Source organism: Snodgrassella sp. B3088, assembly GCF_026535815.1.
Classification (GTDB): Bacteria; Pseudomonadota; Gammaproteobacteria; order Burkholderiales; family Neisseriaceae; genus Snodgrassella; species Snodgrassella alvi_E.
Genome location: NZ_JAFNPG010000002.1, coordinates 452,888 through 510,558, shown reverse-complemented (window position 1 = coordinate 510,558; position 57,671 = coordinate 452,888). Strand labels below are relative to the sequence as shown.

Sequence of the window (57,671 nt, the reverse complement as noted above, 5' to 3'; positions counted from 1 at the left end):
GAATCACCAGGTAGAAAAGGGGTAACCACCAACCCCGTCTCACAAAATATCAACGCAAACAGAATCACATAAATCCAGACACCATATTGAGAGACAATAAATTGCAGGTGCTGGTCAATATGTAAAATAAAATCAATCAGAGCAGAGATAATATGCATATGCTAAGGCGGCAAAATAAAAGGGGGTATTTTAACGCAAAGCTTTCCGCGAAAGCAGGAATATGCATGCTAAAATCAAAATCATGACAACCAGCCCCTAAATTGAGGCTGATACACATTAATTTAATCTACAGAATAAACTATGAGCCAATATGTGTACTCCATGCTGCGCGTAAGTAAAACCGTGCCGCCACAGAAACAAATTATCAAAGACATTTCCTTGTCGTTTTTTCCAGGCGCCAAAATTGGCCTGCTGGGTCTGAACGGTGCAGGTAAATCCACTGTACTGAAAATCATGGCCGGTGTAGACACCGAATTTGAAGGCGAAGCCATTCCAATGAGTGGCATTAAAATCGGCTATTTACCACAAGAACCCCAACTGGACGCTAATAAAACTGTTAGGGAAGAAGTTGAATCCGGATTGGGCGATGTGGCTACCGCGCAAAAGAAACTGGAAGAAGTTTATGCTGCCTACGCCGAACCGGACGCAGATTTTGATGCGCTGGCTGAGGAACAGGCTCGTTTAGAGGCCATCATTTCAGCAGGTGCTGGTGACAATATAGAGCATCAGCTGGAAATTGCTGCAGACGCCTTACGGCTGCCGGAATGGGATGCCCTTATCGGCAATCTCTCTGGTGGTGAAAAACGCCGTGTGGCTTTGTGCAAACTACTATTGAGCAAACCAGACATGCTTTTGCTGGACGAACCTACCAACCATCTGGACGCCGAATCCGTAGAATGGCTGGAACAATTTCTGGTTCGTTTTCCTGGTACTGTAGTAGCTGTAACGCACGACCGTTATTTTTTGGACAATGCTGCTGAATGGATTCTGGAATTAGACCGCGGTCACGGCATTCCATGGAAAGGTAACTACAGCTCATGGCTGGAACAAAAAGAAGCCAGACTGGAACACGAAGCCAAAGCCGAAGCAGCGCGAATAAAAGCTATGAAACATGAGCTTGAATGGGTGCGACAAAATGCCCGTGGGCGTCAGGCCAAGTCCAAAGCTCGATTGGCACGCTTCGAAGAAATGAGTAACTACGAATATCAAAAACGCAATGAAACGCAGGAAATCTTTATTCCTGTAGCAGAGCGTCTGGGAAATGAAGTTATCGAATTCGAACACGTCAGTAAAAGTTTTGGCGACAAATTACTAATTGATGATTTGAGTTTTAAAATCCCGCAGGGAGCCATTGTCGGCATCATTGGACCAAATGGAGCTGGTAAGTCCACATTATTCAAACTGATTACCGGACAGGAACAACCAGATCAGGGACAAGTGAAGATTGGTCAGACTGTTAAACTTTCTGTTGTAGATCAGAGCCGGCATGGCCTGCATGAAGATAAAACCGTTTTTGATGAAATTGCCGAAGGCAGGGATATTTTACAGGTAGGACAGTTTGAAATACCGGCACGAGCCTATCTAGGAAGGTTTAACTTTAAAGGGAGTGACCAGAGTAAAATCGTCGGCAAACTCTCCGGCGGTGAGCGCGGTCGGCTGCATCTGGCAAAAACTCTAATTTCTGGCGGCAACGTGCTTTTGCTGGATGAACCCTCCAATGACTTGGATGTAGAAACCCTGCGCGCACTCGAAGATGCTTTATTAGAATTTGCTGGCTGTGTACTAGTGGTATCCCACGATCGTTGGTTCCTCGACCGTATTGCCACCCATATATTAGCGGCAGAAGGCGATTCGAAATGGGTCTTCTTTGATGGCAATTATCAAGAATATGAAGCAGATAAAAAACGCCGTCTGGGTGAGGAGGGGGCCAAACCCAAACGTATCCGTTATAAACCGGTTACCCGCTAATTAGCTTTGGCCGGTTCAGCGATCACAATAAATCTATCCTGGCCGGCCTTTAGTTTATAGGCATATTAAATCCATTTATGCCTTTATCCAAAATCACATCAATGATTAATCAGCTCAAAAGCACTTGAAAAACGCTGGTTCAGCACCATTTTCTCATCCAATTTTATAGCATATTTACAGGAAAGATTGAGGCATTACATGGCTGAAGTTTATGATTCTTCTCCGGTGCAGCCAACAACTATGGCAATGTTGCCCCTACGCGACGTTGTTGTTTACCCGCACATGGTACTGCCCCTTTTTGTCGGGCGCGAAAAATCCATAGCAGCGTTGGATGCAGCTGTGGAGCATGACGAGCCCGTATTCTTACTGGCACAGAAAAATGCCGATACAGATGAACCACATGCAGAAGATATGTATGCAATGGGTACTGTAGCCAACATTCTGCAAGTACTCAAACTACCAGATGGCACAGTTAAAGTGCTGGTAGAAGGTCTGTATCGTGCACAAGTACAGTATATAGATGAGAGCGGACCTTACGCCGAAGCGCACATAGAAAAATGTGCCGACATCAATACCGATTCTCATGATGATGAAGCATTACGGCGTACATTGCTTTCCCAGTTTGACCAACTGGCAAAGTTAAACAAAAAAATTCCTGCTGAGGTAGTAACTACCATTCATGGGATTGAAGATTTAAGTAGACTTGCTGATACTATTGCCGCCCATTTGCAACTTAAACTAGATCAGCGTCAGCAAATATTGTCTATGATAAATGTTACAGCAAGACTGGAACATTTATTGCATCTGCTTGAATCAGAACTGGACATCCTTCAGGTAGAAAAACGTATTCGAGGCCGCGTCAAACGGCAGATGGAAAAATCTCAGCGGGAATACTATCTGAATGAACAGGTAAAAGCGATTCAGAAAGAGCTGGGTGAAGAAGATGATGATCTGGTTAATCTGGAAACTCAAATTCGTGACGCTGGCATGAGCAAAGAAGCTGAAGAAAAATGTCTTTCTGAATTCAAAAAATTACGCATGATGCCACCAATGTCAGCAGAGTCTACCGTAGTTCGCAACTACATTGACACTCTGCTGGAGCTTCCGTGGAAGAAAAAATCTAAAGTAAGCAAGGACATTGCCAAAGCAGACCTAATTCTGAATGCAGATCACTACGGATTAGAAAAGGTCAAAGAGCGTATTCTGGAATACCTTGCCGTACAGAAACGCATGAATCAGCTTAAAGGTCCTATTTTGTGTCTCGTAGGACCACCGGGTGTAGGTAAAACCTCACTGGGCGAATCCATAGCTAAGGCTACAGGACGAAAATATGTACGCATGGCATTAGGCGGTGTGCACGATGAAAGTGAAATCCGTGGCCACCGGCGCACTTATATTGGTTCCATGCCTGGTAAAATTCTGCAAAACATGGCCAAAGCCGGAGTGAAAAACCCACTGTTTTTGTTGGATGAAATTGATAAATTAGGTAATGATTTTCGTGGTGATCCAGCCAGTGCTTTACTGGAAGTGCTGGATCCTGAACAAAACCATTCATTTTCTGACCACTATGCAGAAGTAGAATTTGATTTGTCGGATGTAATGTTTATTGCCACATCCAACAGTCTTAACATCCCTTCTCCTTTGCTTGATCGCATGGAAATTATTCGTCTTTCTGGCTATACCGAAGACGAAAAAATCAATATTGCCATGAAATATTTAGTGGCTAAGCAAATCAAACAAAACGGTGTACGGGAAGGCGAAATCAGCATCGAAGAATCTGCAGTACGCGATATTATCCGCTATTACACTCGTGAAGCCGGTGTTCGCTCTTTAGATCGAGAAATAGCCAAAATTTGCCGTAAAGTAGTGATGAAACAGGCTGTTGCAGAAGAAAAACTTAGTGCCGGTAAAGCTAAAAAAACCAAAACCAAGCCTGAAGCAATCGTAATTAATGCTGATAATCTGCATGATTATCTGGGTGTTCGCCGCTTTGATTATGGCGTTGCAGAAAATGAAAACCGTGTTGGTCAGGTCACCGGGCTGGCTTGGACTGAAGTCGGTGGTGAGCTTTTAACCATTGAGGCAAGCAAATTTCGTGGTAAAGGCAATATTTTGCGCACCGGTAAGCTTGGTGATGTTATGCAAGAATCTGTTAGTGCTGCATGGAGCGTGGTACGTTCCCGGGCTGAAAGCTTAGGCATTGAACCTGATTTTTATGAGAAAAATGATATTCATGTTCATGTACCCGAAGGAGCGACCCCTAAAGATGGACCCAGTGCTGGCAGCGCCATCACACTGGCTTTGGTTTCTGCGTTTACCGGTATTCCGGTACGTGCAGATGTGGCAATGACTGGTGAAATCACTTTGCGCGGCGAAATATTGCCTATTGGCGGTCTTAAAGAAAAGCTGTTGGCTGCATTACGAGGTGGTATCAAACATGTGTTGATTCCAAAAGACAATGTCAAAGATTTGGAAGAAATTCCTGCCAACATCTGCGAAAAACTCACTATTCACCCAGTACAGTGGATTGATGAAGTGCTCAATCTCGGTCTGGCTTATCCGCCTACTCCATGGACAAGCGTGCCTGAAGAGGGAGTAATAGCTAAATCTGCGGCCAAGTCAACTACTAAAACCGTAAAACATTGATATGCAGCCATTCACCAACACTAATTGGTGAATGGCTTTGTTTTTGGCATGATTTAACCTTATGCAGCGGTGACGATGCTTGACATAAAGAATTTGGGCTTGTTATAAAGTAATCGTAATGTATTGTTCAGGTTCCACTGCACATATGGTTCCTGAAAATCAAATGAACATAACAACAGAAAGGGACTTTATTGTGAATAAGTCTGAATTGATTGAAGCCATTGCCCAAGAGGCTGATTTATCTAAAGCTTCTGCCGCCAAGGCTCTGGACGGTATGATTAGTGCTGTTACCCGCACTTTGAAAAGTGGCGACACAGTTACGCTGGTAGGCTTCGGTACTTTTTATGTTGGTGAGCGTGCAGCCCGTGCTGGACGTAATCCTAAAACAGGTGAACCGTTAGAAATCAAAGCAGCTAAAACGCCTAAGTTCCGTGCCGGTAAAGCACTGAAAGATGCTCTGTAATACAGTTTTATGTTTTAAATCAAGGCGGGATATCCCGCCTTTTCTTTTGTCTGTCGTTTTTGTGCATTAGCTGTACAAACAGCATGGTTGAGCCTCACAAAAAACGATACAATAGGCTTCTTTTATCTGCTTTAGAAAAGTTAACTGAATCTCATGTTCCACATTGTAGAAAAATATAGAACACCGGCTCAGATTATTCTCGGTGTGATTTGCTTGAGTTTTGTATTTGCCGGTGGTTACACACTCGCTGTTCCCGGTACAGATTACATCAGCAAAGTTGGCGACATTAAAATCAAAGTAAATGATGTTAATGATTTTCAGCGACGAATACAAAATGCTTCTGGGAATCCGGTAAGCAAAAAGCTGGTATATGATTCACTGGTGGATCAGGCATATGTGCAGCAGGGTGCAAATGATATGAATATCACTGTACCTATAGATCAGATAAAGCAGGTTATTGCATCTGATCCCAGTTTTCAGGAAAACGGAAAATTTGTAGAAGCCAAATATCGCGCTTTCCTGCAACAAGCAGGTATGTCTGAAGATGCGCTTATTGACGGTATGCGTAAACAATATGCCATGCAATCCATGCTTAATTTGATGAAAGCGGGAAATGTGGTCAGCGATGCTCAGGCCAAACAAATGGTAAATCTGTTACAGGCTGCTCGTGAAGTACAGACATTGACATTTCCTGCCGCTGATTTCACTCATAGGGTAGTAGTAGACGACAGCAAACTGAAAGCTTATTACGAAGCGAATAAGAAAAAATATTATTTGCCGCAGGCTGTCAAATATGAATATGTCCAGTTGTCTGCCATGGAACTTGGTGCTAAAGAAAGCGTGAGTGAAGCAGAGATACAGGAAGCCTATAATCAGATTCCGACTACGGCCTCAGCACCCAAACCGGCACTAGAGAACGTCCGTACGCAGCTGACACAGGAAATTCAAGCCCGTAAGGGTGCGGCTGTGGTAGCTAAATTAAAAGAAAATGTTAGTGACTTGGCTTTTAATAATCCGAAAACCTTGCAACCGATAAAAGACAAGCTAGGTTTAACGATTCATAAAATAGATCAGGTGTGGCTCACTCGAGACATGGCTAATAATAGTGGCATGCCCAAGGCGTTACAGGATGCATTATTTGGCAACGATGTTCTGGTTAAACGCTACAACTCTGAACCAATTGATATAGGCAATGGCAACTACTGGGTAGTTCGTGCTATCGATGTGCGTAAAGAACACCAGGCATCCTTTACGGAAATCAAAGCACAAGTTCAACAAGATTATGTGGCCGCAGAAAGCAAAAAATTGGCTTTAGCAGCAGCAAAGCAAGCTTTAAACAACGTTAGTACAAACGTCAATGCCAGTTTGAGCTGGTCGCAAACAGCTGATTTAACGCCGCAGCAGGCTGTAGCCATGATGTCTAAAACTGATTTTCAGAGCTGGATTAAAGCCAAACCTGTTAGTGGCAAACCTGCATACATTCTTTTGAGTGATCAGCAAAATCCAGTACTTGTAAAAGTTAATGCCATAAAACAACCACAGGATATGGCGAATGTTCTGCCGCAGGCAAAACAGGTAATCAGTCAGAATTTGGCACAGAATCTGGCCACCAGTAATTTGGCCTGGTTAAAGAGTCGTTATAAACTAAAACAAGGGGCACAAAAGCTGGATACAGCTGACGAGCAGTAATTTATACCATTGACCTTATAAATTTTATAAGGTCAATATTATTTGGGACACTGAATTTTTCTGTACTGCATGCAGTCTGAAACACTTCATGCAGATAAAGGATTGTTGTGTTGTATAACAGTTATCATGCTGTATCGGGTGAACTCCTATTTAGCCATACATGTCTGACAAAAACTGAATTTGATGTGCAAAGTCAGCAGCTCAGCCAGCGTCAATATGATTTTGCCAGTAAAAATGTTCAAACTCGTACACAGTATTTACTGAGCTTTGCATCCCGGCTTGAAGAGGCGCGAGACGAGCTGGCCTATCAGATTTGTATAGAGGTAGGGCGGTGTCTGCGTGAGTGTGAAGCTGAAATCACAAAATCGATAGCCCTTATCCGATACTACGCTCATCTGGCTCCAGAGCTGTTGGCGCATAAAACAATTGCTACACAGGCGAGTTTGAGTCAGGTACGCTTTGAACCGTTGGGTACGGTACTGGCAGTGATGCCCTGGAATTATCCAGTATGGCAAATTTTACGCTTTGCTATACCAGCCTTATGTGCTGGCAATGCCTGCATGGTTAAGCCCGCACCTTCTGTTGGCAAAATCAGCCAGATGCTGTTTGAATTGGTGGGTGAGGATTTACCTTTCCAACTAGTCTGGTTGGAGGAGGAAGATATTGAATATGCCATATCTCAGACACAGGCGCTGGCTTTCACAGGTTCTACCCATACTGGTCGGCATCTGGCGGCACTAGCAGGAAAACATCTGCGTAAATGTGTTATGGAGCTCGGTGGTAGTAATGCATTTATCGTGTTAAATGACGCAGATATTGAGCAGGCAGCTGCTGAAGCATGCTATTCACGCTTTCGGGACGCTGGCCAATCATGTAATGCAGCCAAACGCATTATTGTTCATGCTGATATAGCTGAAGAATTTATCGCAGCTTTTAAACGCCATTGTCAGAAATTACAGATGGGGGCTCCATGGTTGTCTGCAACCACACTTGCTCCTTTACATCGACAGGATTTGCGCGACAGTGTACACGCACAAGTGATGGATGCACTGGCACATGGCGCAGAATGTTTGCTGGGAGGAGAAATACCAGAAAATCTGCAGGGCTGGTTTTATCCCGCTACGATTTTAGATAAAGTTAATCGGCACTGCCGTGTATACAATGAGGAAGTATTTGGACCTGTAGCGCTCATTCTGAGAGCTGAAGACAGCGAACATGCCATAATGCTGGCCAATGATAATCCTTTCGGGCTTGGAGCCAGCATTTACAGCAATGATACAAATCATGCATGGCAGTATGCTGAACGCCTCAACGCTGGCAGTGTTTTTATTAACCGTCATACCAGCAGCGATCTGCGTTTGCCTTTCGGTGGCGTTAAAGATTCGGGTTTCGGACGAGAGTTGTCGGAATTTGGTATATATGAATTTGTCAATGTTAAAAGCTATTGGCAAAAATAGGCCATTTATTCAAATAGTAATGAATCTGTTTGAAAAATAATGTAATAATGATAGTAATAATTTTTATTGCATAAAATAATGATTCTGCTTAGTGAAAAGGGATATAAGTCATGTATGTAGCCAGACGTATTTACTGGTACGTACTCGCCGTAATACTCATTCTGATTGTGTTAGTGTGGCTGATATTTTCTCACACTCACAAAACTGTGTATTTTGATGCAAATGGTCAGATTGTAAACAAACAATCTGAAGCTCAATATGTACGTCAGTTTCATGATGATGGTAAAAAAATCGAAGTTCAGGATTTTTACTATCCAGACAAGAGCAAATATAGTGACAGCTATGCTTTACCGATAGATAAGCTGCAACAATTTATACCCGCAATGAAAGAGGGTAAATTGCAACTCTGGTATCCGGACGGCCAAAAAAAAATTCAAGGTAATTACAAAAACGGTAAACCTGTTGGAAAATGGCATACCTGGTATCCAAACGGCCAGATGGCGATTGAAATGAGCTGGCAGAAAGGGCAGCCTAGTGGCCGTACTATGAGCTGGTATGAAAACGGACAAAAGCGTGGCGAGCTGAATTTTATTAATGGCAAAGCTGAAGGGCGCTGGCAGCGCTGGTATCCGAACGGTCAGTTGAAACAGGATATGTATGTGCATCATGGTATCGTACAAACCATGACAACATGGGATGATAAAGGCCATTTGCTAGCCGATGTAGCCATCCACGAAAATAAAGTCAGTGGTGTGGTTTTGAGCTGGTATGACTCAGGGGCTAAAAAAAGCGAATCGGTTTTTGAGAAAAACGAACTAATGCGTAAAACCGAGTGGGATGAGGATGGTTTGGTTGTTGACCTGAATGACAACTAATCTAAATTTATAAAATTTATTTAAAATAAATATCTTTATGAAGTCCACAACGCGGATTGAATGCTGACTGACAAAATGGGCAACGGTGTTGCTGATATTGCGCATAGGTCAGAAGATGTCTACATTTACCACACATCACGGGTTTGCTGTTTTGCACCGGCATGGCAACAAACTTATGATTGCACAACTGGTCGTGACATTTGAAGCAGGCGTAATACAGTCTGCATTCTGCACATTGCAGCGCGGCAATGTCAAACTCTGTATGATAATGAGTGCAGCGACCACATGAATCGGTATCAATTCCAAGAATCATAGATATATTTATCAGCACACTAGCTCAGCAATTTAGATTAATTTTATTTTATCAGAATAGAGGCAACCTTTGGGCAGTAATTAAGACAGCATATAAAAAACTGATTTGGCAACGTGAAGTCTGAATATAAAAAACCGAATCTTAAGATTCGGTTTTTTTAGGACATTATCACATTACGCTTTACATGCGCTCAATCAAGGCTTTACCAAAAGCAGAGCATGAAACTTCTTTAGCGCCTTCCATCATACGAGCAAAATCGTAGGTAACAATTTTATCAGCAATGGCTTTTTCGATTGAGGCATTAACCAATTCAGCAGCCTCTTTCCAGCCCAGATGACGCAACATCATTTCAGCAGAAAGAATAATGGATCCTGGGTTAACTTTATCCTGACCAGCATATTTAGGTGCAGTACCATGGGTAGCTTCAAATACGGCATATTCATCAGAAATATTGGCACCTGGGGCAATACCGATTCCCCCTACCTGTGCAGCCAGCGCATCAGAAATATAATCGCCATTGAGATTCAGTGTCGCGATGACATCATACTCTGCCGGACGTAGTAGAATCTGCTGGAGGAAAGCATCCGCAATGCAATCTTTAATTACAATATTTTTACCAGTTTTCGGATTTTTAAATTCGCACCAGGGTCCTTCACCAATTAATGTAGCACCAAACTCATTTTTTGCTACTTCATAAGACCAGTCTCGGAAACCGCCTTCGGTGAATTTCATGATATTACCTTTATGAACAAAGGTAACGCTGTCGCGGTCGTTATCAATAGCATAGCGAATGGCCGCACGGGTTAAACGCTGAGAACCTTCTTTAGATACAGGTTTGATACCGATGCTGGAGGTTTGCGGGAAACGGATTTTGGTTACGCCCATTTCACCTTGCAGGAAATTGATAATTTTTTTGGCATCAGCTGTTTCAGCCATCCACTCAATCCCTGCGTAGATATCTTCAGTATTTTCGCGGAAAATAACCATGTTTACCTTGCTCGGGTCTTTCAAAGGTGAGGGCACACCGGTAAAATACTGCACTGGACGGACACATTGATATAAATCAAGCTGCTGACGGATGGCTACGTTCAGTGAGCGGATACCACCTCCCACGGGTGTAGTCATCGGCCCTTTGATGGCTACTTTATATTCTTTAATCGCTTCTAATGTTTCATCCGGCAGCCAAGTATTTTCACCATACACTTTCGTGGCTTTTTCACCGGCATAAACTTCCATCCACACAATTTTTCTTGAGCCGTTATAGGCTTTGGCTACTGCTGCATCAATCACGTCTTTCATTACCGGCGTAATGTCAACACCAATGCCATCCCCCTCAATAAACGGAATAATTGGATCATTCGGAATGGGTTGGCCGGAAACGATTTTGTGACCTTCAGTAGGCACTTTAATGTGACTCATGGTAACTCCTGTAATGTTACTTTTTCTGATAGATGACTACATATTTCAGTTTGTAGTCCGTCACAATGATTATCCTTTATTTTGTTAACTTAAGCCAGCAAAATGTAGTGCAATGTAGTCAGAAATATGTCTAAAGCCATTCAGACATATAGCAGGTATAGATCTGAATGTGAAGTATTAGCAGCTGTGTTCTGGACTCCATAAATCAGCCTGATACTCATGCTGATAAAAATCGCTGATCCCAAGACCAATCAAACGAAACAATGCCTCATCATCAGGCATTCGTTGCATCAGATCCTTCCCAGCTGCTACCAAGGCAGTTGCATCCGGCAGTGGTGATGAATAGGTTTGAGAACGGGTATAAATCTGAAACTGAGTATTTTTTAATTTCAAAGTAATGCAATTACCCTGAAGACCCTTTCGCTGCATATTTTGTACTAAAACCTCAGCCAGATCGGGCAGATGGCTAGCAATTTCTTGCAGGCTTTCATTATTTTCTAGCGTAATTTCAGTAGAAATCTGCTGTCGGTTGCGTTCTGGTGTAACTACACGGTCGTCACGGCCTTGTGCCAAATCAAAGAGGCGATAACCCCAGCGGCCGAAATGGTGTACCAGAACCGACATGCTTACTTTGCTTAAATCTCCAACAGTTTTCCAGCCTAAGGCATTCATTTTCTGCTCAGTTACTTTGCCGACACCGGGAATCTTGCCTAAAGGTAGATTGTGTAGAAAGTCTAATACTTGTACTGGCGCAATCACAAACTGGCCATTGGGTTTACGCCAGTCGGAAGCAATTTTGGCAAGAAATTTATTAGGGGCGATACCGGCAGAAGCTGTAAGACCCGTTTCTTTCAGTATAGACGCACGGATTTCCCGTGCAATATCGCGAGCATAAGGCAAACGACCTTTGTAATCGGTAACATCCAGATAGGCTTCGTCTAAAGATAAGGGTTCGATTTGGTCAGTATAGCGCCTAAATATATTGTGAATCTGACTGGATACAGCCCGATATTTATTAAAATCTGGTGGGATATAAATTGCCTGCGGGCACAATCTTTTGGCTGTTGTTACCGACATGGCTGAATGTAAACCATATTGACGTGCCGGATAGGATGCAGCACAGATAACCGATCTGGGACCATCCCAGGCCACCACAACAGGTTGGTCTTTTAGTTCAGGACGGTCGCGTAATTCAACTGAAGCATAGAAAGCATCCATATCTATATGGATTATTTTTCGTTCCGTCATATTAAGTCAATAAATACAAAAGGATGATTTACAATTTTTCAGATTTGTTTAGGCTATTCCTCGTAGGCTTATCTTTTATCACCGCAAATACCTACCATCTTATTGTAAGCAGGAATCTAAACCCGTATTTGAGAATAGTCTACAATTTTTACCAAAAATCAGTTTATCAGAATAAAAGTGCTGATATATAACCATTCATTGCTGTAAGGATAATAGCCGCTAGTACCAATGCAAATGTGTACAAAGCAGAATAGACAGTATTTTTCTGTAAAAGATTGAGATTGTTTTTACACAGATTATAAACTTTGGAAACCTGAATGAAATATAAAAGTATTCAGTTTAAGGTATTCTGGCCGATGTGATTTAAGATATTTTTTCCACTCAAATTAAACAGACACCAATATTCAGCAGAATTATTGGTGCCTGTCTGGAAAATCAATTAGCGCAAAGTGTAGCCGTTGAGGTATTTGATGCGTTCATTAGTCAATTGAGTATCGCATTCCAGCCGCAGAAATTCTGCATAAGTTGCTGAGCTTGCTTTAGCTCCACGTGCCTGACACTGACTGGTTTTATTAGCTATCCATTTTTGTTCTTCGTGCTGTAAGGTTTTGCGCACGGTGTCGTCCAGATTACGCCATAATGTGTTGATTACATTGTTAGCGTTACGGTTGTTGTCACGTGCCAGCTGTAGCTGACTAGCATTTATCTCGCCCTGTCTGGCAGCATTTTCAGAATTCCGACTCATTGCATTATCATTAGCCTGATTGTCGTTAATTACAGCTGCTGCGTGGCCGTTCAGAATGGCACTGGCCATCTGTGCAGACTGGCTTTGTTGGTCAACCGGTGTAACTTTAGCATTAGGATTATTAATTAACTCAATGGCGTCAGCTCGTTTATAGGTATGGCCATTAATCACTACTATATCCTTGATACCGTAGGGCAATAACGCGTTGCCCAGTACAGTACCTAAAGTCTGTATGCCAGCCAAATCGAAGTTAGTAGCCGCACTGGTCGCAGACGCTGCATTAGATGCAGCATTGCCATTAATGGTTACAGGTGAATATTGAATGGGTTTAGTAAACTCATTGTCATGCAAAACCACTTCATTGCCTTGCAATTGCTTATTCATGCGAGCAATAAAATCTGTTTTACCAAAAAGCAGTGGAGCATTGGTTTTAATCTGCTGCCAGATATTGGTAGGGACAGTTACTTTAAGTTCACTGCTGCAAACCGGATTACCATTTCCATCTTTATCTAATTTACCTTCAGACAAAGCAATATTTAATTCGCCGCCGGCACTGATTACTTTATCGGCATCAACATACTGACGCCTATCAGTCTGAGCAAATTGACGGGCATTGTTATCAATACCAGTGTGCAGAGTATCTTGGATCTGGTTGCGGATTTGTTCGGTGTTACAGCTTAGTTTTTCTGATGAATCATCGCGAGAACAGGCAGCCAGTGAAAGAATGCTGATAATGCTATATACGAGTACGCTTTTTTTCATGATTATTTCCTAAACAAACATGGATAAAATACAGACAACTCAATTACATATAACCCAAGTTCATTATGCTTCGTATGTAACCATTAATCATTTGATTTTACTAAAAAATACAAAAAAGCCTGAACATTGTTCAGGCTTTGGATAATCGAGGTGAAAATTAACGCAAACTATCAAGAATAGAATAAATTGGGCTTAGAATTGCTTCCCCAAGACGCAGAGAGCGCTGACCATTCCATCCGAAATCATCATCTGGCCACTGATTATTATCTTTAAATGGCATTTCCAAGGTGTATGCCAGACATTTAAATGTTTCACCGATATAGGAAGTAGCAATATTCAGATTGGCCTGACCAGCTGCATCTTTTTCATAGCCATATTTATCTTGAAAATCGGGACTGGCCACCAAAAAAGCCTGTTTGAACTGCTCCTGTAATTGATGCAAACGCTCATCAAAAGAAGGAATACCTTCATTACCAGAAAGGAATACGTAAGGAATAGATTCGTCACCGTGTATATCCAAAAACAAATCCACGCCGGTCTCATGCATTCTTTCGCGTACCAGATACACTTCGGGGCTGTTATGCATACTCGGATGCAGCCACTCACGATTCAAATTGGCTCCGGCGGCATTGGTGCGCAAGTTGCCCAGTACCGAACCATCAGGATTCATGTTGGGAACAATATAAAAAGTAGCTCGATCCAGCAAGGCTCTTGCTGTCGGGTCTTGATGGTCCAGTAAGCGTCCAAGCACGCCTTCGATAAACCATTCAGCCATGGTTTCACCCGGATGCTGGCGCGCAATAATCCAAATTTTTAAATCACTGGCAACTTGATTGCCGATAGTGAGTAAATTGATATCACGTCCTTGGATAGTGCTGCCTAAATCTTCTATCTGACACAATCCACTACTTTGACTGTCACCCAGTAAATTCAGATGCTGTTCATAGGTATATGGTTCGAAATAGGCGTAGTACACACTGTTGGACAATGGCGTATGGCAAATGGTTAAGATGCCATTTTCTAAAGTTGTAGGGACACGAAACCAGTTTATTCTGTCATAAGAGCACATGGCCTGATAATCTTCCCAGCCGGCTGGATAAGCTGATTCGGCTGTGTTGATAAAATTCAGACGAAGATTTTGGTAGGCTACGCCCTGCACGCGAAAATAAAACCACTGACGAAATTCGGCAGCATTGTCTTTGGGAAGTTTGAGCAGGATATTAGATGGATCATTGGCTTCAACAATTTCAACCTTACCACCATCAAACTGTGTGCTGATTTTAAGCATGCAACCACTTTCATTTAAACAACGGTCTTAATTCTTATTGTAATCTTTCTGTATTCGACTTACCACGTCTGCCAGAAAAATTTATGGCAATTTGATAATCATTTTATATTGAGCGATAAATTGCGATTGATAAAGGATTTAACGATTCCGCCAATGGAATGCTTTTTTCTGGACGTTCAATGCAATCAGAATCACTGGCAGCAGAAGTGATACCAGTCTAGGTGCGGCTATGAAACTTTTAGATTACTATTGTTTGAATTTTAAAATCTTTTTAGGATTATGATAAATTCTTCGGCGCACAGCAGCGCATTCCGCTAAAATAAGCAGTTATTTTCTGGTTTTTGGCTTTGCAATGGCCAGAATACTCCTATCAGAATTAATTTAAATTAATGGCTTACATGAACAATATACGCAATTTTTCTATCATCGCCCATATTGACCATGGGAAGTCGACCTTGGCGGATCGCTTTATTCAGTATTGTGGCGGTCTGGAAAACCGGGAAATGAGTGCTCAGGTGCTCGATTCGATGGACATTGAAAAAGAACGCGGCATCACTATCAAGGCGCAGACAGCAGCTTTGCAATACAAAGCGCAAGACGGGCAAGTGTATCAGCTGAATCTGATTGATACTCCAGGACATGTGGATTTTTCCTATGAAGTATCCCGCTCGCTGTCTGCCTGTGAGGGAGCTTTGCTGGTAGTAGACGCCTCGCAGGGGGTGGAAGCGCAGACAGTAGCCAATTGCTATACCGCAATTGATTTGGGCGTAGAAGTCCTGCCGGTGCTGAATAAAATTGATTTACCGGCAGCTGAGCCTGAGCGAGTGATTGAAGAAATAGAAGATATTATCGGTATCGAAGCCATGGATGCAGTGCGCTGTTCAGCTAAAAGTGGTGTCGGTATTGAGGATGTACTCGAAGAAATTGTCAAGAAGGTACCCGCACCCTCAGGTAAAGCAGATGCTCCATTAAAAGCTCTAATTATTGACTCATGGTTTGATAATTATGTAGGTGTGGTAATGCTGATTCGCATGGTGGACGGCTGTGTCCGTTTGAAAGATAAAGTGCGTTTCATGGCTACTGGTGCGGAAACACAGGTAGAACAACTTGGTATATTTACGCCCAAATCGGTGCAGAAACAACAATTAAATGCTGGTGATGTGGGTTTTTTTATTACGGGAGTGAAAGAACTCGGTTCGGCCAAGGTAGGCGATACCATTACACTGGCTCGAGAACCCGCCAGTGAACCTTTACCCGGATTTAAAGAAGTACAGCCACAGGTATTTGCTGGGCTATATCCGGTAGAAAGCCACGATTATGATGCTTTGCGTGAAGCGCTGGAAAAATTGCAACTGAATGATGCGGCGCTTAAATTTGAGCCAGAAGTTTCTCAAGCACTGGGCTTCGGATTCCGTTGTGGCTTTCTGGGTCTCCTGCATCTAGAAATTGTACAAGAGCGACTGGAACGCGAATTTGACATGGATTTGATTACCACTGCGCCAACAGTGGTTTATGAAGTGTTGCTAAAAAGTGGCGAGCGCATTGAAATTGAAAATCCATCTAAATTACCAGATATCGGCACACTCGAAGCCATTTATGAGCCAATCATTACCGCAACCATTTTATTGCCACAAGAATATGTTGGTGCTGTGATGACATTGTGCAACCAGAAACGCGGTGTACAGAAAAACATGCAGTACATGGGACGGCAGGTGATGCTGACTTATGAAATGCCAATGAATGAAGTGGTAATGGATTTCTTTGACAAACTCAAATCAACATCGCGTGGTTATGCTTCACTGGATTATGAATTTTTGGAATTCAGAGCAGCCGATTTGGTGAAATTGGATATTCTGGTCAACAGTGAAAAGGTCGATGCACTGAGCCTGATTGTACACCGTAGCAATTCAGTCCATCGTGGACGAGAGCTAGTTGCCAAGATGCGCGAACTGATTCCACGGCAGATGTTTGATATTGCGGTACAAGCTGCCATCGGCGGTAAGATTATCGCGCGTGAAAATGTTAAGGCATTGCGTAAAAATGTGCTGGCCAAATGCTATGGCGGTGATATTACGCGTAAGAAAAAACTACTGGAAAAACAGAAAGCCGGTAAAAAACGCATGAAGCAGGTAGGCAATGTAGAAATTCCGCAGACAGCCTTTCTGGCGATTTTACAGGTGGGAGATTAATACATGTCCAAGACAATGATTATCGGTGCTGCAGTATTGCTGGTACTGGGTATTTTGCTGTTTCTGAAAAGCACAAAAAAGCGTGAAGAAAACGGTGAATGGAGCGGTTCGCTGCAATGGGGCTACCTGCTGATGTTGGTAGGTGCGTTTGGTCTGTTATCAGTGCTGATGAGTTTTACTGCAGTACTACTGTTGTTTGTGCTGTTTACAGGCATAGCCTGGTTTAGTCATCGCCGGAAAAGGAAAAATTCTGCTCAGCCCGATGATAATCACTTTACTGATTACATGAGCGGTTTTTTTCCCATCATTCTGGTGGTTTTCATTCTGCGTACTTTTGTCGCCGAACCTTTTCAGATTCCCTCTAGCTCAATGCGGCCGGGGCTGATTCCGGGTGATTTTATTTTAGTAAATAAATTCGCCTATGGTATTCGCTTGCCTATTCTAAACAATGTACTGATTCCGGTACACAAGGTAGAGCGGGGTGATGTAATGGTATTTAATTACCCTCGTGACACTCGAGTAAACTATATCAAACGTGTAATCGGCTTGCCGGGAGATGTGATTACTTATAAGGACAGAACACTGACCATAAATGGTAAGGTAGTTAATGATATTGATGAGCAGAAAATATATAGCTACCAAGAACAGGTACCTAATCTGGGCAAAATTATGATTCAGGCACAACAGCAAACTGAACAGCTAGGTAACAAGGCAATCGAAGTATTGAAAATGCCGCAGCAACCAGCAGTTATCTTAGAAGGTGTTCATTCTGATTTTCCGAATAGAGAAATGTGCTCATATTATCCTGACAGTAGTGGCTTTAGCTGTACTGTACCAGCAGGCCAGTACTTTATGATGGGTGATAATCGTGACAACAGTGAAGACAGTCGTTACTGGGGTTTTGTGGATGATAAGCTGGTAGTGGGTAAAGCGTTTTTGATATGGCTGAATTTGGGTGATATGAAACGAATCGGCACTAAAATTCAGTAATGTCTGATTTTAAGCGCAAGAATCTGTCTTGCGCTTTATCTTTTGTAGTGCACCTGCAGTTAGTATGCGAATGTAGGAAATGTTTGTCGGTAAAGAAATTAGATACAGGATTTATAAATAATAAATGAAAAAAAATGATTTACGCCATGAAAATGCTTTGATTAATGTACAAAAAATGCTTGGCTACCACTTCAAACGCACTGATTTTATACAACAGGCATTGACGCATCGCAGTTACAGCGCGTTACACAATGAGCGGTTTGAGTTTATTGGCGACTCAATTTTAAATTATTCGGTAGCTAAAATGTTGTTTGAGGCCTTTCCACGCCTGACAGAAGGGGAGCTTTCCAGAATGCGTGCCAATCTGGTGAATCAGGATACTCTGGCTCAGATTGCGGCCGAATTGAAAATAGGCGATGCACTATTGCTGGGTAGCGGCGAACTGAAAAGCGGCGGATTTCGCCGGCCTTCAATATTGGCCGATGCCATGGAAGCCCTGTTTGCCGCGGTGAGTTTTGATGCAGATTTTAATACTGCTGAAGCCGTGGTAAGGCGTTTGTATGCGGAGCGAATCCGACATATTAATCCTCAAGACAGCGGCAAAGATGCTAAAACCCGCTTGCAGGAAGGTTTGCAGGCACGACACATGCCCTTGCCAAAATACCGAATTGTAGACCAGATTGGGGAAGGACAGGATCAGCAGTTTTTGGTGCAATGTGATCTGGGTGAAACCGGCTTCCAGACTGAAGCTGCAGGGCATAGCCGCCGTGAGGCAGAGCAGCAAACCGCACAAACAGCTTTGGATTGGATGGAAAAGCATTTTCCACTGGCCAAAACCAGAAAAAAATAAGAATTCATGGCTAAACTATAAATGATATTTCTCGGTTAGCGGCTTGCTCTAAAAGCAAGTTTTTTCAGCAGATGAAAATATCGGCATGAAATGTGAGATTAGATTAGATTAGCTTTTCTTTTGCTATGCTAAAAGCCTATCAAGTTTGGACAAATATTTTACAAATAAGCAGATATATATTGTCAATTCAAAGCTTTGCGTTAAGAAAAGCGATAGGTAATTTTGTATCCTTCTCCAGAAGGTTAATGCATTATTTGGTATTGTTAGATAGCAAAATAGCAAAAAAGCTTGATTATCTGGACTACCGGTTCATCTTAAAAAAAGCTAAGTTATTTTTTATTGATGGATTATGATATCTTCGATTTATCCTTTTACTGAAAAGCACCTCTTCAGAACATTGATTTAATAAGAAAAAAACTTTGAGTTTAGTTTTGGCGCAAATCATTTGTCTAAATGATAAGTAATCATTTATTCTGATGGCTAAGTAGGAATGAATAAATTATATGCACTTGCTTTTGCACGTTTTGTATTAATTTTAGCCTCGGCAAGGCTGTCTGTATTTTTTGAAAGAATGTATGTCTGTAAAGCCCGATTACCAGTATCCCTCCTCATCCGATAATTTCCGTTGCGGTTTTGTGGCCATCGTAGGCCGCCCGAATGTGGGTAAATCCACATTGATGAATCATCTGATAGGCCAAAAAATCAGTATTACCAGTAAAAAAGCTCAAACTACACGCCATAAAGTGAATGGTATCTATACCGATAACGAAGCTCAGCTGGTATTTGTGGATACACCCGGTTTTCAAACATACCATCGCAATGCATTAAATGACCGTTTAAATCAGAATGTCACCGAAGCAGTTGCCGGTGTAGATGTGATTGTATTTGTTGTTGAAGCTTTGCGCTTTTCTGACGCAGATCGTGAAGTTTTGCAGCAACTACCTAAGCGTATTCCAGTGGTATTGGTTATCAATAAAGTGGATAAGGCGAAAGCCAAAGACCAGAGCGTGATGCAAGCATTTATTGAGGAAGTGCAGCAAGAATTTACTTTTGCCAGCATTACATTGGTCAGTGCCAAGCATGGTCTGGGTGTTGCACAGCTTGTACGCACGCTTAAGCCAATGCTTCCACACGGTATACCGCTTTATCCGGAAGACATGGTTACCGATAAATCGGCACGTTTTCTGGCCATGGAAATTGTTCGCGAAAAACTGTTTCGTTATCTGGGCGAAGAACTGCCCTATGCGATGAATGTAGAAGTAGAGCAGTTTGCAGAAGAAGAAGGGCTGTATCGCATATATATTGCTGTACTGGTGGATAAAGACAGCCAGAAGGGCATTCTGATTGGTAAGGGTGGTGAAAAGCTAAAAAAAATATCTACTGAGGCTCGGCTAGATATGGAAAAATTGTTTGAAACCAAAGTATTTTTAAAAGTTTGGGTAAAAGTGAAATCGGGCTGGGCGGATGATATTCGTTTTCTGCGTGAACTGGGTATGTAAGCTGTTTGGGGCTACCGATAGCAATCAATCAGTCATGGTAAATGATTTTGTTTACATCAAAATATTCTGATATCCTTAACATGTTGCAGAACAGATAACTGCAATGTTGCTGTGTTTGGAAAATCAGATGTCTACACAATGCTATTAAATATTCTAGATTTTGTTCACACTACAATCCGTCAGGTTGTACAGGCTGGAGATACTGTAATAGATGCTACGGCAGGTAATGGATACGATACGTTGTTTTTAGCATCCTGTGTAGGTCCTACTGGGAAAGTAGTGGCCTTTGATATTCAACCTGCAGCTATTGTATCTACACGTACCAAACTGGAAAGTGCTGGTATGAGTGATTGGGTAGATCTGATACAGACAGGCCATGAACATATGAATGAATATATCAAAAGCGAAGTTCGTGCCATTATGTTTAATTTGGGCTATTTACCAGGTGCGGACAAAAATTGTACCACTACAGCCATTACCACACTTAAAGCCATGCAGACTGGATTAGCACATCTAGCACCTGGTGGCATACTGGCAGTGGTAATTTATCCTGGTCACGAGCAGGGTAAAATTGAGGCAGAGGCCGTTCTAAGCTGGGCAGAAGAATTGCCGCAACAGCAGATATCCGTGCTGCAATATGCTTTTATCAATCGTGTTCACGATGCACCCTTTGCTTTATTCTTACAAAAGCGCAATTAAAAAACTACGAAAATAATCATGAGGAAAACACATGAAACGCAAGGAACTCATACAGCTGGCTGCTACAGTATTGCAGCGGCTTGATGCCATACTACCGCCTTTGGCTCAGAAACCAGACTGGACAGCTATTGCCTACCGCTGGCATAGGCTGGGTAATAAAGGAGTTCTGGAAAGCCTGCCGCATCCGCATACATTTGATCTTAACTGTCTAGCCGCTGTTGATGAGCAACGCAAGCAACTAGTACGCAATACTGAACAGTTTCTAGCTGGCCGTTCTGCAAATAATGTATTGATGACCGGTGCACGTGGTACAGGCAAATCCTCACTGGTAAAAGCTTTATTGCATCAATATGCCAGCAAGGGTCTGCGACTGGTGGAAGTTGACAAAAATGATTTACTTACTTTGCCTGCGTTGCTGAATATACTAAAACAAAGGCCGGAAAAATTTATTTTGTTTTGTGATGATTTGTCGTTTGAAGATGGCGACGAAGCTTATAAGGCTTTGAAAACCACACTGGACGGCGGTTTATCACAACGCTGTGATAATGTATTAGTCTATGCAACTTCTAATCGACGTCACTTGATGCCGGAATATATGGCTGACAATATGGCTCAGACAAGCCAAGGCGGGGAAGTCCATCCACAGGAAGCGGTTGAAGAAAAAGTGTCTTTGTCTGATCGTTTCGGATTGTGGCTAAGTTTTTACCCATTTGACCAGAATGCTTACTTGCAGGCCGTAGAAAACTGGCTGGCTGAGGCAGGTTTACAAATGGATGATACTGCCCGACGCGCAGCACTAAACTGGAGCCAGAGCCGCGGCAGCCGTTCGGGCAGGGTGGCATGGCAATTTGTGTGCGATTGGGCTGGACGAAAACCAGAAGAGCGCACTCTTTAAGTATTGACAGCTTTAATCGTTGATATATTGGTGTCTCTAAACAAACATAAGACTTTTGATAAGGTATATTTTTATCAAAAGTTTTTTCAATGAGTAGTGGCTTGAGATTCTGAAACTAAGAATTGCGAGGAATCAGTTTTAAACCTTGATCAGCTAACGGACAGCAGTATGAATGGATGTTAAAAAGCTTTTATTCTCATCCTTTTGTGTCAGAATTGCTATCTTAAAATTCCAATTCAGTTATCAAATAAATCCGATTGAACTTTGGGCGGAGCGACCTGTACACTGCGCTCGCCGCTGGCAAAACGAATATTGAGAAACTGACCGGTTTTCAGTTTGTTACCATCACTAATGATATGTCCACGCTGATTGGTTACCACACTATAACCTCTGGCCAAAATCTGCAAAGGTGATACAGCCTCAAGTAACGAATTCTGCTGTTGTAATCTTTGCTGTGCCTGTAGCAGAATGTGTTGCCATAACTGCTGCAATTGCTGATGTTGAAAAACAAGCCTCTGGTGCGCATGGTCGGTTTGAGGCCGCAGATTGATTAAAAGGTGCTGTTGCTGTAAAAGATTTTGCTGGTGCTGCCTGAATTGCCGCTGCATGCTGAGCTGCAATACGCGCTGCATATCTGATAATTGCTGCTGTTGTTGCTGCCAATTTTGCTTTGGGTGTCTTAATTGACGTGCTAGCCAATCAAGTCGTTGTGAAGCATCATAATAGCGTTGCTGCAGTATTTGATAGACACGGTTCTGCAATAAAGCGACATTGCGCCGCAATTGTGCCATATCTGGGCTAACCAATTCTGCGGCAGCAGTAGGCGTAGGCGCGCGCACATCAGCGGCGAAATCTGTCAGGGTGAAATCAGTTTCATGACCCACACCACTCACGGTCGGAATAATGCTATCGGCTACAGCACGAACAACCATTTCCTCATTGTAAGACCACAAATCCTCAATACTGCCACCACCACGGCAGACAATCAGTACATCAGCTTGAGCATGTTGATTAGCACTGGCAATAGCCGCTGCAATCTGCATTTCACTGCCGGCTCCCTGTACCGCTGTAGGGTAAACAATCACACGAATACCACTATGGCGCCGGCGTAAAGTTGTCACCACATCGCGTAAGGCTGCTGCCGCCAGACTGGTTACCACGCCGACTACCTTCGGATGAGCAGGTAAAGGGCGTTTACGTTCGGCTGCAAACAGGCCTTCTACTGTTAATTGTTGCTTGAGTCGTTCGTAAGCTTCGTATAACTGTCCCAAGCCTTTATGGCGTACGGCATTAACGGTAATCTGAAATTCTCCACGGGCTTCATAAATACTGATTTTGCCGGAAACTTCCAGATGATCACCCTCTTGCAATGGCTGGCTCATTTGCTGTGCTACACCTTTAAACAATACACAGCGAACCTGCGCGCGCGCATCTTTTAGTGAAAAATAATAATGTCCACTGGCTGCACGGGTAAGATTGGAAACTTCTCCGCCTACCCACATACCAATCAGATTCTCTTCGAGCAACTGCCGCGCACATGCGTTTAGCTCAGAAACACTCAGCGCCGCAGGCGCAAAGAATTCAGACATAGAAGACACCATTATTTTTTTGTAAATTTATTAGGTGAATATTATACGGACTTTTATGTTGAGTTTCAGTTCCGTCTGCGCGCCATGGTATAGTAGTATTTTATCGTTGAGAGCCACAACATGGACTGGTTAGCCGGTTTAATACAGCGTCACTGGCAGCATCCTCAAATGGCTTTGAGTATCGCATTGTGGCCGCTTGCCAGAATCTTTCAGACCATAACCTGGCTGCGTCGATTATTTTATCGGACAGGTATATTATCTAGCACCAAATTGCCATGCCCTGTAGTGGTGATTGGCAATATTCATGTTGGTGGAGTAGGTAAGACACCGCTTGTAGCAGCTTTGGTAAAGGCACTGCAAGCGCGACAAATAAAAGTAGGTATTATCAGCCGGGGATACGGGCGCAGCAGTAAGACGACTGTTATTGTTGAAAATGGCGCTGTTGTCAGTGAGGCCGGAGATGAACCTCTAATGCTGTTTCAGCAAACACAGGCACCAATTGCAGTGGCCACCACACGTGAAGCTGCCGGCCAAGCACTGTTAGCTGCCTACCCAGACATACAGCTCCTGATTAGTGATGATGGCCTACAACATTATGCTTTGAAACGAGATATGGAAATCGTGGTTTTTCCATCTGCTGATATCGGCAGAAAAATGGATGTACTGCCAAACGGTCCTTTACGTGAACCTTTACGCCGGCTGCAATACGTAAATGGTATTATTTTTAGTCAGGGTAACCAGCAATCTATACAACAGGCCAACCAAGCGGAGCTAATCATTAATAACCAATGGAAAGGTTATAGCTCAATCAATTATGGCGCTTTTTATTCTTTGAATGAGCCGCATCGTACGGCACAGGCTCAAGAATTTAGAGGCAAACATTGTGCTGCCATAGCTGCCATAGGGCGTCCGCAGCGTTTTTTTCTGGCATTGCAAAATTTAGGGATTGAGCTTGTACAAACCGTAGCATTAAATGATCATGCCAGCATTGAATCGGCAGACTGGCCAGAGGCAGACGTGGTATTTATCACCGAAAAGGATGCAGTTAAACTGACCACATCCGTGCCTAACAACATCTGGGTTTTACCGCTTTCTGCACAGATATGTCCTGATTTAGCGCAGTTTATTCAGACTGAATTACAACTACAACAGCGCCCATAAATTCCGATAGTTATTTAATTAAACAGATGCCATCAGCACTGGCTGCTGGTAAAATTTGTTCTAGGAAAGTATCTTGGCTGATATCAATTGCCTCATTTACACGAGAGCATATTCAGAATAAAGCGGGATGAGTACGTAACGGATAGAGAAATGTTGTACTGTCTCACTATTCCGTTATATGGTAAAGTCATTGATGATTGCGATTGGAAATTAAATAAGCGGCTGTGCCTGATTCAAATACAATCCGAATCGATAAGGATATAGCTTGCCACTACAGTGGTATGAAGGACTAAAAATGGATCAAAAATATTTGGATATTCTGGTATGCCCCGAATGTAAGGGGAAACTACAATGGCATACACAGCAGCAGGAACTGTGGTGTCGGGCATCTCGTCTGGCTTTTCCGATTAAAGATGGTATTCCCTATATGCTGATTAATGAGGCACGTCAGCTATCAGATGAAGAATGTGCGGCTAGCGCATGAGTAATTTTATCGTATTAATTCCGGCTCGTTTGTCTTCCAGCCGTCTCCCTAATAAGGCTTTAGCAGATATCCATGGTAAACCCATGGTGGTACGCGTAGCCGAGCGTGCGCAACTAAGTAATGCAGACAGAATAGTTGTAGCTACAGACCATGCAGATATTCAGGCTGCCTGTCAGGAGCATGGAATTGAAGCAGTGCTCACAGCCACCGAGCATGAAAGTGGTACCACTCGGCTGGCTGAAGCTGCAAGGATTTTGAATTTGGCTGATCAGGATTGTGTTATCAATGTGCAAGGGGATGAGCCACTGATTGAACCAGAGCTAATAAATGCTGTGGCTATGCAGTTGGCGCAAAGCAAGGCTCCCATGGCTACCGCTGCACACAAATTAACTGATTACGCTGATTTTACCGATGCGAATTGCGTTAAGGTTGTGCTGAACAATCAAAATAATGCCCTTTATTTCAGCCGTGCCCCGATACCATGGCCGCGGGAACTAATGCGTAGCGGCGCTGAAGTAATGCCTACGGATATCTCCGTGTACCGGCATATCGGTATATATGGCTATCGGGTACAGTTTCTGCACCAATATACTGAGCTAACTCCATCACCATTGGAACAAATTGAGTCACTGGAGCAGCTACGGGTGTTATGGCATGGTTTTAGTATCGCAGTACAAATTACCTCTCACGCACCGGCGGCTGGCGTGGATACAGCAGCTGATCTTGAACGCGTACGTGCCAGCTGGACAAACTGACAACATCAAATCTGAACAGTTTATCTTTTATTTAACTTAAGTGTTTTTCAGGAGTTGCAATGAAAATTCTATTGTTAGGCGCGCCAGGAGCCGGAAAAGGCACTCAGGCACAATACATTACTGCTGCTTTCAATATTCCTCAGATTTCTACCGGAGACATGCTTCGTGCGGCTGTTAAAGCCGGCACACCTCTGGGTGTTGAGGCCAAAAAAATTATGGATGCCGGCGGATTGGTACGAGACGATATTATTATTGGCTTGGTTAAAGAACGGATTGCTCAGCCAGATTGTGCCAATGGTTTCTTATTTGATGGCTTCCCGCGCACGCTGGCTCAGGCTCAGGCAATGGAAAAAGCAGGTGTGCATTTGGATGCAGTGGTAGAAATCGCTGTACCAGATGAAGTTATTATCGAACGCCTATCCGGCCGCAGAGTTCATCAACCGTCAGGGCGTACCTATCATCTGATTTACAATCCACCCAGAGTCAACGGCGTAGACGATGAAACCGGCGAACCGCTGATTCAACGGGACGATGATCAGGAAGAAACCATCAAAAAGCGTTTGCAGGTTTACCATGAGCAGACAGAAGTGCTGATTGATTTTTATGGCAAACAGGATGGTGACAATGCGCCAGATTATATCCGTGTAGACGGTACACAGCCAGTAGATGCAGTGAAAACTCAAGTGTTGGCAGCATTAAAACTATAATATCAGTAAAATCATCAGGCTGTCTGTTCGAAAGGGTAGACAGCCTGAAAATTAGCTGCTATGTACCGAACGATTTCATAATCAAGAATACTGAATAGATATTCTGTTCCGGAGAATTTGGTATGAATATTGCCAAAACCGTGCTTGCAACCCTATTACTTGGTATATGTGCTCTAGCACTGGCACGAAAGGAAACCTTATATAACGAACACTATATAGGTCCAGACGAAAATCAGGCATGGGAAGAGCAGGCTGTACCATTACCCGCCTATCCTGCAGGTAACCAGCAGTGGGTAGATGTATATATCAACCAGACTTACAGCGGCCACCCCAAGCTTTTGCTCAACAGCATTTCCATCAATCCCGATCGAACTGTGCACTATATTCTGAATCAGCAATCTGCGCAGGGCATTAACAATCTTTCAGCAGAAGCGATTCATTGTCCTACACGACGCATGAAAGTATTCGGCTTTGGTGATGATGTTAACAAACGCTGGATCCAGCCACGCAATGGCCAATGGAAGGTAATCGGTACTTCACTGAATGAACTGGATAGAGTGCGCTCTGTACTGTATCAGACCTTCTGTGAAGACGGCTTGCCGCGGAACCACAATGAATTAATGCAGCGCATCACAACTCGCGCTATGCGCTAGACAGGAAGATATGTGGATTGGTTAAATGATGCCCATATTTGGTGGCTGTTAATTCTAGGATTTAGTGCTGGTCTGATGGATGCTGCAGTGGGTGGGGGTGGGCTGTTGCAGATACCTGGCCTCTTTGGTGTACTGCCAGCACAAACTCCCGCTCCAGTTGTTTTGGGGGTGAATAAATTCGCTTCAGCCAGTGGCACACTAGTGGCCACTGCTCAATATACTCGCCGCATATCTGTACCCTGGGCTATGCTGATACCTGCAGCTGTACTTGCATTTGGTTTTTCGTATCTGGGCTCTCATATTGTTGTATACTTGCCAACGTCATGGATGAAGCCGTCTATTCTGGTTATTTTAATCGTGATGGCGGCATATACGTTTCTGAAAAAAGACCTTGGACAAGTTGAGCGCCAAAGTGTGCTTACAAAGCGCGAATACATACATGGTTTGATAATCGGTGCTCTTATCGGCTTATACGATGGCGTTTTTGGCCCAGGCACCGGCAGTTTACTGGCTTTTGTGTTTGTGCGGTTTTTCGCCTTTGATTTTATTACTGCTACGGCTTCATCCAAAGTTATCAACCTGACCACAAATTTTGCGGCTTTGTGCTTTTTTATTCCTCATCACTATGTAATATGGCATTGGGCAATTCCTCTGGCCATAGCTAATTTAACGGGCGGGCTAATTGGAGCCAGACTGGCCATGCGTGGCGGTACTAAATTACTACGCAAAGGATTTATTGTTCTACTATGTATTATGATTGGTAAATTTGGCTACGATTTGATGTGATTGATAATAGAATAAATGATGCATATTTAAGATGCAAACGCGGCAGTAATTATTCAAATATCTATCTATAGTTCAGATTGAATTGTCTTCTGTGGAAAGAGAAGATGAACGCCTTTTACAGAAAAACTGTTGTAATATTTGTCGCGATTCTGATTCCATTATTCCGCCTAGAATGGCAGTGTGCTGATTAAGCCGGCGATCGGCAAATAAATCTATCACACTGCCGGCTGCACCAGTTTTGGGTTCTGCAGCGCCATAAATAACTCTATGTACTCGAGCCTGAATCAAAGCACTGGCACACATGGCACAAGGCTCAAGAGTCACGTAAACGTCACATTTCTGTAAACGATAGTTCTTTTGTTTTTGGCTTGCTTCTGTCAGTGCCTGAATTTCCGCGTGATGACTCACATTATGATCAGTGATGCAACGATTGTAGCCTAGACCAATAATATTATTTTTATAAACAACTACCGCGCCAACAGGTACTTCATCCAATAACTGTGCCTGATGCGCTGCCATTAATGCATGACGCATCCAAAATTCCATGTTTTCTTTTGCTGGAAATATTGCTACTGGCGGATGTTGTTTGAGTTGTTGTCGCCAATTTTCTTTCTCTTCTGTGCCTATGCTTTGAACATTACAGTTTTCAGCCAGTGCAATCAATTGCCATAATACTCTTTCAGTAGTACCTGTACTAATATTTCGCAGTTGTAAAAAAGTTGTAATCGGGCCACGGCGCCGCAAATCTTCCACATTATGTATATTAATTTGTTTTAAGAAAGTAATCGTTTTATGTGGTAATGGGGGCGTGGTCATTAAGGTATTCATATGTCAAAACAAAATTAATGCACTTTATCTTACTATAATTCAATTTGATTCAAGTGAATAAATTATGTCTCATTATTTTAAAATAGTATTATTTTTAAATAAAATCGAACGACATCACATTAAATATTCATCCTTAAATATTCATCCTTATATTTAACGGCAGGATATCGAAAAAAGATGTTTTTAATTTCAGTTAAAAACTTTTAGGTTTTGATTTCTAGTTAGGAAACTGAAGTTTTGTTTGAGTTATTAATCTGTCTTTGTTCATTAACGGCCTGAGCGATGGCTGCTAGATGAATTTCATCGCTGTGATCCTCATGTTTTTCTGGAATAATCCCGAGCTTCTGGAAAAGAGCCTGATCCTTTTCTACCTGAGGATTTGCAGTTGTTAATAACCTATCGCCATAAAATAATGAATTAGCGCCGGCTAAAAATGCAAGAGCTTGAGTTTGTTCATTCATCTTTTCCCTTCCTGCGGATAAGCGAACATGGGATTTTGGCATCATAATACGGGCTACAGCTAGGACTCTAATAAAATCGAACGGATCAATATCTTTTTCATTTTCCAGTGGGGTACCTTTAACCTTAACTAAATTATTAATGGGTACACTCTCTGGATGTTCTGATAAGTTGGCTAATTGAATTAACAGATTTGCTCGATCTTTAATTGACTCACCCATGCCAAGAATGCCGCCACAGCAAATTTTCACACCGGCTGCTCTGATATAAGCTAGTGTTTGTAATCTTTCGCTATAAGTACGAGTAGTAATTATATGACCATAAAATTCAGGTGAAGTATCAAGGTTATGGTTATAGTAGTCCAATCCCGCATCGGCAAGGGCGGTTGCCTGTTCTTGCGTCAAACTACCCAATGTCATACAGGTTTCCATTCCCAATGCTTTTACTCCTTTTACCATTTCTAAAACATAGTGCATGTCTTTAATAGTAGGATGCTTCCATGCTGCACCCATGCAGAAACGAGTGGAACCTGCTTCTTTAGCAGCTTTCGCTTTATCAATTACTTTCTGTACTTCAAGCAATTTTTCTTTATTCAGCCCGGTATTATAATGGCCTGATTGGGGACAATACTTGCAATCTTCAGGACAGGCACCTGTTTTGATAGATAAAAGTGTCGATATTTGTATTTGATTGGCTGGAAAGTTTTGTCTGTGCACAGTTTGTGCCATAAAAATTAAATCATTAAACGGCAATTTTAATAATTCCATAACTTCCGGCAATGCCCAGTTATGGCGAATAGCACCTAATGACATATAAATTTCCTTTTGGTGTCAATCTGATAATTACAGTGCATCTTAATATGTAAAACTTTGTTGTCAACCGTTTTGAATATATTTTTATATTAAAATAATAAATTTTGAATTACATCTCTTTGAATTAGTTTATTTTTCATTTATAAATTAAATTTTTTTATCAGGTAAAAGCAATAATGTATTTACTGCTTTATATGAGAAAATTTATTAGAATCGAGCCAATCAAAGGGTTAGAAATTTTATTTATTTCAGCGATATTATGTGTAGATATTAATTCAAAATTTAATTAAATTGTTGAATCAACAATGTTTACAAATTAAATATCAGTAAGTGTTAAAAATTAGTTTGTTTTTGCTATCTTTTAGCTGGAAAATTTATCTGGGGCTGTTTTAGAATAAATATAATTTGATTAGCTCAGTAGATATTCTTTTCTGCATGGAATGAGCAAAATACTGGAAAGGGAAATCAATATGCAAAATTGTGTCATAATCACTGGACATAGCCGAGGATTGGGGCGCGCATTGGCTGAATATTATCTGAATCAAGAGGTTAAGGTGATCGGATTATCGCGCCATGGCTGGGATAATCCGCCGGAAAGGCTATTACAATATGCTATTGATTTTGCCAATACTGAAGCTATATCCACACTGGTGCAATCGGCCAGTTGGCAAAACGGACTGGAAAATAAAAATGAGGTCACGCTGATAAATAATGCCGGAATAGTGGAGCCAAATGCTCTGGCGGGTCAGCAAGGCTGTGATGCCATTTCCAAAGCCATAGCTGTAAACATCACTGCGCCTATGCTGCTCACTAATGCAGTAATTGCAGCTGCCACCAAAGCTTCTATACGCATTGCCCATATCAGCAGCGGTGCCGGTCGCCATCCCATTGCCGGCTGGAGTGTATATGGTGCCACTAAGGCAGCTTTGGATCAGCATGCGGCTGTCATTGCTGCGGAGCAGCATCCACGCGTGCGTATTGCCAGTATTGCACCTGGTGTAGTGGATACCAATATGCAGCAATGCATCCGTGCAGCAGATGCCGCCAAATTTCCCATGGTAAACAATTTTATTAACATGAAAACAAATAGCCAGTTGCAGAGTGCAGCCGAAACCGCACAGAAGATTGCGGCCATGATCGCTGCAGACGATTATGGTCAGCAAACACTGCGGGATGTGCGGGAGTAGACAAGGGTTTGTTATAATGGCTCCCTTTTTGCTTTGCCTGACAAAACTCCATGACCTCTGCCGCCTACCAGCAACAGCTTACTGAGAAACAATTTTATCTGAATAAATTATTTGCCGACTGTGCTTTTCCTGCGATGCAGGTTTTTACTTCACCTGCATCACATTATCGCATGCGTGCTGAATTCCGCATCTGGCATGATGGCGAAACATGCAGCTATGCCATGTTTGCTCCAGGGGAAAAGGCTGGTAATGGTAATGTGCAAAAATTGCAGCACTTTGCTGTCGCTCACAAAAATATCGATTCACTGATGCCAGTATTGCTTGATTGCATACAGACTAGTGAGTTACTTAAATCACGATTATTTCAGGTAGAATTTCTGACTACACTGGCTGGAGATACGCTAGTTAGCCTGATATATCACAAAAAACTGAATAACGACTGGATGCAGGCAGCTAAAGTCTTAGCCTCTGAGCTGGGTATTCAGATCATAGGACGCAGCCGTGGACAAAAAGTGGTACTTGAGCGCGATTACGTTATCGAACGATTAAGCGTAGATAATGAAGTGTTTCAGTACAAACAATTGGAAGGTGGCTTTACCCAGCCTAATGCAGTAGTGTGTGAGTCGATGCTTAGCTGGGCGACAAATGTTGCGAAAGCTATTCATATGGGAGATTTACTGGAGCTTTATTGCGGTAATGGAAATTTTACCTTGCCATTGGCACGTCATTTCCGCCGCGTACTGGCTACCGAAGTATCAAAAACCTCAGTACAGGCTGCCCGCTGGAATATAGATACCAACCAAATTCAGAATATAGCTATTGCACGGCTTTCGGCTGAAGAATTTACTGAAGCCTATACCGGTGTAAGAGATTTTAAGCGTCTTGTCAGCGAACAGATTAATTTGGCTGATTATGAATTCAGTACGGTATTTGTGGATCCACCACGAGCCGGTATTGATGCAGACACGCTGCAACTATTACAGAAATTCGACAATATAATTTATGTATCCTGCAACCCAGTTACCCTGCATGATAATCTACAAACCTTGTTAACAACACATCAGGTAAGGCAGGCTGCGATGTTTGACCAGTTTCCGTTCACGCCGCATATTGAATCAGGTGTCTGGTTACAGAGATGTTAATATCTAATTCATAGCATGTTTTTCTATTTATTATATTTTATATCAATAAAAAAACTGCCTGATATTTGCAGGCAGTTTTTTTGCAGAAAAACATTTTAATTCTGTTCTTCAGTTTGTACTTTCTGGCGCAGGCGCAAGCCTAGTTCCCGCAGTTGCTTTTCATCAACATGGTTTGGTGCATCTACCAGCAAGTCTTGTGAGCGTTGGGTTTTCGGGAACGCAATCACGTCTCGAATGGAATCGGCACCCGCCATTAAGGTTACCAAACGATCTAAACCGAAAGCCAGACCGCCATGGGGTGGAGCGCCAAATTTCAGATTATTCAGTAAAAAGCCAAATTTATTCTGCTGCTCTTCAGGCGTGATTTTTAGCGCAGCAAATACTTTTTCCTGAATATCTGCGCGATGGATACGGATAGAACCACCGCCGATTTCCCAGCCGTTTAATACCATATCGTAAGCACGGGCAATACATTCTTCCGGAGTGCTTGCGAGCAGGTCTTCGTGGCCAGCCTTAGGAGCGGTGAACGGATGGTGCATAGCAGACCAGCGTTGTTCTTCCTCATCATATTCAAACATGGGGAAATCAACTACCCATAACGGGCGCCATTCATCAGTAAAGTAACCATTGGCAGCACCATGTTCGTGGCCAATTTTGATTCGCAAAGCACCAATAGCTTCGTTTACCACTTTGGCTTTATCGGCACCAAAGAAGATAATATCGCCATTTTGAGCACCGGTTTTGTTAATAATTGATTGCAACGCGGTGTCTGACAGGAATTTCACAATTGGTGACTGTAAACCACTGTCTTCGCTGTTATTTACTTTGCTAATATCATTAACTTTGATATAAGCCAGACCTTTGGCTCCATAAATACCCACAAATTCAGTATAGGTATCAATCTCCTTACGGCTCAAAGAGGCACCGTTCGGTACACGCAAAGCTACAACACGGCCATTTTTCATGTCGGCAGCCGCACGGAATACTTTGAATTCTTCCGTTTTCATTACGTCGGTGAGTTCGGTAAATTGCAGGCTAACACGTAAATCCGGTTTGTCTGAACCATAAAGGAACATAGCATCATGCCAGCTCATGCGAGGAAATGTAGGCAATTCAACGGACAAGGCTTTCTGAAATACCAGTTTTACCATGTTTTCAGTGATGTCCATGATTTCGTTTTCGTTCAGAAACGATGTTTCAAGGTCGATCTGGGTAAATTCCGGCTGACGGTCAGCACGTAAATCCTCATCACGGAAACATTTAACAATCTGATAATAGCGGTCAAAACCGGCCACCATCAGTAATTGTTTGAATAATTGCGGTGATTGCGGTAAAGCGAAGAATTCACCTGGGAATACACGGCTGGGCACCAGATAATCACGCGCACCTTCTGGAGTGGAGCGGGTAAGCATCGGTGTTTCAATATCGATAAAACCTTGGCTATCTAAATAGCTGCGCACGGCCATAGCAACACGATAGCGCAAACGCAAATTATTTTGCATTACTGGACGGCGTAAATCGATAACGCGGTTGGTCAGACGAACATTCTCGCTGATGCCTTCATCGTCAATCAGGAAGGGGGGCGTAGCTGCAGTATTGAGAATCTCAATTTCTTTGGCAAGCAATTCAATGCCACCAGAAATCATTTTGTCATTTTTAGTACCTTCCGGACGTGCGCGCACGCGGCCGGTAATGCTCAATACGTATTCATTACGTGCAGAATCAGCCAAGCTGAATGCTTCCGGTGTATCCGGATCAATTACAACCTGTACAATGCCTTCTCGGTCACGCAGATCTATGAATATCACTCCGCCATGGTCTCGGCGGCGATGAACCCAACCCTTCACGGTGACGGTTTGGTCGAGGTATTGTTCGTTGATTAAGCCACAATAGTTGGTTCGCATTTTGATGCCTTTGTTACTGTGATTACGGTTAATTGTGTTATCAGGAATATCCATTCCGGCCAGTTGTATGCTAATTTGGTCTGGCAGGCTTATGTAAAGAAAATATTGCCTGTAAAGATTGGTTGTGCGGTGGTTCATCCGGCTGCACCATTCCCAATGAAATAACATATTTCAGTGCATCGTCCACACTCATATCAATTTCACGTACATCTTTACTGTTGACCATAATATAGTAGCCACCAGTGGGATTGGGAGTAGTGGGCACGTAAACCGAAATATATTCATTGGACTGGGTAGCATCAGACTGCTTTGGCAATGCCGACGCAATATTATCCGGTATATGTCCAGATACAAATCCGATTGTCCAGATATTGGGTTGCGGAAACGGAATGAGAACCGGTGTTTTAAATGACTGGCGCGAATCTGACAAAAGAGATTCAGAAACTTTTTTTACGCCAGAATAGATACTTTTCACTACCGGAATGCGTCCCCACAAGGCGTCCCATGCGGCAAATATTTTACGTCCGAGCATATTTGCAGCCAATAGGCCAGTGAAGAAAACCACGATTATAGCTGCTACAAGACCCAGACCATGAATTTTAAAACCGAAAAGTGCCTGTGGCTGCCAACGTGCCGGTAAAATATTCACCAGCTCATCAGCCATGCCGATGATATAGCTGATTACCCAAATGGTGACAATAATGGGCAGCCAGACCAGCACGCCGGTGAGCATGTACTTTTTCAGAGATTTTTTTAGTTTTCCGCCCTCGGCAGGCTGTGGTGCCATATTTTGAGAAAGTCCTTTTAATCTGTTCTGATTACAAATATCAAACTTTATATTATACCCATATTTGGTTGTTTTCACAGTGGCTATTACTGATGTTGATTAAATTTTATTTTAAGGGGCAAACAAAGATTCAGAATTGGTTTGATGATGTCTGAGATACATCTTTATTAAATGTTATATGTGTTTGATTTGTATCGTCAGCATCGGTATGCTGAATTGATCAAATGTATGTATTTATATTTTCGTATACAATTAATTTGTTTGATTTTAAATTTTTGATATTAAATAAAAATAATAGAGAACCTTTTATTTTAGATTCTGCAAGCATTGGTTTACCGAATTTTTGAAGATTCACATTACCATATCAGCAAAATCGATTTAATTTCTTATTTGCAATTTATAACTAATGAATAATTAATAATTACAAATAAATTTTTATGTTAATCTATTTGGTATAATCTGTACCTTGATCAATATTCTTATAACGTTTTAGGAAGTTATAGCTTTCTGTATGGCCAGTTTCCGTTTTTTCTGTGCGTGGCTGCCATGGTGGGTAACAGGTGTTTGCGGTTCTTTTTTACTACCTCAGGCTTATATCTGGCCATGGATTAGTGTTTTTTTCGTATTGTTGATACTGTTTGTGTGTTCTGGTTGGCTGTGGTGTCGTTGTGTTGCAGCACTATGTGCAGGTGTAATTTTTGGGTTATGGCGCACCGATACAGTCTTACAACAGCAGTGGCCAATAACCGATAAGGCTCAACTACAGATTGTGACTATTCAGGTTAAAGATATACCGCAGCAGGATACACAACGCAGCCGCTTTGTTGCTCAAGTAAACCTACCCGACGGCCGGCAGCAACAATGGTTGATTACTGATTACAGCAGGCAAGAATGGCCAGTGGGGAGCCGATGGGAGATTAAGGCCAAAGTTCGCGCTGTTATCGGGGAAAACAATATGATTGGGTTCAATCGTGAAGCGTGGGCGCTCAGTAATGGTATCGGAGCTATGGCTAATGTCGTTAAGGGACAACGTAAAGCTTTAACAGCTGCTTCAGATTGGAAAATAAAACTTGCTAAGTGGCGCATGTGGTGCAGCGCACGTTGGCATAATCAGGAGCAAAAATATCCGCAAGGTGTAGCTCTCCTGAAAGCGCTTGCTGTGGGGGAACAATCTGCATTACCAGCAAGCGCATGGCAGATATTCCGCCCGTTGGGACTAAATCATTTAGTCAGTATTTCCGGATTGCATGTGGGGATGTTGGCTATGCTGGCAGGATGGCTATGCAGCAAGTGCTTGCAGTATATGCCGGTACGAATCCATCAGCCGTGGATATATACGCGCTCTACAGCAGTTATAACTGCCATTGTTTACAGCGCTCTGGCCGGCTTTGCTGTACCTACACAGCGGAGTATGCTGATGATTATTATACTGGCACTTACGTGGCGTCGCGGTTATTTACGCGCTTTTCAAGTGTGGTGGCTGACCATAGCATTAGTGCTGCTGTTTGACCCGCTAGCGTCATTAAGCGTGGGTTTCTGGCTTTCTTTTCTGTTGGTAGCAGTGCTGATGTGGGCAGGTGACGGTAATAGTCAGCATGCTAAATGGCGGCAGATGGTACAGGGTCAATGGGCTGCCGGTATGGCTTCCGTGGTGCTGGTGGCTTATTGTTTCGGTTCGGTAGCCATTATCTCGCCACTGGTTAACGCTGTTGCCATTCCCTGGTTTACCTTGGTACTGGTACCACTGGCTTTGCTTTCGTTGATATTGCCATTAGATATCTTACGCACGATGGCGGCTTATCTGGCTGAGCGAACCATGCGTATGCTGCATTGGATTGCTGATTACGCTCCAGAATACTATCCGGCACAGGCACCGTTAGCCTTGTGGTTGATTGCTGCTGTTGCAGTTATGTTGTTACTTTTGCCTAAAGGCTGGTATTTGCGGCCTTTGTGTTTGCTTATTTTGCTTTTATTGCTGTGTTACCGGCCTCCTAAACCGGCTTTTGGCGAAACTAATATCAAAATATGGGATGTAGGGCAGGGACTAGCCATCAGCATTACTACCGCCAGACATGAATTGCTATTTGATACTGGTACAGCTTACGCGGCACAGTCTGTGCTTATGCCCAACCTGCGTGCGGCTGGTATCAATCGTTTGGATACGCTGATATTGTCACACCATGATAATGATCATGATGGTGGTGCTTCGTTAATTAGGCAACAGCTGCAACCACTGAAAATTATTGCTGGACAGAGCAAAGCCTATAACTTTCCGGTGCAACCCTGCCTAGGTGGTGAAAACTGGAAATGGGATGGAGTATGGTTTGAGTTTTTGAATCTACCAGTAACACAGAATAATAAAAAAAATGATTACAGTTGTGTTTTGCGAGTGATCAGCGCTGATAAGGCACTGCTAATAACTGGAGATCTGGGAAAACAAGGAGAACGAGCTTTAGTAGAGGCTTATGGTGATGATTTATTTAGTCAGATTCTTGTATTAGGCCATCATGGTAGTAAACATTCCAGTGAAAAAAACTTTCTTCGTACTGTGGCTCCTATCTATGCAGTAGCCAGTGCCGGCTTTGCCAATTCTTATAGCCATCCTCACACAGAGGTTCAACAGTTACTGGAACAAGAAGGTGTTACTCTATTACGCACCGACCGGCAGGGAGGATTACAGACAACTCTATCTTCACACCCACTACATTGGAAGTTATTACAAAACTACCGGCCTTATTGGCAGCGTAAACCAGCATTACTTTAGTTTACCAGCAACTGAACGCCATAATATACTGGCGTATAATGGATAAAATAAATAAACGGCTGATTTGAAGGATTCAACATGCACTGGCGTAAACTATCTATATATATCCTGACAGCTTTCATACTGGCTGCATGTGCTACCCCAGAGCAAAAAGCAGCACGGGCTGCGGCAGAGAAAGCTGCACAGCAAAAATTACAACTTGATCTAGCTGCTCAGTGCGACCCTCGCACCGCTGAGCTGATGCAGGCTCAGATGCAGAATCCAGCTTTTTTTTCTGACCCTGCTAATGCCAAAATAGCTCAAGAGTACATGCAGAAAGTAAACTTGCCTATTTTTCAAAGCTGCTACAAGCTGGCATGGAATAATTATATCAATCAGGTGAAGCTAGAGCAGGCGCGTAGCTGGGCCATGCAACGTAGATGGGACAATGATATGGACTGGATGATGTTCCGGCCGCGTTGGTGTCGAAGTAGTCACAATGGACGGACATTTGTTCATCGCTGCTAATGCAAAAAAACAGACAGGTTTAACCTGTCTGTTTGCCTTGTTATAAGTTTACTTACTGAGTTAGAACGTCTACACCTTTGGGAGGTGTAAACTTGAACTGTGCCCGGTTTAATTGTGGATGCGTATTGATTTTACTGAATGTAATCGTAGTCAGATTACCAAAGCTATCCTTTAGCTGCATATTAGCCAGATTCTCACCTTTAAAACCGATACGAATATTCTGATAGCCTGTATTACTACGTTTAGGTAAGGCACGGACATAGTCAATACCGTTGCTGCTACCATCATCAGATAATGAATAGTTGGCATTTAAGGCTGTTTTATTAGATAGAATGGCTGCTGGAGAATCGCCAATTGTCTGATTTTGAGCACGTTTTGTGACTTGAGCCAGATCCTGATCATAAAGCCAGACAGTGTTTCCATCACCTACTATTATCTGTTTATAGGGCTGGGTGTATTCCCAGCGAAACAGCCCCGGCCGCTGAATAGCAAAAATACCCGCAGTTGTCTGAGTTCGCTTTTTACTTTTCACTGACTGACTAAACTGTCCGGAAATACCATCTGTATCAGCATTGAATTTTTGCAAAGTTTCCAGTCCGCCTGCATTAACCCATGCAGTACTGAAAGCCAAAATGCCGCTGAGTACAGCCTGAGACAAAATCCGCATTAAATACTCCTTTGCTTAACAATTATTGAATATTTTAGCTGTTTACAGATAAAGTTGGAACAGAAAATCAATGTTTGATAGGTCATGCCATTCTGGACTAAGACCTAGACACGTCTGCACTTGGCATAAAAATACCAATAAAAAAGCGGATAAATCAGCTTTTTTATTGGTGTGGATATTAGCCTATTTTACTGTTTAGCAGCCTGCTCAAAACGGGCATAATTCTGTTTTGCCTGTTGAAGTTTGGTTGTATTTTCATTCATTTTGTTTTGCAGCTCTGCTACTTTATTGTTGTCGCCTTTTGCCTGAGCTTTTGTTAGCTTACGCTGTGTTTCATCAATTTTATTATTTAGCTTAGCGATTTTCTGCTGATATTTCTGACGCAAATCATTGTTGTTACAATTTTGCGCAATATCGGCTTTTTGTGCATTAAGACGGTTAATCTGTCTTTGATTATTATTAGCGCGGGCATATTGCATTTGATTATCAATCTGTTGCTGTTTTTCAGCACAGGTTTGCCATTGATGATCGGCCAAAGCTGGTAGGGCGGCAGACAATGACAGACTAAGCAGAGCCACTTTAAGTATACGTGTTGTTTTCATAAATTTAACCTCTAGAGAAAATTAATTCTGTGTATTGTAAAACTAAGCAGCGATAAACACTATCTAAAATGTAAATTCAGTTTAAATCAAAGTTTATTTTGTTACTGCAGCGCATGTATACTGAATGCTCAGTTTTTTACCCCTTTCTGTGAAAATGTCCATTGCTGCCTTATTGGAATCAGCTTTGTTAAGTACTTTGCCTGATGAAAAATGTTCTTTGAGCCATACTGCTCATAAATTATGTATTCAAACACCAGCCAATGCTCTGAAGAGGGAGGTAACGGCTGTTATACGTGATTTTCGTTTTGCCGGCCATCCCGCAAGACCTAAGCTGGTACCACCTTCTAAAGTGAAAAGCCGTAAATTTTCAATCGAGGAAGGATATGCGGCTTTATTACACGCCGTTTGTCATATTGAATTTAATGCAATCAATCTGGCGCTAGACGCAGCCTACCGCTTTCGTCTCATGCCAGAAGAATTTACCCGCGACTGGGTACGTATTGCAGCTGAAGAAGCACATCATTTTCAGCTTATGCGGCAACGTCTGCAAGCTTTCGGCTATGATTATGGTGACTTTGCTGCGCACAATCATTTATGGGACATGGCCTATAAAACCGCATTCGACCCACTGCTGCGGATGGCTTTGGTACCACGCGTTTTGGAAGCACGTGGGCTGGATGTTACCCCAGGAATGCGCTCTAAAATTGCACAAAAAGGAGATGAGCATACCTGTGCAGTATTAGATATTATCTACCGCGAAGAAGTAGGCCATGTTCAAGTGGGAAATTATTGGTATCAGTATTTATGCGCACAACGAGGGCTAGAACCACAGGCTTTATTTCGGCGTTTACTCAGCCGTTATGATTTATTTATTTTCCGAGGTTATGTAAATATCGAAGCACGAGAACAAGCAGGTTTTTCCCGTTTTGAACTGGAAATGCTGGAAAATTTCGAACAAAGCCGCCAGTCTGATGTACACAACTGGCGGCTGGCATTGCAAAACTAAATATGTATTCTGTTAGGTAATAACGGCAAAAGAATTCTGAAACTGTATTCTCAATCTATTTCATAGCCGCAGCGAGTGCATTAACATTAAAACGGAACATATCGATATAGGTTGCCGCTGGCGCTCCGTTGCTCAAGGCATCTGAGTACAAACGACCACTGATTTTTGTCTGAGTTTCGCTGGCAATTCGCTGCACCATTTTCGGATTTTTAATGTTTTCTATAAAAATAGCTTTGATATGCTCACGGCGTATCTGGCTAATAATTGCTGCCACCTGTCGCGCTGATGGCTCGGCTTCAGTGCTTACACCTTGCGGAGCAATAAACTGAATACTGTAACGCTTGGACATGTAGGCAAAAGCATCATGACCAGTCAAAACCTTACGTTTGTCTGCCGGTACAGTATTAAATATTTTAGTAGCCCAGTTATTGAGCTCCGCCAGCTGGCGCTGGTAAGCCGCCAGCCGCTGCTGGTAATAGGCTTTGCCTTGCGGATCAACTTTAATCAATGCTCCGGCAACATTACGCGCATAGGTCTGCATCAGAACCGGGTCATTCCATATATGTGGGTCTGTGTGCTGATGATGGTCGTGGCCGTCGTCTGCCATCATCAAAGGCTGAATACCCTGAGTAACAGTAGCCAAAGGTACACGGCTTTGTTGAGCAGCTCGTTGCAAAGACAATGGTTCTAGGCCTAAGCCATTAAGTAGAATCAGTCTGGCTGAGCGCATGTCGCGTAAATCCTTACTGACCAGCTGATACATATGCGCATCCTGATCATAACCAATCAAGCTTCTGACCTGTACACGTTCACCGCCAATTTGCCGTGTAACATCGCCCAGAATACTGAAACTGGTGATAACCGGCAGCGGTGCCGCCTGAAGCAGGCTGGCTAAACTACACAGAAACATACTAAGCAGGCAAATAAAAAAGCCTCGTTTCATTTTTTATATATCCTTCAGTGGTTTATGATGCAAAAATTATCTCTAAGCAACATGGTGTCGCTGACGTTTATAGACTCGCCATAGAATACCGCTTTCACTGCCAACAAATAATGACAGTATATAAACCAGACCACAGCACAGAATAATAGCCGGCCCAGATGGTAAATCAATATAGAAAGACAATAGCAGACCTATATAGCCACACAACACAGCAATAATAGCTGCTATCATCAGAATACCGCCCATAGATTTCTGCCACAAACGGGCACTGATAGCGGGCAACATCATTAAACCTACAGACATCAGTGTTCCTAAAGCCTGAAATCCAGCAACTAGATTCATCACAACCAGTATTAAAAAAATAATGTGCCAAAGCGTGCCTTTACCGTTCACAGCACGTAGAAAAAGTGGATCTATGCTTTCCAGCATTAGCGGGCGATATATCACGGCCAATACCAGCATTGATATACTGCTCACTATCGCCACCAGCGTCAGCGCTGACTTATCGACTGATAAAATCGAACCAAAGAGTAAGTTCAATAAATCAACACTGTTTCCGCCACGGCTCACCAACACCACACCTAAGGCCAAACAGGTAAGAAAAAAAGCGGCAAAGCTGGCATCCTCGCGCACATTGGCAAATCGGCTGGCCAAACCGGCCAGCAATGCCATCAACAGGCCAGCAATAAGCCCGCCTAAACTCATTGCTGGTAAACTTAAGCCAGCTAGCATATAGCCGGCTGCTGCACCCGGTAAAATAGCATGCCCAAGCGCATCCCCAACCAGACTCATACGCCGCATCATCAAAAAAACCCCAACCGGCGCAGTACCTAAAGCCAGAAATACAATTGAACATAATGCATAACGCATAAAATCGTAATCAGCAAAAGGCTGAAAGAGTAAATAGGCCATATTCATTAATTTACCTGTTACACCACTGATCCTGTTCGTATTGCTGCATTGCTGCGGCCGCCTGTTGCAGATATTGTTCAGTCAATACATGATCCGTTTTACCCGCTGCAATTTTTTCCCGAGCAATTAACAAAGTGTAGGGGAAATACGCCTGCACCTGCTCATAATCATGCAAAACCGTAATCACCGTACATTGCTTCTGCTGCTGGTATGCTTTCAAAATATCCAACAAAGCAAAAGTTGTAGCAGCATCAACTGCGTTAAATGGTTCATCAAGCAACAAAACACGAGCATTCTGAATCAACATGCGTGCCAGTAATACTCGTTGAAACTGGCCGTTAGACAACTGAGCGATACTGCGTGCCTGATATTGCAGCATACCAACTTGAGTTAATACTGCAATAATCCGCTGATGCATAGATTTACTGATACCCGCAAAGAAACCAGTTTCATACCATAACCCCATTGCAACTAGTTCAAACACACTCATAGGCTGACTGCGGTCAATATCCGACTGCTGAGGCAGGTAAGCTATATCAGAGCGCTGTAAATGCTGCCAGTAAATTTCACCACTATCGGGTCGTACTAGCCCCATAATGGCTTTGAGCAACGTGGATTTACCCGCTCCATTAGGGCCGAATATTGCCCACATTTCATTTGGTTTAAAATCAATGCTGAGATGATGGATAGCTGGTCGCTGGCGATAACTAACCGTGACATTGTCTACCTGAATACTCATGATGCACTCACTGCCCATGCATACATCAACCACATCAAAGCCAAAATAACGCCCACACCCATCAACCGTTTACCCACACCGCATAGCAAAAGTGAAAACATTGTGATGCCTCTACCGGATCAGCCCAATGACAATTTAATGTTATAGTATAACATTACATTCATCATACCTATACTATAAAGTTTTAGCAAAATGAGAAATTTTAAGCAGTCAAAGGAAATGATAAATGATGTGTTAGCGCTCTAATGGGCAAGCGGTTGGGATGCAAAGCTTGTTGCAGCCGCACAGATAAAGGAGAGGGCAAACCTAGTATGGCAGCAGCAATTGCTTCGGCACATAAAGGCGCTGTCAGCAAACCTCGGCTGCCATGAGCTGTATTAATAAACATACCTGGCTGCCATGGACAAGGTTGATTAAGCCGATAATTTTTGTCCAAACGCAAGCGGGCATACTGTTGCAGCATCGCCTCTGCATTGCCCACAGGCCCAGCCAAAGGCAAATGATCAAATGCATCACAGCGTATAGCCGCATGTCCCTGTGGTTTTGCATTCGGATTCAGATTTGCTGCGAGATGTGGTAGCCAGCGGCGCAATTGCTGCCAGTTAACATTTTCATCCTCTTCATTTAGGCTGTTATCGGTATTGTTCGGATGAAAAGTGGCACCAAAACAAAGTTTATCCTGCCATGCGGGGGTAATATAGCTATTTCCACTTAGCGCACAGGTTGGTTTTATAACATCAGTTCTAAAACAAGCTGTGGTAGTTTGTCCTCTGATTTTATGCAATGGCCAGCCAGCAACTGGAAAGAGCGTATCACTGTCCGCTCCGGCACAGATAACTACATGGGATGCTTCCAAAGTGAATGATCGATTCATATTCTGACAAACAATTTGCCAGCCATTATTCTGATACGCAACACTTGTAACTTTAGTTGCAGTCAACACCTCAATTATAGGTTGTCTAAGCAAAGCATCAACCCAGCTATAAGGATTGATGGCAGCACCAAATGGCCACCATAATCCCCCTGAAGGTAATTCCATACCGGCAATATCACCAGCCTGAGTCTGCGTGATAGATCGAAACAAAGCATTATCAGGATTTTGCGAAGCTAATAATCCATTGCGATTTTTTTCAGCATCATTGTAATTCAAATGGAGTACACCACAGTCTAGCCAGCCTTGACCCACTGGCAAACTATTTTGAAGCAGGCTACGGCTAAATCCATAGCCTGCCAGCAACAACTCTGTCTGCACAGTATAATTGGGAGAAATTTTGGCATACAACAGCCCGAGATAGTTGCCAGAGGCAGCACTGGCGAAGGCATGTTGTTCAATTACTGTGACCGCAATCCCCCGTTTGGCAAGAGCAAAAGCAGTGGCAGCTCCAGAAATACCGGCACCGATTACCACTACAGATTTAACTGCTAGAGTGGGAGGCAATGTTAGCCAAGGTTTAAAACCACTAACACCAATGTCAGCCTTATCGTGTGAAAAACCCGAGTAAAACTGCACCCAGTGCTTATATTCTTGAGGCCGAATCAGAAGGAATTTACCTGCCGCTCGAAATGGATAGCTGAATACCGGTTGCTGTTGCCAGAATAATCTTGCCTGAGTCCAAAACCTCACTATCGCTTGCCCAGAGGCTGAGGTAGCCAATAATGTCTTCGGCCAGCTTTCGGCTACAACTATAACCTCAGCCTGCTCATCATTTCCCAACTGCTGAGCCAGCTCATCTGGCTGTGGCCAATTATGGAAGACATAAGCACTCATGGCAGCCGTACAGTTTCATTATGCTCAGCTGATGCACCGCTACCCTGATTTAGCCAGAGCCATTGCTGTTGCAACGTCTGCCGCAGACTATTCTGCTTTTGCTGAGAAGTATGTAAACCAGCAGTAAGTTTTTGATAATCTATGGAGAATGAGGGTCTAGTAAACGTACCGTTAATACGTAACGGCAGTAAAGTCTGTTGTTGTGCTCGTCGAGTGGCAATCAGAACATTATAATCCATCTGTTGTTGTAACCACTTCACATCACCAGTACCCTTGATATCAAAATTATCAGCATGTAGTTCCATACGGCTACTTCTGGTATTTCCATTACTCAATGGAATCTGCAAGCGAATATAGCGAAAAGGCGTTTGGCTAGTTTCGTTGTAAGCTACAGTTGTCTGACTGTCACTATTTTGCAGAATATTATTAATATCAATACCGTTCCACACACCTTGACGAATATGGATATCCGCCTGACCCGAAAGACTGGAAAGCCATTGCTGACGGTTGACACCTGTTCCATGGAAATCAAAGTCTGCATCGCCTTCACCATCAAGATTATGCAAACCAAATGTATCTTGTAAAAATGATTTCATTTGCACACCACGTGCATGTTGCCGTGCTTTCCAGCTTAAAGGATTAGAATTAGTCACCTGCAACAATCCATCAGTATTGCCACCATACATATTTAAACTGATAGGGTCCAAATTCAATGTACGTGCATTTAGAGACAACTGAGTTTTAAACTGATTCACAACTACCGTTGGTGTGAGCAGAGAATCAATGGATAGTTGTGCCGTAAGCGACCGTTTCCTAAACCAGCGATACCATAACTGTTGCCAGTCTGGCGGGAGCAAACTAGTACTGTTATCTGCATAAGGGCGTAAATTTAACTGTGCCAGATGAATGCTTCCGTTTATTTTTGCTTGCTGTTTATCATGTTGATAGTCAAGAGAAATGCTGACAGGCTGATTATCAAACTGGCCTTGCAGATTAAGCTGACCGTTGCCGGCATCGTCGCCCTGAACACTGCCAGATAAATCACTGATGAAACGGGAGTTGGGTAGGGCATTGACAGTATCCTGGTGGCTATTCACCGAAAAATTGTCAATTTTCCAGTGGCGCATATCCAACCATGATAGCTGACCGCTGACAGTAAGCGCGGTCTGGAACAAATGGCTTTGCCAACCGCTGTCAATCTGAAACTGAGGTAAAAACCAGTGATTCTGCAACCAGCTGGTATTGGTGGAAGACACCGTGGCATTAATCGCATTATCACCAATCTGAGCTGTAGCAACACCATTTAATTGTGGTAAAAACAGTTTAGCCCAGCCTACCTGCCAGTTTTGCCCATTGCCGGTCACATGCAACTGATTACGCTGACTATGCCACTGCCATTGCACAGCAGCTGTCTGCAATAACTGCTGCTGTGGCAACCAGCGTGCATCAAAATGCCACTGGCCGTTACTCTTACCCAAAACAGAGACTTTCGTATCTATTTCCAGATTAACATCTTTCCACTGCATCACAGCATCAGGATGATAAACAGCATTGAGCTTGCAATGCAGAGTTTGCATATCTTGGCCTCCTAAAATTCCCTCCAGTTGCAGTGCACTGGAGCTGCCAAGATTACGCCATTGAAGATTCATCTGCTTAATATACTGTAAGTTCTGATCGTCTTGAATATTAAATTTAGCGTTTTCTAGTATCAGCCGGTTTATATGTAAACGTTTACCCGAATATGCTTTCTGCCATAAATCAGCCAGATTCCACTGGCCGTTACTACCGCGTACCAGATTGATACTTGCATCGTTAAGCTGCAACTTTTCAATTGTCATGCGGCCAAAGAAACTTTGCCAGCCCAAGCCGATTTTCATCTCGCCTACATTAATGTCATTTTTTTTAGTGGCAACATTTTTAACCTGCACCTGATGTAATGTCACAGTAGGGCGCGGAAACATAGAACGGCTGATATCTGCATCAAAAAAAACTTGTCTGCCACTATCGGCCACAAACTCATTAGCACGTTTATTAATTTCTTTAGCATTAAACAAATAATGCAACACAGCCATATCAATGGCCAATAGTAAAAATATGCTCAGGCAGCCAAAAACCAGCAATTTCAACCAAAATTTGCCTGAATGCAATAATGAAATCATAAAAAATTAATTTAAAATTGTTTCAGAATATGGATTTGTCGGCTTCAAAACAAATCCATTCTGAAATAACCGTTACAATAGAAAACAATCCAAGCCTTACAAAAGCGTGGATTAAGTCCATATAAAAATACTTATATCAGTCCGCATCTGAAAACAGAGTTAATAAATTAATTCTGTTTAAAATTTACTTGCCCGTCATTTAATTTAAGACACAGATTATTTTAATGATGCATATGATGAGAATTTTCAGTTTGGCTTATATCAGCAGAAGCGGGTCCTATAGCAACAGGCACATTCAGAATAAGGGGGCGTGCATGACGGAAAGTCAATCGCACTGGAATAGTAGTATCTTTAGCCAATGGTTTTTTTAAACCCATCAGCATAATATGCATTTTCCCTGGCTGTAAATGTGTCACTTTGCCAGCAGGTAAAGGCAAACCTTTGGGCAAAGAACGCATTTTCATCACACCGTCAGTTTCTACCGTTTCATGCACTTCAGCAGACATCGCCACCGGTGTCGAAGCGCTAAGCAATATATCATCCCTGCCGGATTGATTATCCAGATCCATAAATACACCACTGGATGACATGCCAGGCACACTAAAACGAACCCAAGCATTATTTGCTTCAATGCCCTTAGCCATCAGCAGGCTAGCATAAGAAGCTAATAATGCAGTAAACAGTAGTTTTTTCATGTTATCGCCTTCAGCAAATTTCACAGTAATTTTGTTTGTGATGATTTAACCAGAATTAGCCTAAACCATCACAACTTACTTACATTATACCGCCAAATGAGGTGCAAAAATCTGCAATAATTGAGCCAGAATTTTCGGATTGGCAGCTACAATATCACCACTGTCCAGCCATGCCTGCTCACCTTGCATATCGGTAACAATCCCACCAGCTTCCTGAACAATCAGAGCACCGCCGGCAACATCCCAAGGTTTAAGATTAAATTCAAAAAAACCATCCACACGGCCACAGGCTACATTACATAAATCCAATGCGGCCGAACCTTCACGACGTGCACCGGCTGTTTTAGCCAGCACATCTTTTAAAATGGCTAGGTAAGTATTCATCATACTTTGATCAACCACCGGAAATCCGGTAGCAATCAGACTGCGCAGCAAGTCAATACGACCACTTACTCTAATACGTTTGTCATTTAGTAGCGCACCTTGCCCACGGCTGGCAACATATAGATCATTGTGCTCTGGAGCATAAACCAGTGCTTCAGCCAATGTTCCCTTGTGCAATAGCGCCATAGAAATAGCATATTGCTTATGTCCATGCAAATAATTCGTAGTTCCATCCAGAGGATCAATAATCCACTGATACTCAGCATGAATATTTCCCAGCTGGCCGGCTTCTTCACTCAGAATAGCATGCTGGGGATATACTTCCTGAATAGTGCTAACAATAATTCGTTCCGCCTCACGATCAACATCAGAAACAAAATCGTTAGCAGCTTTATTGTCAATTTTAATATTATTTAAATTGCTGCTGGCGCGATGCATCATCTGGCCGGCTTTACGCGCTGCTTTCCAGGCAGTAGTCAAAATAGGATTCATGCTCATTCTCGTGATATGGCTGATAAAAGCTTCAAACAGATAGAAAAGACGTGTTTTAAAGAACAAATGCCGCATTAAAACAACATAGCGGCAATGGAATAGAGAAATTAATTATACGGCAAAATTGCTTTTTCCAAAACCGGCTACTTTCATATACAGAATATATAAACTCATTTTGCTATAATATGCTGGATATATCAGCATTCTGCTATTTCTGAGCTCTTCCCCAGATTTAATATTAAACATGAACAAACCCGTACTTCCCGATTTTTTAAGTAACATACTTGTAGTACTCACACGTACCAGCCATCCGGCAAATATTGGTTCCGCAGCACGTGCCATGAAAACCATGGGGCTCACCAACCTGACACTGGTCGCACCAAATCTGATGCAAACTCCCATGACAACGCAGCCTCCAGTATTCGACAGTACCAATCCAGACACATTTGCTTTACCGGAAGAAAGCTTTATTCTTGCATCTGGAGCAAAAGATGTGCTGGAAAACGCACACGTAGTAGCCACACTTAATGAAGCTCTGGCTGATACCACATTATCTTGTGCCCTTACCAGTCGGCGGCGTGAGCTGACAGCTCCTTTGTACACACCACGCGAAATTATGCCTTCATTACTGGATACAGCCAGAGCTGGGCAAAAAATTGCATTAGTATTCGGTAATGAAACTTATGGACTAAGTATTGAGGAAGTACAAAGCTGCAATCGCCTAATTACCATCAACGGTAATCCTGAATATTTTTCACTAAATCTAGCTCAAGCCGTACAGGTAATCTGTTATGAATTATTCAGCCACGTAAACAGCAGTATGGCCCATTTGATACAGCCAAAAAATCTGGCCACACATCAACAAACACATGATATGGTGGCACATCTACGTCAGGTAATGGATAAAGCCGGATTCTTTAACCGGCGTAATGAAACAAGGTTAATGCGCCGTATGGCTGCCATGTTTGACCGAGCGCAACTCAGTACCGAAGATATTGACATCTTACGTGGCTTTTATAACACCATTAACCAGCAAATTCAGAAAAAGCAAGATTAACTTTCAATAAATCATGTTTATAAAGGAGAAAGCACTACTCATGAATTATGCTTCTGATCCCATCTGGTGGCGGTTAAAAAAAACCATTGTACGCGATTTGGCTAGTTTACTAACCGCTCCATCACCATGGATTTCTACCGTAGAATTGCCTATTTCCCAATTACTTGGGGATGATGGCTTTCGGTTTTTACTCGCTCTTGATAAACATCCCGAGGATTTATATTTATTCCTGAAAAGACACAGTGGTTACCAATCCCATCTGGGTATATACGCAGAAAAATTATTGCAATACTGGTTTTTAAATGCCCCTCATAGCCAGCTCATTGCCCATAATCTGACAGTGATGGATAAGCAGCGTACAGCGGGAGCCATGGATTTCATCGTACAGCTGAATAATCAGAAATATCATCTGGAATTGGCGTGTAAATATTATGGTAGTTATTCAAATGAACTGGAAAGCTTTAATGGCCTGAATCAGTCAGATCTGCTGAAAAACAAAAGGGATAAAATCATACAGCAGCTAGCATTGAGCACAAGTCTAGAAGCCAAAAAATCGCTGGCAAAGTTATCTGTGCAACCAGAAGAGCTCCGGCAAGCCAGTATAATCCGAGGCATGCTCTTTACCCCTACGGGCAACACACATTTTCACATACCAATAAATCCTTTATGCTGGCAGGGGCGATACATCGAAGACTGGTCTGTTTTGGAAGCTCTGGAAGACTCTCGCTTTTATCTTCTCAATCATTTATCTTTACTATCACCAGCACGCCTTAGCAGCAATGCAATCGTGAATTTTGATCAGATTAAACAAATAAAGCAGGGTATCATAGCAATAGTACAAAAGCATGAAGATGGTTACTGGCACGAAACAGAAAGAATCATGAAAAAAGACAAAAATCCTGTGCAACCATAAATTACTGCAAGTGTCTCGGACATTACATAGGCTTTTATAAAGGCTTATGGTAAACTTGCGATTTAATTTTGTCTGCATGAAAGAATGCCGGGTACTGACAGCCCAGGCAGTGCCTGAAGACAAATCAAACAAATCAGATTAACTGACATCTAAGGGTTAACGATGAGCGTAACAGTAGAAAAATTAGATAATTTAGAGCGTAAAATTATTTTGGCTCTGAACTGGGAAGACATCCGGGCAAAAGTCAATGCACGAATGAAAGTGGCACAGAAACGTGCTCGCGTTGATGGCTTTCGCCCTGGTAAAGCACCACTGCGAATTATTGATTCCATGTATGGCTATGGCATTCGCGATGAAGTGCTGAACGAAATGACCCATAAAGCTTTCGAAGACCTCATTGTAGCTGAAAAACTCAAAGTAGCAGGCCTGAAAAGCCTCACCGCTTTGGAAGATGAAGATCAGGACGATGAAAAATTCTACAAAATTGCTGTAGTGTATGAAGAATTTCCAGAAATCAAAATCGGCGATTTAACTTCTCAGGAAGTCACCAAATTCAGTACTGAAATCGGTGATACAGAAATCGATAAAACAATTGACATCTTGCGCCAGCAGCGTACCCGTTTTAATCACGTAGAACGGGAAGCACAAATTGGAGACCGGGTAATCATTGATTTTGCCGGCAAAATTGATGGAGAGGCTTTTGCTGGAGGATCTGCTGAAAACTATCCGTTCTTACTAGGGAAAGGCCAGATGCTGCCTGACTTCGAAACAGGTATTGCCGGTATGAAAGAAGGTGATGTAAAAGAAGTATCAGTTACCTTTCCAGAAGATTACCAGAGCAAAGAGCTCGCTGGTAAAACAGCTATTTTTACCATTACTCTAAAAAATGTTTCTGAAGCTGTTCTGCCGGAAGTAAATGAAGAATTTGCCAAATCACTGGGCATTGAAGACGGCGACGTAGAAAAAATGCGTGCTGAAATCAAAAAAAATGTCAGCCGAGAAGTAAACCGTCGCGTTAGTGAAATGACAAAAGATAGCGCTATTAACGCTTTGCTGGCCTCTACACCTATTGAAGTACCTACTTCTATGATTACCGAAGAAGCTAAAAGCATGGCAGCACGCATGAAAGAAAATTTTGCCGCGCAGGGTATGGATCAAAAAGATTTGGACTTGCCGCTTGACATGTTTAATGAACAAGCTAGTCGCCGAGTAGCCATTAGCCTGATTATGGGCGAATTGATACGCGAAGAAAAACTGGAGCCAAGCGAAGAACAGGTACGTAAAGTTATCAATGAGTTCGCCGACAGCTATGAAGATCCACAGGAAGTTATTGATTGGTACTATAGCGACAAAAAAAATCTGCAAGTGCCAACTTCTCTGGCTATCGAACAAAATGTTGTAGACTATGTCCTCAGTAAAGCCAAAGTTAGCGATAAAGTGCTTACTTTTGATGAAGTAATGGGACAGCAGGCACAGGCCTAAACATAGCAAACATTGAATAAATGACCAAAAGCACCAAAGTAGTTGAGAAGCTGCTTGGGTGCTTTTATTTCTATTGAGGAAAAAACATGTCACATATACAGAATCTTGGTCTCGTACCCATGGTGGTCGAACAAAGCGGCCGTGGTGAACGCGCATACGATATCTATTCACGTTTACTTAAAGAGCGGATTGTATTCATGGTAGGGCCTGTTACAGACGAAACCGCCAATCTGATCGTAGCGCAGTTATTATTTTTGGAAAGCGAAAATCCCGATAAAGATATTTCTCTCTATATTAATTCACCGGGTGGGTCTGTCACTGCCGGTATGTCTATTTTTGATACCATGAATTTTATTAAACCAGATGTAGCTACTTTATGCTTGGGTCAGGCTGCAAGTATGGGAGCTTTCCTTTTATCTGCCGGAGCTAAAGGTAAACGCTTCGCATTGCCAAACAGCCGTGTAATGATTCACCAACCTCTCATCAGCGGCGGCTTAGGTGGACAAGCATCTGATATCGAAATTCATGCGCGTGAATTACTCAAACTGAAAAAACAGTTAAACGAACATTTGGCTCGTCATACTGGCCAAAAACTGGCACAAATTGAAAAAGATACAGACCGTGATAATTTTATGTCAGCAGAAGAAGCACAGAAATACGGATTAATTGATGAAGTACTGGTTCATCGCCCCAAATAAACATTCCTGATGCTTAATTAACTAAGAGCAAGCTTTAAATCAATATAAAATCGAAACCAAAAATTGGTTTCGATTTTATATTTTTTCACAATACCTATCAGTATAAATTATTCGAGCTGAAGTCAGCTTTTACGTTGATTACTAATACCCATTAGCATCGCCAGTATCACCATTACTGATAAAGTAGCAGTACCACCATAGCTTACCAATGGCAAAGGCACTCCCACCACTGGCAGAATACCACTAACCATGCCCATATTAACGAATGCATAGCAAAATAATGTCATAGTCAGTGCACCAGCTAAAGTACGGCAATACAAAGTAGGTGCTTTAAGCGTAATATATAAACCGCGCACCAAAATAAATGTATATACACTCACTAGCAGAATATTGCCAATCAGACCAAACTCTTCTCCAAAAACTGCAAAAATGAAGTCAGTTGTGGATTCAGGAATATAATCAAGATGTGTCTGAGTTCCTTCGAGCCAACCTTTTCCCCAGATTCCTCCTGATCCAATAGCCGTCATCGATTGCAGGATATGATAACCAGCACCAAGACGATCTTTAGTAGGGTCAAGCAAAGTCAGTACCCTCATACGCTGATAATCATGCATCCCATAATTCCAAATTATAGGCAGCATAGCCACAAACCCGATAATCGCAGTAATAATAACTTTCCACGGTAAACCAGCAAAAAATATAACAAACAAGCCGGAGGCCATAATCAAAGTGGCAGTACCTAAATCAGGCTGTTTCAAAATCAGTGCTACAGGGATAAATATCAGCACAAAGGCAATAATATAGTGATACCAGCGAATATTACTTTCATTTTTCTGGAAATACCATGCAATCAGCATTGGTACAGCTATTTTCATGATTTCTGAGGGCTGGATTCGTCCTATCCCAATATTTAGCCAGCGAGTAGAACCATTTACTGTGATACCAGCAAAATGCACACCCACCAAAAGTAATATACCTAAACCATAAAGGGGTAACGCAAAATTACTTAATATCTGCGGTGGAGTTCGTGCAATCAGCCATAATAAAATAAAACTAAGAATAGTATGCAGGGTTTTATTTTCCAGCTGGCCAAAATCTTGTCCATCTGCCGAGTAAAGTAGAAATAAACTCATGACATAGATTATCAACATAGCATAAAACAGCCACACATCCATCGGTGCCCAGAGCTTATACCAGATACGTTTCAACCATTGCTTCTCATTAATCATATTTATTCATCTCACAAGCCTGACTGTGGACGATAGGCACGTAGTAATGGTGGCAAAGCAGCCTGATTATGCTCATCATGCTGTTGCGCATCCATCATGGCATTATTGGATAAATCATTTACCGGCAAATCAGAAGCATTGCTGGCCACACCTGCGCTAGGAAGATTTTTGAGTTTCAACAGATAAAAATCGGCCAGCTGTCGAGCCAATGGTGCAGCCGTTGCTCCCCAGCCATTATTTTCAAGAATTACAGCTATAGCTATCTGAGGTTTGTCAGCCGGCGCAAAAGCAATAAACCAAGCATGGTCACGTAACTGCATTTTTAGTGCTGCAGCATTATAACGAGCACCTTGCTTAATCTGTACCACTTGTGCCGTCCCCGTTTTACCTCCCATGGTATAACCCAGACCAGAGCCGATTGCAGCAGCAGTCCCACCCGGCTTCAATACTTTTTGCATTGCGTCCTTCACATATTCAAAATTGCTGCGTTTAAATGGCACAGTTCTGACAGGCTGAGGATCAATCAAGGTCATTTTTTGGGAATTATGATCGAGTAAAGCCTGTACCAGATGAGGACGATAAACAATGCCATCATTACTCAAAATAGCAGTAGCAAAAGCCATTTGTAATGGTGTATACGCATTGTAACCCTGTCCAATGGCCATACTGACACTATCGGCCGGCTGCCACACCCGTGCCTGTGGCTTATAACGAGCAAATCTTTTCTCTTTCCATGCACGAGTTGGCAACACACCTGCATATTCATGATTAATATCAATACCGGTCTGTTTACCAAGATTAAATTCGGCCAGATAGGGCGACATACGGTCAACACCCATTTCGTAGCCCAGCCGGTAAAAAAATGTATCCGATGATACCTGAATGGCCTTGCTCAGATTAGCAGAACCATGTCCACCTCGTGCCGCATCACGAAACTGATGCGTAGAACCCGGAATACTCCAGACACCAGGGGCAGGCAAGACGGTGTTCTGATTTAGTTTGCCACTTTCAAGTGCAGCCATAGCCAAAAAGGGTTTGAAAGTAGAACCGGGTGGGTACATCCCTTGTGTAGCTCGGTTCAATAATGGATGGCGCCAATCTTCATTCAAACTTTTCCAGGTTTCCGTGTCTATTCCATCAATAAACAAATTAGGGTTGTAGCTTGGTTTGGATACCATTGCTAGAATGGCTCCGGTCTGCGGATTTATCGCCACCAACGCACCTCGTTTATTGCTCATCAACCGGTCGGCTTCCTGCTGTACACGGATATCCAGTCCTAGCCTCAACGTTTGCCCTGGAATGGCTGGTACGGTTTTTATTGTCCGAACAATATGACCCTGAGCATCTTTTTCAACTTCACGATATCCAGGCACACCGTGCAGCTGGCGCTCATAATATTCTTCCAGCCCCATTTTGCCGATATGTGTGCTACCACGGTAGAGGTTAGTAAGATTAGCCTTATCCAGCGCCGCCATATCACGGTCACTAATACGGCCGATATAACCAACAATATGTGCCAGTAACTCACCATACGGGTAATCCCGAAAAGTACGGGCATTTATTTCCACACCCGGAAACCGATATAGTTCAGCTGCAAGGCGGCTGGCTTCTTCCATGGTGAGCTTCAGTTTTAAAGGAACTTTATCGTAAGACCGGTAATCAGCGCGAAATTTAGCAAAACGTTTCAAATCACTGGGTGTGATGTCTACATAAGCGCGTAAAGCATTAATAGTATCATCAATTTTTCCCGGGACCTGATTAGGGATAATCTCCAGCGAATATGCGGGATAATTATGGGCCAGCACTACACCATTAACATCTACAATTTCACCGCGTACCGGTGGCGTAGGAATCAAAGAAATACGATTATTGGTAGCCGCAATAACATAATCATCATATTTGATAACCTGTAAATAAACAAAGCGTGCAATTAACAGGCAAAAACAAACAATAATTAATATAAATGCTACTGCAATCCGTAATCCCAGATCACCATATTGAGCCGGTTTGGACGGACGTTTTTTTTTGGTTCGAAATTGCAGTGCTTTCATAGACGTCTAGAGTAGGCGAGATAAAGCATGAATTTAGATAACAGAGGCCAGAGCAAAGCACTGATAAAGGGTGAAACAAAAAGATTCCAGCCTGTGAACTGATGCGTAGAAAAAAAATGAACAATTACCAAAATTAGTGTCATCAACATCAAGCTGCCAAAAATGGTTAGTGCTTGAAACCCATATGAGTAACCAAGCATCTGGTGCCGGTTTTGCTCAATTACATACACCGCAGCAATCAAAGCAAGCGCATGCTGACCAAATGGTGTACCCTGACCAACATCCACAATCAGACCAAGTATAAAAGCCATGCCAATACCAACATTCTGCGGCCGGTGTAAGCTCCAGTACAAAGTCATCATTGCCGTACAGGCTGGCAGCCAACCGGCTAGTGGCTGGGGAATAGGAATTAAATCTAGAAATAATGCAGCCACAAGACTCAAAACAATAAGCCGTTTTCGGGTATGGCGGTGCAGGCTGTCTACTTCAGTCATGATTGGCGGATGTTGGGTTAGTCACTGCTACATCAGCAGAATAATGAGCTGTCTGCCCATGCTTTTGGGGAATAACCAGCACAAATGTGCTGCTACGCATTTGTGCCACCGGCTCAATCTGAGCACGATAATAGGGCGAACCATTACCACTTTGTGCTTTTGTGACGGTAGCAACTGGTATACCTGCTGGATAAACACTATCCATTCCAGACGTTACCAGCAAATCATTGGGTAATAAACTGGCATTAGCCGGAAAATAACGCAAGTCCAAACTACCAGAGCGACCATAAACCAATGTACGAACTCCAGTGCGCATAACCATAGTCGGAATCACTGCATTAGTACTGGTTATCAGCATAACCTCCGAACTTAAAGGCTGAACTGCAGTAATCTGTCCGATTAGGCCATGCTCATCACTTACTGCATCTCCCATGCGAATCTGATGATGGCTACCTTTATTAATGATAAACCTATCAGCAAGCGGATTACTGTCATTTGATACAATCTGCGCTACCTGCGCCTGTGGCAAAGCTGCTTTTTGCACCTGATTCAGCTGATTCAGATTAAGCACAGACTTTAACTCTACTGCGTGCTGACTGAGCTGCAATTTTAATTGTGCATTCTGAGCCTTCAATAATCTGTTTTCATTGCTCAGATTTTGCTGCTTCTCAAGAAAAACCATACCATTGGAAACAGCGTTAACCGGCTGCATAGCTAGCCACTGAAACGGGTACAAAGCCGTAGCAATATAATTGCGGCTTATTTTAACCACATCATATCGGTTATCAAGCAAAAGCAACACTACCGAAACCAGTGACAGAACAACCAGTTTACTGGTACTGCGCAGACCATTGTGAACA

The 57,671-nt window shown here is 42.7% G+C and carries 51 protein-coding genes (2 of these 51 running past the window's edge); 27 read left to right on the top strand and 24 right to left on the bottom strand.

Going from position 1 to position 57,671, the window contains the following annotated elements; genetic code table 11:
• Positions 1 to 152 carry the 5' portion of a DedA family protein gene (locus tag J3U75_RS02835; RefSeq protein ID WP_100157092.1) on the bottom strand. The gene continues 493 nt to the left of window position 1, outside the view, so the window shows 152 of its 645 coding nt (coding positions 1-152); it begins with the start codon at positions 150 to 152; its stop codon lies off the left edge, out of view.
• A 148-nt stretch (positions 153 to 300) separates the two neighbouring features.
• Here J3U75_RS02835 and ettA point away from each other — a divergent pair, with 148 nt between their 5' ends.
• The 6 genes from ettA (at position 301) to J3U75_RS02805 (ending at position 9,098) form a co-directional block, all read left to right on the top strand.
• On the top strand, positions 301 to 1,968 hold the full coding sequence (ettA, locus tag J3U75_RS02830; RefSeq protein ID WP_267390403.1) for an energy-dependent translational throttle protein EttA: 1,668 nt from the start codon (positions 301 to 303) through the stop codon (positions 1,966 to 1,968).
• Positions 1,969 to 2,208: 240 nt separating this feature from the next.
• Entirely contained in the window at positions 2,209 to 4,614 is a 2,406-nt protein-coding gene (gene lon / locus J3U75_RS02825; protein ID WP_100140678.1) for an endopeptidase La, read from the top strand.
• Between the two features lie 193 nt (positions 4,615 to 4,807).
• Positions 4,808 to 5,077: an HU family DNA-binding protein gene (locus J3U75_RS02820; RefSeq protein WP_100140679.1), complete on the top strand. Its 270-nt coding sequence runs from the start codon at positions 4,808 to 4,810 to the stop codon at positions 5,075 to 5,077.
• Between the two features lie 153 nt (positions 5,078 to 5,230).
• Positions 5,231 to 6,766 carry a peptidylprolyl isomerase gene (locus J3U75_RS02815; RefSeq protein ID WP_267390402.1) on the top strand — a complete coding sequence of 512 codons (1,536 nt, stop codon included), beginning with the start codon at positions 5,231 to 5,233 and terminating at the stop codon, positions 6,764 to 6,766.
• A gap of 110 nt (positions 6,767 to 6,876) precedes the next feature.
• Positions 6,877 to 8,223, top strand: coding sequence for an aldehyde dehydrogenase family protein (locus J3U75_RS02810; protein WP_267390487.1), 1,347 nt, complete (start codon positions 6,877 to 6,879; stop codon positions 8,221 to 8,223).
• Positions 8,224 to 8,333: 110 nt separating this feature from the next.
• Positions 8,334 to 9,098, top strand: coding sequence for a toxin-antitoxin system YwqK family antitoxin (locus tag J3U75_RS02805; protein ID WP_267390401.1), 765 nt, complete (start codon positions 8,334 to 8,336; stop codon positions 9,096 to 9,098).
• Positions 9,099 to 9,114: 16 nt separating this feature from the next.
• Here J3U75_RS02805 and J3U75_RS11375 read toward each other — a convergent pair whose 3' ends face one another.
• From J3U75_RS11375 to J3U75_RS02780, 5 genes are all read right to left on the bottom strand, one after another.
• On the bottom strand, positions 9,115 to 9,411 hold the full coding sequence (locus J3U75_RS11375; protein ID WP_367423161.1) for a CHY zinc finger protein: 297 nt from the start codon (positions 9,409 to 9,411) through the stop codon (positions 9,115 to 9,117).
• Between the two features lie 180 nt (positions 9,412 to 9,591).
• Positions 9,592 to 10,830 carry an NADP-dependent isocitrate dehydrogenase gene (gene icd, locus J3U75_RS02795; protein WP_100140587.1) on the bottom strand — a complete coding sequence of 413 codons (1,239 nt, stop codon included), beginning with the start codon at positions 10,828 to 10,830 and terminating at the stop codon, positions 9,592 to 9,594.
• A 177-nt stretch (positions 10,831 to 11,007) separates the two neighbouring features.
• On the bottom strand, positions 11,008 to 12,078 hold the full coding sequence (dinB, locus tag J3U75_RS02790) for a DNA polymerase IV (protein WP_267390399.1): 1,071 nt from the start codon (positions 12,076 to 12,078) through the stop codon (positions 11,008 to 11,010).
• A gap of 439 nt (positions 12,079 to 12,517) precedes the next feature.
• Positions 12,518 to 13,585 carry a lysozyme inhibitor LprI family protein gene (locus J3U75_RS02785; RefSeq protein ID WP_267390397.1) on the bottom strand — a complete coding sequence of 356 codons (1,068 nt, stop codon included), beginning with the start codon at positions 13,583 to 13,585 and terminating at the stop codon, positions 12,518 to 12,520.
• Between the two features lie 157 nt (positions 13,586 to 13,742).
• Positions 13,743 to 14,873, bottom strand: a complete 1,131-nt coding sequence (locus tag J3U75_RS02780) for a M14 family metallopeptidase (protein WP_267390395.1) — start codon at positions 14,871 to 14,873, stop codon at positions 13,743 to 13,745.
• A 398-nt stretch (positions 14,874 to 15,271) separates the two neighbouring features.
• Here J3U75_RS02780 and lepA point away from each other — a divergent pair, with 398 nt between their 5' ends.
• From lepA to J3U75_RS02750, 6 genes are all read left to right on the top strand, one after another.
• Entirely contained in the window at positions 15,272 to 17,062 is a 1,791-nt protein-coding gene (gene lepA / locus J3U75_RS02775) for a translation elongation factor 4 (protein ID WP_267390394.1), read from the top strand.
• A 3-nt stretch (positions 17,063 to 17,065) separates the two neighbouring features.
• Positions 17,066 to 18,052: a signal peptidase I gene (gene lepB / locus J3U75_RS02770; protein WP_267390392.1), complete on the top strand. Its 987-nt coding sequence runs from the start codon at positions 17,066 to 17,068 to the stop codon at positions 18,050 to 18,052.
• A 124-nt stretch (positions 18,053 to 18,176) separates the two neighbouring features.
• Positions 18,177 to 18,902 carry a ribonuclease III gene (rnc, locus tag J3U75_RS02765; RefSeq protein ID WP_267390390.1) on the top strand — a complete coding sequence of 242 codons (726 nt, stop codon included), beginning with the start codon at positions 18,177 to 18,179 and terminating at the stop codon, positions 18,900 to 18,902.
• Between the two features lie 575 nt (positions 18,903 to 19,477).
• Complete coding sequence (gene era, locus J3U75_RS02760) at positions 19,478 to 20,401, top strand: GTPase Era (protein ID WP_267390388.1); 924 nt, start codon at positions 19,478 to 19,480, stop codon at positions 20,399 to 20,401.
• A 138-nt stretch (positions 20,402 to 20,539) separates the two neighbouring features.
• Positions 20,540 to 21,100, top strand: coding sequence for a class I SAM-dependent methyltransferase (locus J3U75_RS02755; protein WP_267390387.1), 561 nt, complete (start codon positions 20,540 to 20,542; stop codon positions 21,098 to 21,100).
• A gap of 31 nt (positions 21,101 to 21,131) precedes the next feature.
• Entirely contained in the window at positions 21,132 to 21,995 is an 864-nt protein-coding gene (locus J3U75_RS02750; RefSeq protein ID WP_267390386.1) for an ATP-binding protein, read from the top strand.
• A gap of 236 nt (positions 21,996 to 22,231) precedes the next feature.
• Here J3U75_RS02750 and xseA read toward each other — a convergent pair whose 3' ends face one another.
• The gene (gene xseA / locus J3U75_RS02745) at positions 22,232 to 23,584 is read right to left on the bottom strand and encodes an exodeoxyribonuclease VII large subunit (RefSeq protein WP_267390385.1); all 1,353 of its coding nucleotides are present in this window, start codon (positions 23,582 to 23,584) and stop codon (positions 22,232 to 22,234) included.
• Between the two features lie 120 nt (positions 23,585 to 23,704).
• On the opposite strand from xseA, the gene lpxK reads away from it, so the two are divergent.
• From lpxK to J3U75_RS02715, 6 genes are all read left to right on the top strand, one after another.
• A complete protein-coding gene (gene lpxK / locus J3U75_RS02740) occupies positions 23,705 to 24,745 on the top strand; it encodes a tetraacyldisaccharide 4'-kinase (protein WP_267390384.1) in 1,041 nt (346 codons plus the stop codon).
• Positions 24,746 to 25,040: 295 nt separating this feature from the next.
• Positions 25,041 to 25,229: a Trm112 family protein gene (locus J3U75_RS02735; protein WP_267390383.1), complete on the top strand. Its 189-nt coding sequence runs from the start codon at positions 25,041 to 25,043 to the stop codon at positions 25,227 to 25,229.
• On the top strand, positions 25,226 to 25,984 hold the full coding sequence (gene kdsB, locus J3U75_RS02730; RefSeq protein WP_267390382.1) for a 3-deoxy-manno-octulosonate cytidylyltransferase: 759 nt from the start codon (positions 25,226 to 25,228) through the stop codon (positions 25,982 to 25,984). Before J3U75_RS02735 ends, kdsB begins: the two co-directional genes overlap by 4 nt.
• A 59-nt stretch (positions 25,985 to 26,043) precedes the next feature.
• Positions 26,044 to 26,691, top strand: a complete 648-nt coding sequence (gene adk, locus J3U75_RS02725; RefSeq protein ID WP_267390381.1) for an adenylate kinase — start codon at positions 26,044 to 26,046, stop codon at positions 26,689 to 26,691.
• 122 nt (positions 26,692 to 26,813) lie between these two features.
• Positions 26,814 to 27,344, top strand: coding sequence for a CNP1-like family protein (locus tag J3U75_RS02720; RefSeq protein WP_267390380.1), 531 nt, complete (start codon positions 26,814 to 26,816; stop codon positions 27,342 to 27,344).
• Between the two features lie 12 nt (positions 27,345 to 27,356).
• Positions 27,357 to 28,130, top strand: coding sequence for a sulfite exporter TauE/SafE family protein (locus J3U75_RS02715; RefSeq protein WP_267390379.1), 774 nt, complete (start codon positions 27,357 to 27,359; stop codon positions 28,128 to 28,130).
• 72 nt (positions 28,131 to 28,202) lie between these two features.
• Here J3U75_RS02715 and tadA read toward each other — a convergent pair whose 3' ends face one another.
• Positions 28,203 to 28,958 (bottom strand): tRNA adenosine(34) deaminase TadA, encoded by a 756-nt coding sequence (gene tadA, locus J3U75_RS02710; RefSeq protein WP_267390378.1) that lies wholly within the window; start codon positions 28,956 to 28,958, stop codon positions 28,203 to 28,205.
• A gap of 221 nt (positions 28,959 to 29,179) precedes the next feature.
• The gene (gene bioB, locus J3U75_RS02705; RefSeq protein WP_267390377.1) at positions 29,180 to 30,229 is read right to left on the bottom strand and encodes a biotin synthase BioB; all 1,050 of its coding nucleotides are present in this window, start codon (positions 30,227 to 30,229) and stop codon (positions 29,180 to 29,182) included.
• 470 nt (positions 30,230 to 30,699) lie between these two features.
• On the opposite strand from bioB, the gene J3U75_RS02700 reads away from it, so the two are divergent.
• Both J3U75_RS02700 and trmA read left to right on the top strand, forming a co-directional pair.
• Entirely contained in the window at positions 30,700 to 31,416 is a 717-nt protein-coding gene (locus tag J3U75_RS02700) for an SDR family NAD(P)-dependent oxidoreductase (RefSeq protein ID WP_267390376.1), read from the top strand.
• A gap of 50 nt (positions 31,417 to 31,466) precedes the next feature.
• A complete protein-coding gene (gene trmA / locus J3U75_RS02695; protein WP_267390375.1) occupies positions 31,467 to 32,558 on the top strand; it encodes a tRNA (uridine(54)-C5)-methyltransferase TrmA in 1,092 nt (363 codons plus the stop codon).
• Positions 32,559 to 32,653: 95 nt separating this feature from the next.
• Here the strand turns inward: trmA and aspS are convergent, their stop codons facing one another.
• Together aspS and J3U75_RS02685 are read right to left on the bottom strand one after the other, a co-directional pair.
• Complete coding sequence (gene aspS / locus J3U75_RS02690) at positions 32,654 to 34,462, bottom strand: aspartate--tRNA ligase (RefSeq protein ID WP_267390486.1); 1,809 nt, start codon at positions 34,460 to 34,462, stop codon at positions 32,654 to 32,656.
• Between the two features lie 70 nt (positions 34,463 to 34,532).
• The gene (locus tag J3U75_RS02685) at positions 34,533 to 35,249 is read right to left on the bottom strand and encodes a DUF502 domain-containing protein (protein WP_267390374.1); all 717 of its coding nucleotides are present in this window, start codon (positions 35,247 to 35,249) and stop codon (positions 34,533 to 34,535) included.
• Positions 35,250 to 35,760: 511 nt separating this feature from the next.
• Between J3U75_RS02685 and J3U75_RS02680 the strand changes: the two genes are divergently transcribed.
• Positions 35,761 to 38,013, top strand: a complete 2,253-nt coding sequence (locus J3U75_RS02680; protein WP_267390373.1) for a DNA internalization-related competence protein ComEC/Rec2 — start codon at positions 35,761 to 35,763, stop codon at positions 38,011 to 38,013.
• 78 nt (positions 38,014 to 38,091) lie between these two features.
• The gene (locus tag J3U75_RS02675) at positions 38,092 to 38,520 is read left to right on the top strand and encodes a hypothetical protein (protein WP_267390372.1); all 429 of its coding nucleotides are present in this window, start codon (positions 38,092 to 38,094) and stop codon (positions 38,518 to 38,520) included.
• 52 nt (positions 38,521 to 38,572) lie between these two features.
• Here J3U75_RS02675 and lolA read toward each other — a convergent pair whose 3' ends face one another.
• Together lolA and J3U75_RS02665 are read right to left on the bottom strand one after the other, a co-directional pair.
• On the bottom strand, positions 38,573 to 39,187 hold the full coding sequence (gene lolA / locus J3U75_RS02670) for an outer membrane lipoprotein chaperone LolA (RefSeq protein ID WP_267390371.1): 615 nt from the start codon (positions 39,185 to 39,187) through the stop codon (positions 38,573 to 38,575).
• Between the two features lie 188 nt (positions 39,188 to 39,375).
• Positions 39,376 to 39,789 carry a DUF1090 domain-containing protein gene (locus J3U75_RS02665; protein WP_267390370.1) on the bottom strand — a complete coding sequence of 138 codons (414 nt, stop codon included), beginning with the start codon at positions 39,787 to 39,789 and terminating at the stop codon, positions 39,376 to 39,378.
• Positions 39,790 to 39,913: 124 nt separating this feature from the next.
• On the opposite strand from J3U75_RS02665, the gene J3U75_RS02660 reads away from it, so the two are divergent.
• Entirely contained in the window at positions 39,914 to 40,795 is an 882-nt protein-coding gene (locus J3U75_RS02660) for a ferritin-like domain-containing protein (protein ID WP_416384668.1), read from the top strand.
• Positions 40,796 to 40,850: 55 nt separating this feature from the next.
• Here the strand turns inward: J3U75_RS02660 and J3U75_RS02655 are convergent, their stop codons facing one another.
• The 7 genes from J3U75_RS02655 to J3U75_RS02625 form a co-directional block, all read right to left on the bottom strand.
• Positions 40,851 to 41,738, bottom strand: coding sequence for a metal ABC transporter substrate-binding protein (locus tag J3U75_RS02655; protein ID WP_416384669.1), 888 nt, complete (start codon positions 41,736 to 41,738; stop codon positions 40,851 to 40,853).
• Positions 41,739 to 41,780: 42 nt separating this feature from the next.
• The gene (locus J3U75_RS02650; protein WP_267390369.1) at positions 41,781 to 42,656 is read right to left on the bottom strand and encodes a metal ABC transporter permease; all 876 of its coding nucleotides are present in this window, start codon (positions 42,654 to 42,656) and stop codon (positions 41,781 to 41,783) included.
• Positions 42,657 to 42,660: 4 nt separating this feature from the next.
• Positions 42,661 to 43,389, bottom strand: a complete 729-nt coding sequence (locus tag J3U75_RS02645) for a metal ABC transporter ATP-binding protein (RefSeq protein WP_267390368.1) — start codon at positions 43,387 to 43,389, stop codon at positions 42,661 to 42,663.
• A 202-nt stretch (positions 43,390 to 43,591) separates the two neighbouring features.
• A complete protein-coding gene (mnmC, locus tag J3U75_RS02640; RefSeq protein WP_267390367.1) occupies positions 43,592 to 45,157 on the bottom strand; it encodes an FAD-dependent 5-carboxymethylaminomethyl-2-thiouridine(34) oxidoreductase MnmC in 1,566 nt (521 codons plus the stop codon).
• Positions 45,154 to 47,283: an AsmA family protein gene (locus tag J3U75_RS02635; RefSeq protein ID WP_267390366.1), complete on the bottom strand. Its 2,130-nt coding sequence runs from the start codon at positions 47,281 to 47,283 to the stop codon at positions 45,154 to 45,156. Before J3U75_RS02635 ends, mnmC begins: the two co-directional genes overlap by 4 nt.
• 254 nt (positions 47,284 to 47,537) lie before the next feature.
• Positions 47,538 to 48,011: a copper chaperone PCu(A)C gene (locus J3U75_RS02630; RefSeq protein WP_267390365.1), complete on the bottom strand. Its 474-nt coding sequence runs from the start codon at positions 48,009 to 48,011 to the stop codon at positions 47,538 to 47,540.
• 84 nt (positions 48,012 to 48,095) lie between these two features.
• The gene (locus tag J3U75_RS02625; RefSeq protein ID WP_267390364.1) at positions 48,096 to 48,887 is read right to left on the bottom strand and encodes an inositol monophosphatase family protein; all 792 of its coding nucleotides are present in this window, start codon (positions 48,885 to 48,887) and stop codon (positions 48,096 to 48,098) included.
• 244 nt (positions 48,888 to 49,131) lie between these two features.
• Between J3U75_RS02625 and J3U75_RS02620 the strand changes: the two genes are divergently transcribed.
• The 4 genes from J3U75_RS02620 to clpP all read left to right on the top strand — a co-directional run bounded on the left by J3U75_RS02620 (position 49,132) and on the right by clpP (position 53,037).
• Positions 49,132 to 49,944, top strand: coding sequence for an RNA methyltransferase (locus tag J3U75_RS02620; protein WP_100140618.1), 813 nt, complete (start codon positions 49,132 to 49,134; stop codon positions 49,942 to 49,944).
• Between the two features lie 40 nt (positions 49,945 to 49,984).
• The gene (locus J3U75_RS02615; RefSeq protein ID WP_267390363.1) at positions 49,985 to 50,857 is read left to right on the top strand and encodes a DUF1853 family protein; all 873 of its coding nucleotides are present in this window, start codon (positions 49,985 to 49,987) and stop codon (positions 50,855 to 50,857) included.
• Between the two features lie 162 nt (positions 50,858 to 51,019).
• The gene (tig, locus tag J3U75_RS02610; RefSeq protein ID WP_267390361.1) at positions 51,020 to 52,339 is read left to right on the top strand and encodes a trigger factor; all 1,320 of its coding nucleotides are present in this window, start codon (positions 51,020 to 51,022) and stop codon (positions 52,337 to 52,339) included.
• A gap of 86 nt (positions 52,340 to 52,425) precedes the next feature.
• On the top strand, positions 52,426 to 53,037 hold the full coding sequence (gene clpP / locus J3U75_RS02605) for an ATP-dependent Clp endopeptidase proteolytic subunit ClpP (protein ID WP_100140621.1): 612 nt from the start codon (positions 52,426 to 52,428) through the stop codon (positions 53,035 to 53,037).
• Between the two features lie 122 nt (positions 53,038 to 53,159).
• On the opposite strand, the gene rodA is transcribed toward clpP, so the two are convergent.
• The 4 genes in view from rodA to mreC are tightly spaced (at most 11 nt apart) and all read right to left on the bottom strand, a layout consistent with a single transcriptional unit that may run on beyond the window.
• Entirely contained in the window at positions 53,160 to 54,266 is a 1,107-nt protein-coding gene (gene rodA / locus J3U75_RS02600; protein WP_100140622.1) for a rod shape-determining protein RodA, read from the bottom strand.
• Positions 54,267 to 54,277: 11 nt separating this feature from the next.
• A complete protein-coding gene (gene mrdA, locus J3U75_RS02595) occupies positions 54,278 to 56,317 on the bottom strand; it encodes a penicillin-binding protein 2 (protein ID WP_100157004.1) in 2,040 nt (679 codons plus the stop codon).
• Positions 56,314 to 56,811, bottom strand: a complete 498-nt coding sequence (gene mreD / locus J3U75_RS02590) for a rod shape-determining protein MreD (RefSeq protein WP_100140624.1) — start codon at positions 56,809 to 56,811, stop codon at positions 56,314 to 56,316. The genes mrdA and mreD overlap by 4 nt, the downstream gene beginning before the upstream one ends.
• Positions 56,804 to 57,671, bottom strand: the 3' portion of a protein-coding gene (gene mreC, locus J3U75_RS02585) for a rod shape-determining protein MreC (protein WP_100152611.1). The gene runs 23 nt beyond the window's last position; only the last 868 of its 891 coding nucleotides appear in the window; the start codon falls outside the window, past its right edge; the stop codon is at positions 56,804 to 56,806. The genes mreD and mreC overlap by 8 nt, the downstream gene beginning before the upstream one ends.

Excerpts from the sequence above, each read along its gene's own strand:
- clpP (WP_100140621.1), top strand. The coding sequence starts at position 52,426 with ATGTCACATATACAGAATCTTGGTCTCGTACCCATGGTGGTCGAACAA.
- J3U75_RS02815 (WP_267390402.1), top strand. The coding sequence starts at position 5,231 with ATGTTCCACATTGTAGAAAAATATAGAACACCGGCTCAGATTATTCTC.
- mrdA (WP_100157004.1), bottom strand. The coding sequence starts at position 56,317 with ATGAAAGCACTGCAATTTCGAACCAAAAAAAAACGTCCGTCCAAACCG.
- lolA (WP_267390371.1), bottom strand. The coding sequence starts at position 39,187 with ATGCGGATTTTGTCTCAGGCTGTACTCAGCGGCATTTTGGCTTTCAGT.
- J3U75_RS02720 (WP_267390380.1), top strand. The coding sequence starts at position 26,814 with ATGAATATTGCCAAAACCGTGCTTGCAACCCTATTACTTGGTATATGT.
- J3U75_RS02785 (WP_267390397.1), bottom strand. The coding sequence starts at position 13,585 with ATGAAAAAAAGCGTACTCGTATATAGCATTATCAGCATTCTTTCACTG.
- xseA (WP_267390385.1), bottom strand. The coding sequence starts at position 23,584 with ATGTCTGAATTCTTTGCGCCTGCGGCGCTGAGTGTTTCTGAGCTAAAC.
- J3U75_RS02630 (WP_267390365.1), bottom strand. The coding sequence starts at position 48,011 with ATGAAAAAACTACTGTTTACTGCATTATTAGCTTCTTATGCTAGCCTG.
- J3U75_RS02750 (WP_267390386.1), top strand. The coding sequence starts at position 21,132 with ATGAAACGCAAGGAACTCATACAGCTGGCTGCTACAGTATTGCAGCGG.
- J3U75_RS02645 (WP_267390368.1), bottom strand. The coding sequence starts at position 43,389 with ATGAGTATTCAGGTAGACAATGTCACGGTTAGTTATCGCCAGCGACCA.
- tadA (WP_267390378.1), bottom strand. The coding sequence starts at position 28,958 with ATGAATACCTTAATGACCACGCCCCCATTACCACATAAAACGATTACT.
- J3U75_RS02665 (WP_267390370.1), bottom strand. The coding sequence starts at position 39,789 with ATGAAAACAACACGTATACTTAAAGTGGCTCTGCTTAGTCTGTCATTG.
- lepB (WP_267390392.1), top strand. The coding sequence starts at position 17,066 with ATGTCCAAGACAATGATTATCGGTGCTGCAGTATTGCTGGTACTGGGT.
- J3U75_RS02615 (WP_267390363.1), top strand. The coding sequence starts at position 49,985 with ATGAATTATGCTTCTGATCCCATCTGGTGGCGGTTAAAAAAAACCATT.
- J3U75_RS02620 (WP_100140618.1), top strand. The coding sequence starts at position 49,132 with ATGAACAAACCCGTACTTCCCGATTTTTTAAGTAACATACTTGTAGTA.
- mnmC (WP_267390367.1), bottom strand. The coding sequence starts at position 45,157 with ATGAGTGCTTATGTCTTCCATAATTGGCCACAGCCAGATGAGCTGGCT.
- lpxK (WP_267390384.1), top strand. The coding sequence starts at position 23,705 with ATGGACTGGTTAGCCGGTTTAATACAGCGTCACTGGCAGCATCCTCAA.
- bioB (WP_267390377.1), bottom strand. The coding sequence starts at position 30,229 with ATGTCATTAGGTGCTATTCGCCATAACTGGGCATTGCCGGAAGTTATG.
- J3U75_RS02700 (WP_267390376.1), top strand. The coding sequence starts at position 30,700 with ATGCAAAATTGTGTCATAATCACTGGACATAGCCGAGGATTGGGGCGC.
- J3U75_RS02755 (WP_267390387.1), top strand. The coding sequence starts at position 20,540 with ATGCTATTAAATATTCTAGATTTTGTTCACACTACAATCCGTCAGGTT.
- J3U75_RS02735 (WP_267390383.1), top strand. The coding sequence starts at position 25,041 with ATGGATCAAAAATATTTGGATATTCTGGTATGCCCCGAATGTAAGGGG.
- J3U75_RS02650 (WP_267390369.1), bottom strand. The coding sequence starts at position 42,656 with ATGAATATGGCCTATTTACTCTTTCAGCCTTTTGCTGATTACGATTTT.
- kdsB (WP_267390382.1), top strand. The coding sequence starts at position 25,226 with ATGAGTAATTTTATCGTATTAATTCCGGCTCGTTTGTCTTCCAGCCGT.
- J3U75_RS02655 (WP_416384669.1), bottom strand. The coding sequence starts at position 41,738 with ATGAAACGAGGCTTTTTTATTTGCCTGCTTAGTATGTTTCTGTGTAGT.
- J3U75_RS02675 (WP_267390372.1), top strand. The coding sequence starts at position 38,092 with ATGCACTGGCGTAAACTATCTATATATATCCTGACAGCTTTCATACTG.
- era (WP_267390388.1), top strand. The coding sequence starts at position 19,478 with ATGTCTGTAAAGCCCGATTACCAGTATCCCTCCTCATCCGATAATTTC.
- rodA (WP_100140622.1), bottom strand. The coding sequence starts at position 54,266 with ATGATTAATGAGAAGCAATGGTTGAAACGTATCTGGTATAAGCTCTGG.
- adk (WP_267390381.1), top strand. The coding sequence starts at position 26,044 with ATGAAAATTCTATTGTTAGGCGCGCCAGGAGCCGGAAAAGGCACTCAG.
- J3U75_RS02685 (WP_267390374.1), bottom strand. The coding sequence starts at position 35,249 with ATGGCACCACAGCCTGCCGAGGGCGGAAAACTAAAAAAATCTCTGAAA.
- J3U75_RS02625 (WP_267390364.1), bottom strand. The coding sequence starts at position 48,887 with ATGAATCCTATTTTGACTACTGCCTGGAAAGCAGCGCGTAAAGCCGGC.
- mreD (WP_100140624.1), bottom strand. The coding sequence starts at position 56,811 with ATGACTGAAGTAGACAGCCTGCACCGCCATACCCGAAAACGGCTTATT.
- J3U75_RS02805 (WP_267390401.1), top strand. The coding sequence starts at position 8,334 with ATGTATGTAGCCAGACGTATTTACTGGTACGTACTCGCCGTAATACTC.
- icd (WP_100140587.1), bottom strand. The coding sequence starts at position 10,830 with ATGAGTCACATTAAAGTGCCTACTGAAGGTCACAAAATCGTTTCCGGC.
- trmA (WP_267390375.1), top strand. The coding sequence starts at position 31,467 with ATGACCTCTGCCGCCTACCAGCAACAGCTTACTGAGAAACAATTTTAT.
- J3U75_RS02660 (WP_416384668.1), top strand. The coding sequence starts at position 39,914 with ATGCTCAGTTTTTTACCCCTTTCTGTGAAAATGTCCATTGCTGCCTTA.
- dinB (WP_267390399.1), bottom strand. The coding sequence starts at position 12,078 with ATGACGGAACGAAAAATAATCCATATAGATATGGATGCTTTCTATGCT.
- J3U75_RS02680 (WP_267390373.1), top strand. The coding sequence starts at position 35,761 with ATGGCCAGTTTCCGTTTTTTCTGTGCGTGGCTGCCATGGTGGGTAACA.
- tig (WP_267390361.1), top strand. The coding sequence starts at position 51,020 with ATGAGCGTAACAGTAGAAAAATTAGATAATTTAGAGCGTAAAATTATT.
- lon (WP_100140678.1), top strand. The coding sequence starts at position 2,209 with ATGGCAATGTTGCCCCTACGCGACGTTGTTGTTTACCCGCACATGGTA.
- aspS (WP_267390486.1), bottom strand. The coding sequence starts at position 34,462 with ATGCGAACCAACTATTGTGGCTTAATCAACGAACAATACCTCGACCAA.
- lepA (WP_267390394.1), top strand. The coding sequence starts at position 15,272 with ATGAACAATATACGCAATTTTTCTATCATCGCCCATATTGACCATGGG.
- J3U75_RS02780 (WP_267390395.1), bottom strand. The coding sequence starts at position 14,873 with ATGCTTAAAATCAGCACACAGTTTGATGGTGGTAAGGTTGAAATTGTT.
- rnc (WP_267390390.1), top strand. The coding sequence starts at position 18,177 with ATGAAAAAAAATGATTTACGCCATGAAAATGCTTTGATTAATGTACAA.
- ettA (WP_267390403.1), top strand. The coding sequence starts at position 301 with ATGAGCCAATATGTGTACTCCATGCTGCGCGTAAGTAAAACCGTGCCG.
- J3U75_RS11375 (WP_367423161.1), bottom strand. The coding sequence starts at position 9,411 with ATGATTCTTGGAATTGATACCGATTCATGTGGTCGCTGCACTCATTAT.